The following is a 55,829-nucleotide window of genomic DNA, read 5'->3' as shown; positions in this document are numbered from 1 at the left end:
GAACGGGTTCCAGATCAGGCTGGGCCCGGCGGCGAGGTCGAAGGTGTCAGGCAAATGGCTGGCCGTGACGAAGCTCCAGCCAATGCTGCCCAGCAGGCTCAGCTGGGGATACAGGTCGGCCTCGGCCACCCCGACCAATGCCGATTGCGCGGCCACTGCCTGCTCGGCGGCGCGGATGTCCGGGCGGCGCTGCAGCAGGTTGGCGGGTACGTCCTGCAGTACGGCACGGTCCGGCAACGGCAGCTGACCATGGCCTGCGTCCAGCTGCGGCAACGGCCCGGGTGGCCGACCGAGCAGCGAACACAATACGTTGCGCAGGGCATTGAGCTGGTTCTGGAACTCGGGGATGGTGGCTTGGGTGGCCAGGTATTGGGTACGCGCCTGTTGCCAGTCGAGTTCGTCGTTTTCACCATGACGGAACAGCCGTTCGGTAATTTCCAGGCTGCGCGCCTGGCGCCGGGCGTTTTCTTCGGCGATATCCAGCCGCGCCTCGGCAGTGCGCAGGGCAAAGTAGGTGTCAGCCACCTGCGCTCGCAACAGCAGCATGGCATCGGCGTAATTGGCCTGGGAGGCGAAGTAGGCAGCATCGGCACTTTCGATGGCGCGGCTGAAGCGCCCCCAGAAGTCGATTTCCCAGCCGATGTCGAAGCCTGCGCTGGACTGCCAGAACACCGAATCGCGGGCGTTGGCGCTGCCGGACTGGTCCTGCTTCAGGTACAGGCTCTGGGCACGCAGTTGCTGCAGCTGTGGGTAACGCCCGGTCTGCACGATGGCCAGCTGGGCGCGCGCTTCGGCGATGCGCAAGCCGGCCACGCGCAGGTTGGTGTTGTTGGTGTCGGCCTCGTCAATCAGGGCGTCCAGTGCCGGGTCGGCGAACACCGCCCACCACTGGCGCAGGTCGGGCGCGGTGGCCTGCTGGCCGGCCTGCTTCAGCGAAGGACTCTCCCAGGTGTGCAGCCAGGGGTCCTGCAGCGGCTGGAAGTCCGGGCCGACCTGGGTGCAGCCGGCCAGCATGGCCACCAGGCTCAGTGCACAACCGTAGGCGCGTCCGGGCATGGCAATCCCTGGTTCAGGCGGTCGGCTCGGTGGGGTTTTCCGGCACCTGCAGCGCCACCCACTGCCAGAACAGCACATAGGTGACGCCAAGGATCACCGGGCCGATGAACAGGCCAATGATGCCTTTGACCACCATGCCACCGAGCGCACCGATCAGTACCACCGGCATCGGCACATCCACCCCGCGTCCCAGCAGCAACGGCTTGAGCACGTTGTCGGCCAGCCCGGCGACGAAGGTGTAGATGGCGAACACGATGGTGGCCACGGTGAAGCCTTCGGCATTGAAGACATAGATGATCACCGGCACGGTGACCAGCGTGGCGGGTGCCTGGGCAATCCCCAGCATGAGGATGACGATGGCCAGCATCCCGGCACCTGGCACGCCCTTGATGACAAAGCCGACCCCGATCAGCAACATCTGGATGAAGGCAATGCCGATAACCCCCTGGGCCACGGCACGAATGGTGGCGGTGCACAGCTTGGCCAACGGCTTGCCGCGCTCCTCGCCCGATACCCGCATGGCGATGCGTTGCGCCGCGATTTCGCCACGCTCACCGAAGGCCATGATGATGCCGGAGACGATGATCGCCGCGATGAACAGCACGAACGCGCCCCCGGCGCTGGCAGCAGCCCCCAGCACCGTGCGCCCGGCGCCCTTGAGTTGCGGCATCCACTGGTTCAGCACACCGGCCATGTTTTCCGAAGCCGCCAGCCACAGGGCATGGACTTTCGGCCCGATCAGCGGCCAGCTCGCCACCGACTCAGGGGGTGGCGGCACGCTCCAGGCGCCGCTCTTGAGCAAGGTCACCAGGCTGTCCACCGATTCCCCAATCGACATCACCACCAGGTAGATCGGCACCAGCAGCACGACCAGTACCAGCACCACGACCAGGGTCGCCGTGAGGCCGTCCTTGAGGCCGGTGCGGCGCTGGACACGGCAATACAGGGGATACAGGGTCACTGCCAGGATCACCGACCACAACATCAGTTCCAGGAACGGCTGGAACGTCTGGAAGGCAAACATCACCAGGGCGGCTACCAGGCCAGCCTTGATGAGCACATCGAGCAAGCCCCGCGACAGGCTGCTGTCCAGCTTGATACCCGGTTGCATGCTTCACCTCCCAACTTCAGCTACGCCGTGCGGCGCGATTCAGTGGCCCGTTTCAGGGCTTGCCTGGGCGGGGCTGTCATCACGCAGTTGCCGCGCCAGGGCCATCATTATCAGCGGTACCACTGCCATCGACAGGGTGATGGCCAGTACCAACAGGTCGTGCACCTGCTGCGCCAGTACCTGATGCTCCAGCGCCAGCTTGAACACCACGAAGGCAAACTCGCCGCCAGAGGCCAGCACCACGCCGAGGCACAGCGCCTGCGCCTGGTCGAGACCACCGGCCGTACGCCCCAGGCCATACAGCAGCGGCAGCTTGATGGCCACCAGCAACAGCGTCAGCCCCAGCACCAGCAGCGGCAGGTCGAACAGCAGGCGCAGGTCGGCACTCATGCCAACGCCGACGAAGAACAGCCCCAGCAGCAGGCCCTTGAGCGGTTCGATCTGGGTCTCCAGTTCATGCCGGAAAGGCGACTCGGCCATCAGCACACCGGCGAGAAAGGCCCCCAGGGCCATCGACACGCCCACATGCTCCATCACCCAGGCCGTGCCCAGCACCACCAGCAAGGCAGTAGCGGTCGACAGCTCCGGCAAGCCGGAACCGACCGTCCACTTGAACACCGGGCTCAACAGATAGCGGCCAAAGACGATCAACGTGCCAAGGCCGAGCACTACCGCCAGCAGCGGCCAGGCGCCTTCGTCGGCAGTGCTGACGTTGCCACCAAGCAGGGGCACCACGGCGATCAGTGGAATGGCAGCGATGTCCTGGAACAGCAGGATGGCCACGGCCAGGCGCCCGTGTGGCTTGGCAAGGTCCTTGCGCTCGGCCAGCACCTGCAGGCCGAAGGCGGTCGACGACAACGCCAACCCGAGGCCGAGCACGATGGCGGCCGCCTTCGACTGGCCGAATGCAAAATACGCCAGCAGGCCCAGCACGACGGCGGTCAGCCCAACCTGCAGCGAACCGACGCCAAACAATGCCCGGCGCATGGTCCACAGGCGCTGCGGTGACAGCTCCAGGCCAATGACGAACAGCAGCATGACCACGCCCATTTCCGACAGCCGGGCCACGTTCTCGGGGTTGTCGAGCAACCCAAGCACGGAAGGGCCGATGAGGATGCCGGCCAGCAGATAGCCCGGCACCGCACCCATTTTCAGACGCTGCGCCAGCGGTACCAGAAGCACCACGGCCAGCAGGAACACCACCGTCGCCTGTAGCAGGCTGCCGTCATGTGGCATAGGTTTGCACCCTCGCTGCTCCCCGCTGGGAGGGATCAGAAACGCTCTTCGACCACTTTGAACGGGTAGGCAACGGCCTTGTACTTGCCGATCTTGCCGCGCTTGGGCAGCTTCACCGTCTGTTCCTGGGTAATGTCCTTGTAGGGGATGCGGCCGAGCATGTGGCTGATGATGTTCAGCCGGGCACGCCGCTTGTCGTTGGAGTGAGCCATGAACCAGGGCGCCCAGGCGGTATCCGATGCGGCAAACATCTCATCACGGGCCTGGGTGTAGTCATCCCAGCGGGTGTACGACTTGAGGTCCATGGGCGACAGCTTCCACAGCTTGCGGCCGTCATTGATGCGGTCCTGCAGGCGCCGGGTCTGCTCCTCGGCGCTGACCTCGAGCCAGTACTTGATGAGGATGATGCCCGACTCGACCATGACCTTTTCGAACAGCGGCACGCCAGCGAGGAACCGGTCGGCCTGTTCGTTCGAGCAGAAGCCCATCACCCGTTCGACCCCGGCACGGTTGTACCAGCTGCGATCGAAGATCACTACCTCGCCTGCGGCCGGCAGATGGCCGACATAGCGCTGCAGGTACATCTGGGTCTTTTCCCGCTCGGTCGGTGCCGGCAGCGCCACCACACGGAATACCCGCGGGCTGACGCGCTCGGTGATGGCCTTGATGGTGCCGCCCTTGCCAGCGCCGTCGCGGCCTTCGAAGACAATGCACACCTTCAGGCCCTTGGCCACCACCCACTCCTGCAGTTTCACAAGTTCCACATGCAGGCGCTTGAGTTCCTTCTCGTATGCCTTGCTGCCCAGTTTTTCCGGTTGTTCGAGGGTGGTCTTGTTCCTGGACGGCTTCGACATGGCGCTCTCCTGAGGCGATTGAGGAGTCAGTATGGTCGATCCATGGCGATTTGCCGCTTCGCTTGTTGTTATCTCAGGTTTTGCCTCCAGCCGATTGATTGGCTGGGTGTTGGGCTGACTGTGGGAGCGGGTTTAGCCGCTCCCACAGAGTAGGGTTTGGCCTCGAGGCCGGTTTACCTGGCCAGCTTGTTGTAGCTGGTCATCAGGTTGCGGTAGTCCGGAATATGGTTGGAGAACAAGGTGCCCAGGCCTTCGATGTCGTTGCGCCAGTCGCGGTGCAGCTCGCAGGCCACGCCGAACCAGGTCATCAACTGCGCCCCGGCTGCCTCCATGCGCCGCCAGGCCGAGTCACGGGTCAGTTCGTTGAAGGTCCCGGAGGCGTCGGTGACGACGAACACTTCGAAGCCCTCCTCCAGCGCCGACAGTGCCGGGAAGGCCACGCACACTTCGGTGACCACGCCGGCGATCAGCAACTGCTTCTTGCCGGTGGCCTTGACCGCCTTGACGAAGTCCTCGTTGTCCCAGGCATTGATGTTGCCGGGCCGGGCAATGTACGGGGCGTCGGGGAACTGCTCTTTCAGCTCCGGCACCAGCGGGCCGTTGGGGCCGGTTTCGAAACTGGTGGTGAGAATGGTCGGCAGCTTGAAGTACTTGGCCAGGTCCGACAGGGCCAGCACATTGTTCTTGAAGCGGTCCGGGTCGATGTCCCTCACCAGCGAGAGCAGGCCGGTCTGGTGATCGACCAGCAGCACGGCGGCGTTGTTCTTGTCCAGACGCTTGTATTGGAAGGCCATGACGGATCTCCTTGCTTCGGCAGGTTGGGACTATCAGCGTAGGCAAGGTTCAGCCGCAGGGAATACCGCCAGTCGGTTTGCCCGGGGCCGGTAGCACGGGGCGCTGCGCGCACTGCTTGCGAAACGACCAGCGCCGCCACGCCAGGCGGGCAAGCACCCTTAAACGCGCCGCCTGCTTCGCGGATAAATCCGCTTCTACAACTGCCAACTGCGCCGCTTCGTATTGACACCGCACCTGTATAAGCGGCTTCAGCCCGCGATCACCGGCAACGCCGGTGCCATCCACCGCGTTGCCTGCTTCGCGGGCATGCCCTTTCCCACAGGGTCAACTGCGCGCATGCAACATCACTTCACGAATTCCTGAACTGATTATTTGCCGATAGCGATTTTTCCGTCCGCCGAGCGCCACCAGAATCGCTTCACCATAATCACAAGAACCGTGAGGCCACTTCCGTGGACCAGACACTCCAGGTACGCCAAGCCGCCGCCGAGCTCGTTGCCGCGTTTGCCAGCAACGATACCGCCCGTTATTTCGCCTGTTTCAGCGAAGACGCCACCTTCCTGTTCCACACCTTGCCGCAGCCCCTGCTGTCACGCCGTGCCTATGAAGACCTGTGGGCGCAGTGGCAGGCCGACGGCTTTGCCGTGCTCGCCTGCGAATCAGGCAATGCCCAGGTCAGCCTGCAAGGCGATGTAGCGATCTTCATGCATGACGTGGCCACGCACATCCGCAGTGCCGGCGAGGAGCACCAACTGAGCGAACGCGAGACCATCGTCTTCCGTCGCCACGGTGACCAATGGCTGGCCTGCCATGAGCACCTGTCGGTCGTGTCCCCGGGCTGATCTGCGTTTTTTTTCCTGCGGCCTTGCCGCCCTGCCATCGCACCCACAAGAAGGCCCGCGCACCGCGCCGGCCCACAACAACCGCGCTGGAGCAACACCATGAGCCACTCGACCGCTATCGAGACCAACGGCGTCGAACAGATCCCAGACGATCAACGCGACGCCTCCCCGCTGGACCTGTTCCGCCTGATCTTCGGCGGTGCCAATACCTTTGCCACGGCAGTGCTGGGCAGCTTCCCGGTACTGTTCGGGCTGTCGTTCCAGGCCGGGGTATGGGCGATCCTGCTTGGCGTCGGCGCAGGCGCCCTGATCCTTGCACCGATGGGCCTGTTCGGCGCACTCAACGGCACCAACAATGCGGTGTCGTCGGGCGCGCATTTTGGCGTGCACGGGCGCATCGTGGGCTCTTTCCTGTCGCTGCTCACGGCGGTGGCGTTCTTCTCGCTGTCGGTATGGAGCTCCGGTGACGCCCTGGTGGGCGGTGCCAAGCGCCTGGCCGGCCTGCCGGAAACCGACCTGACCCTGGGCCTGGCCTATGGCCTGTTCGCGGTACTGGTGCTGGTGGTGTGCATCTTCGGCTTCCGCTTCATGCTGTGGGTCAACAAGGTGGCCGTGTGGGCTTCGAGCCTTCTGTTCCTGCTCGGCATCGTCGCCTTTGCCGGGCCGTTCGACGCCGGTTACACCGGTAGCGTCAACCTCGGCCAGGCGGGCTTCTGGGCGGCATTCGTCGGAGCGGCGATCCTGGCCATGAGCAACCCGGTGTCGTTCGGTGCGTTCCTCGGCGACTGGTCGCGCTATATCCCGCGGGAAACGCCCAAGGCGCGCATCATGCTGGCGGTGATCGCGGCCCAGGGCGCGACGCTGATCCCGTTCCTGTTCGGCCTGTGTACCGCCACGCTGGTGGCGACCCAGGCCCCCGACTACATCGCCGCCAACAACTACGTCGGTGGCCTGCTGGCGGTGGCGCCAAGCTGGTTCTTCCTGCCGGTGTGCCTGATTGCCGTGATCGGCGGCATGTCCACCGGCACCACCGCGCTGTATGGCACCGGCCTGGACATGTCCAGCGTGTTCCCGCGCCTGCTCAGCCGTGCCGGCGCCACCCTGCTGATCGGGGTGCTGGCGATCGGCTTCATCTTCATCGGCCGCTTCACCTTCAACCTGGTGCAGAGCGTGTCGACCTTCGCCGTGCTGATCATCACCTGCACCAGCCCATGGATGGTGATCATGATCCTCGGCCTGGTCACTCGCCGCGGCTTCTACCATGCCGACGACCTGCAGGTGTTCACCCGCGGCCAGCGTGGCGGCCACTACTGGTTCCTGCATGGCTGGAACTGGCGCGGCATGGGGGCGTGGATCCCCAGCGCGGCAGTCGGCCTGTGCTTCGTCAACCTGCCGGGGCAATTCGTCGGCCCGCTGGGTGACCTGGCGGGCGGCATCGACCTGAGCCTGCCGGTCACCCTGGGCCTGGCCGGCGTGCTGTACCTGGTACTGCTCAACCTGTTCCCCGAACCTGCTGGCGTTTATGGCCCCCAGGGCCCGCGTTGGGTGCGTTGCAAAAGCGCCGCGCATACGCCGGTAACCACTGCCGAAATGGCCTGACTGGAAACCGACCATGACCACTTCCCACTATATCGCCGGCCGCTGGGTCGAAGGCCAGGGCAGCGACTGCATCAGCGTCAACGACCCTGCGCTGGGGCAACCGTTCGCCGAACTGATGGCAGCCAGCGCAGCCCAGGTCGACCAGGCCGTGGCTGCCGCCCGTGGTGCCCTGCCCGCCTGGAAAGCCACCAGCGCCAGCGAGCGCGCTGGCTACCTGCGCGGCTTTGCCGAACAACTGGGCCAGCGCCGCGAAGCGCTGATCAGCGTGCAGATGCGCAACAACGGCAAGCCGCGTCACGAGGCGGAAATCGACCTGGATGATGCCATTGCCACGTTCAACTACTACGCCGAACTGGCCGAGCAACTGCCGTCGAAAAACCGTGAGGTGCCCTTGGCCGCCCCTGGCTTCACCGCGCGCACCCGCCTGGAGCCGGTGGGTGTGGTCGGCCTGATCGTGCCGTGGAACTTCCCGCTGGTGACCAGCGCCTGGAAGCTCGCTCCGGCTCTGGCAGCGGGCTGCACCGTGGTGCTCAAGCCATCGGAGGTCACCCCGCTGGTCGAACAGGCCTACGGCCAGATCGCCGACAGCCTGGGCCTGCCGGCCGGGGTGCTGAACATCGTCAACGGCAAGGCCGAGACCGGTGCCGCCCTGAGCAACCACACTGGCCTGGACAAGCTGTCCTTTACCGGCAGCAACAGCGTCGGTAGCCAGGTGATGCGCAGCGCGTCGGCGCAATGCCGACCGGTAACACTGGAATTGGGCGGCAAGTCGGCGATCGTGGTGTTCGATGATTGCGATGTCGACCAGGCGGTGGAATGGATTGTCGCCGGCATCACCTGGAATGCCGGGCAGATGTGTTCGGCCACGTCGCGGCTGCTGGTGCAGGACGGTATTGCCGAGGCGCTGTTGCCACGCTTGCAGGCGGCACTGGAAAGGCTGCGGGTAGGCAACCCGCTGACCGAAGAGGTCGACATGGGGCCGCTGACCAGCCAGGCGCAATGGCTGAAGGTGGCCAGCTACTTTGCCACGGCGCGGGAAGAAGGTTTGCAGTGCCTGGCCGGTGGCAAGGCGCTGGACCGCGATGGCTGGTTCGTCAGCCCGACGTTGTATGCCGATGTGCCGAACGACAGCCGCTTGTGGACCGAGGAGATTTTTGGCCCGGTGCTGTGCGCGCGTCGCTTCGCTACCGAGGAACAGGCGATTGCCGAAGCCAACGACAGCCGTTTCGGGCTGGTGGCGACGGTGTGCTCTGCCGACCTGGCGCGCGCCGAGCGGGTGGCCGATGCGCTGGAGGTGGGCCACGTGTGGATCAACTCGGTGCAGGCGGTGTTCGTCGAGACTTCCTGGGGCGGCACCAAGGGCAGCGGGATCGGCCGCGAGCTGGGACCGTGGGGGTTGTCGGCGTATCAGTCGGTGAAGCATGTGACGCGGTGTCTGGGCTAGATTCCCGGGGCCGTCCCTACAGGGAATGCGCAGACCATCGGCTGGCGCGAAACCTGTGGGAGCGGCCTTGCGTCGCGATGGGGCTGCACAGCAGCCCCCGCATTCACACCGTCTCGTCAGCCGGCCGTGCGCTATCCTGCACCAGCACCAGGCTCTGTGGCGAAGACAGGGCAATGCCCTCCTCACGCAGACGCCCAAGGATGGTGAACAGCAGATCGCTGCGGGTACCCGACACCTGCCGCGGTCCCGCCACGTAACCACTCACGCCGATCACCATGCCACTGCTGGTCAGGTCCTTGAACGACACGGAGGTAGCCGGTGCGTCGAGAATCGCCTCATGCTCCTGGTACGCCGCCAACAACAGCTCACGCACGCGGTTGGCATCGGTCTCCAACGGCAAGGTCAGAGTAATACCGACCACCCCCAGCGCATTGCCCATGGTCACGTTGCGCACGTTCTGGGAAATGAACTGCGAGTTGGGCACGATCACCGTCGAACGGTCGGACATCTGGATCTCGGTGGCACGCACGTTGATGCGACGAATGTCGCCTTCGACACCGGCCAGGCTGACCCAGTCGCCTACCTTCACCGGGCGCTCGGTCAGCAGGATCAGGCCGGAGATGAAGTTCTGCACGATCTGCTGCAGGCCGAAACCGATACCCACCGACAGGGCACTGACCACCCAGGTCAGGCTGGTGAGGTTGATGCGCAAGGTCGACATCACCAGCATGGCCAGGAAGATGAAGCCCAGGTAACCCACCAGGGTGACCAACGAGGCACGCATGCCGGCGTCCATGTCGGTTTCCGGCAGCAGGCGCTCACTCAGCCAACGCTTGACCACGCGGATGGCGAACAGGCCACCAAAGAAAATCGCCAGCGCCAGCAGGATGTCCTGGGGCACGATGTTCAGGTTGCCGAGCAGCTTGCCGCCGGTGCCGTCCCAGTCAGCCAGGCTCAGCAGCAACTCGCTGGGGCTGGTGCCCGACGGCATCAGCGCCAGTAGCAGCGCCAGGAACAGCACCACGGTGCGGCCGATACCGGCAAGGATGGTGCTGGCCTGGGCCTGATGACGGGGCGCCAGGCCCAAGGTCGAGGCCAGCGCCAGGCCACCAGGCTGGCGCGGCGACAGCAGGGTTTCGCACAGGTCGCCAAGGAAGGTGGTGAGCAGGTAGGCACAGGTGATGACCAGGCTGACCCACAGCAACTTGCCGGTAAGGAAGTAGGCGAGCGTCAGGTAGCCGGCAAGCAGCGCCAGCAGGATCAGCGTCAGCCAGATCACCATCACGAACGGAATCAGCCCGGCCAGGCCTTTGGGGCGCTCCAGGTCATGCTTGCGCAAGGTACGGCGGTAACGCAGCAGCGCTCCGGCGAAAGTGAACGCCACCACCAGCGCGGTCAGGCCGTTGACGGCCACGGTCAATGCCAGGCTGACGCCGATTACGCTATTGATGCGCTCCATGGTCATCATGACCATCAGCGCCAGCGCCAGGACCTTGGGGAACCAGCCCAGCGCGCTGGCCACTTCGTCATGGATCGGCGGCAGGCGCCAGGACGGGCGCTGCAGCATCAGCATGGCGCGGCCCAGGCCGGTGATGAAGGCACTGAACACCACCAGGGCGAGCACATGGTTGGCCAGGCTGGCGATATCGGAGCCCAGTTCGGCGCTGCTCTCCAACCCCCAGCGCAGCAGCGAGACCGACCCGGCGATGGTACCCAGGGTCGCCAGGCTGACGCCAAGCGCCAACGAACTGCGGCGCAGGCGGCCTTCGGGCAGCCAGTTGACCATGGCGCTGGCCAACAGGCGCTCGAGCACGCGGCGCACCAAGGTCCAGACCAGGATGGCGGCAACCAGGCTGGTGATGAACAGCCAGCGGTGCTCGGCGCTGAAGGCACTGCCAATGGCATCGGCCGCCTCGGCACGCAGGTCACGCAGGCGCGCCACGTCGTCCTGGGTAGGACGAATGATGCTTTGCCAGAAGGCCGGGCTGAGCGGCGACGCCGCGCGGCTGGTGATCTGCGAGTTGAACTGGCTGCGGCGCAGGTTGACGATCTGCGTGGACAGGTCGCGGGCCGACTGGGTCAGCTTGATGGCCTGCTCCTGCTGCGCCACCAGTTCTTTTTTCTCAGCTTCCAGCTCTTTGCGCTGCTGGGTCAGGGCTGCCGCCTCGTCCGGCTGGCGCGGGCCGATGACTCTGAGCTGGTCATCGAGTTTCTCCACCTCCGCAGTGCGCAAGGCACTCAACGCATCGGCCTGGCGTTGCACCTGTACGGCGCCCAGGCGCAGTTGCGACAGCAGGTCATCGTTGGCTTCGCTGGTAACGCCCTGGCGGATCTGGTCCAGGCGCTCGCTCAGTTGCTCGATGCTGGCGTTTTCGTCCAGCACCGGCGCTTCGGCGACTGCCAGGTTGGATAACGGCGTGGCCGGGGCCGACCAGGCGGGGCTGGCAACCGCCAGCAGAAAGGCCATCAGGACCATCAGGCCTGGGCAGTAACGGGCAAGGCTGACACGCCTCATCGAATATTCCTCTTGCAATTCGATTTGGCGGGGGATTCTACGCGGCTTCAGGCGATCAGGAGAGTGCCGTTTCTCGCTTGAGCAGTTGCGCTTTGCGCGCTACGCCCCAGCGGTAGCCGCTGAGGTCGCCGTCGCGGCGCACCACCCGATGACAAGGGATCGCCACGGCAATGTGGTTGGCCGCACAGGCCATGGCCACCGCACGTACCGCCTTGGGCGCACCGATGCGCTCGGCGATCTCGGTGTAGCTGACCCGGCTGCCGGCCGGTACCTCGCGCAGGGCCTGCCATACGCGCTCCTGGAAGGCGGTGCCCTGCACATCCAGCGGCAGGGCCAGGCCCAATGACGGCGCTTCGACGAAGCCCACCACTTCGGCAACCAGCTGTTCGTAGGCGCTATCGCCGCCGATCAGCCGGGCCTTGGGGAACTGGTCCTGCAGCTCGCGCAACAAGGCCTCGGGGTCGTCGCCCAGCAGGATCGCGCAAATGCCCTTGTCGCTCTGGGCCACCAGGATCGCGCCCAGTGAACACTGGCCAAGGGCGAAATGAATGGTCGCCCCGGCACCACCGGCGCGGTATTGCCGCGGGCGCATGCCCAGGCGCTGCTCAGCGCTTTCGTAGAACCGGCTGTTGGAGTTGTACCCAGCGTCGTAGATGGCCTCGGTGACCGAACGCTGGCCGTCCGCCAGGTGCGCACGCAGGCGCCGGGCGCGGAAAGCCGTGGCGTAGGCCTTGGGCGTAAGGCCGGTCTCGGCCTTGAACAGCCGGTGCAAGTGGAACGGGCTGATGGCCAGCTCGGCGCTGAGCTGGTCCAGGCTGGGCGCGGGGTCGCAGGCTTCGATCAGGCGGCAGGCGCGGGTGACCAGCTGGCTGTGACGCGTGGGGCTGGTGGTCGCGGTGCAACGTTTGCAGGCACGGTAACCGGCCGCTTCGGCGGCGGCCGGGGTATCGTAGAACGCGACATTGCTGCGCTTGGCCAGGCGTGACTTGCAGCCGGGCTGGCAATAGATGCCGGTGGTGCGTACGGCGTAGACGAAGTGGCCACTGGCGGCGCTGTCACGCGATTCTACGGCTTGCCAGCGTTGCTCGGGGGTGGTATAGCGGTTCATTGTTCAGTGTCCAGATAGGTTGTTGCCTGTGCAGGCGCTGCTTCAGGCCCGCCACAGGTACCAGGCCGCCACGGTACGGTACGGCCGCCAGCCGCCCCCCAACGAGCGCATCTGCGCCGGTGTCGGCGCCTTGTCCAGCCCCTTCAGCCGCCGGTATCCCTCGCGCACGCCGAAATCGTCCACCGGCAGCACATCCGCACGCGCCAGGCTGTAGATCAGCAACATTTCCACGGTCCACCGCCCCACCCCGCGCAGCGCCACCAGCCGCTCGATCAACGCCTCGTCGTCCATGGCCATGGCTTCTTCCCGGGTCGGTACCAGGCCCTCCAGCCGGCCCCGGGCGATGCCCTGAACCGTGGCCATCTTGCTCGCCGAAAAGCCACAGGCGCGCATCGTTTCCGGGGCAACCGCCAACAACTGCTCCGGCCCTGGGAACGCGTTGTCCGGGAACAGTGCCAGCAACCGCCCGAGAATGGCTTCCGCGGCACGCGCATGCAGCTGCTGGTAGGCAATCGCCCGCACCAGCACTTCATAGGGTTCACGCCCCGGCGTGGCCTGATGCAGGCAAGGCCCGGTCGCGGCGATGTGCCGTGCCCAGTCCGGGTCGAGCGCCGCCAGGTAGTCGGTGGCCTCACGGTAGGCATCAGGCGAATGGTCGGCGAGGATCATGACAGCTCCATCAGGTCGAGTGCAGGTCCAGCTTAGCGCAGCCGTGCCACGGGCAAACGCCGATTCTTGCGCGGTAATTGCGCGCAGAACGTTGCTCAGCAGCACCGTCCCCGCATAGAATTGAGAACCATTCACAATCGCATGCACACGGGATCGGGCCTTCACCACGATGCAGACCAACGACATGCTCCAGCCCGCCGAGGTCGCTCTGCTCTATCAGGCCCACCACTCCTGGCTTCGCAGCTGGCTGCGCAGCCGGGTCGGTTGCAGCGAACAGGCCGCCGACCTGGCCCAGGATACCTTCGTGCGGTTGTTGCGGGCGCGCCAGGTATCGCCACTGAAGGAGCCGCGCGCCTATCTCAGCAGCATCGCCCGCGGCCTGATGATCGACCAGTTCCGCCGCCGCGCGCTGGAGCGGGCCTTCCAGGAAAGCCTGGCCCAGCTGCCGGAAGCCGATGTGCCCAGCGAAGAAGATCGACTGCTGATACTCGATACCCTGGCACGCCTCGACCAGGCCTTGCATCAGCTCAAGCCGCGTGCTCGGCAGGCATTCCTGCTGGCCCAGCTCGACGGGTTGAGCATCGTGCGCATTGCCCAACGGCTGAACGTGTCGCGGGCCACGATCGAGCGCGACCTGGCCAAGGCCCTGGGCGCCTGCTACCGGTTGCGCTATGCCGACGCCTGACCGCACGCCCGCGCAGGCGCATGTCGACCAGGCGATCGATTGGCTGGTGAAGCTGCGCTTCGACCGCCCCAGCCCGCGTCTGCAGCGGCAGTTCCAGCAATGGCTGGCCAGCCATCCGCATAACCCCCTGGCCTGGCAGCGGGTCAGCTGCCTCGGCGACGAGCTCGCCGGGCTGCCCAACGACCTGAGCCGGCGCACCCTGGATACCTGCCAGCGGCAGCGCAGCAGCCGGCGCGACAACCTCAAGCTGTTGGCCGTGCTGGCCGTGGGCGGCAGCCTGGGCTGGGCCGCGCGCGAACCGTTGGGCCTGCCTCAGCTGCTGGCCGACAGCCGTACCGCCACCGGCGAGCGCCGCCAACTGCAAGGCAGCGATGGCAGCCGCATCCAGCTCAACACCGCCAGCGCCATCGACCTGCATTACGACGCCGGGCAACGCCGGCTGCATCTGCTGCGCGGCGAGGCAAGCCTGGACAGCAACCCCAACGACAACCGCCCATTCCGCATCGATACTCGCGTCGGCCCGATGACCACCGTCGATGGCCAGCTGCTGCTGCGCGAGAACGACCACGGCTTGTTGCTGGCGGTGCGTCGGGGCGATGTCACGCTGTTCCCCGCCTCGGCTTCGCCACGTCGGGTGCTGCCTGGCGAGACCTTGCAGGTCTGGCCCAGCGGCAGCTTCCAGGCGGTGACGCTGCGCAGCGACCCGTGGGGCTGGACCGACGGCGTACTCAGCGTGCAACAAATGCCGTTGGGCGAGTTCATCGCCGAACTGGCCCGCTACCGCCCGGGCCTGCTGCGCTGCGCCCCAGAGGTAGCCGGGCTGGCTGTGACCGGCACCTACCAGCTGAACGACACCGGGCAGATCCTGCAGTTGCTCACCCGCAGCCTGCCGGTGCGGGTCGATTACCACACACGCTATTGGGTGAGCATCGGCGCGGCCTGAACAGCCTCAGTCCGCCAACGCGCGCAAACGCCCCGCGCGCCGATACGACTGCCGGGCAAAGCACACGAACAAGCCGGCCATCAGTGCCAGCGCCATTGGCAGGCCATGCGGCGCCACGTCCATCGCCGCGCCGCTCAGCAGCGGCCCGACCAGGCTGCCGACACCCCACAGCAAGCCCACGCTGGCGTTGGCGGTAACCAGGTCCTGGCCCTTGAAGCGCTGCCCGATCAGCACCAGCGCCAAGGTATAGATGCCCCCGGCCACGGCCCCCAGCAGCACCAGCAGCGGCCAGAGCAGCCAGGTCATGTTCAGCAGCCAGGGCAAAGCGATACCGATCGCCATCGCCACCAGCCCGCAGGCCAGGTGCAGCCCGGTACGCTCGACCCGGTCGGCCAACCAGCCCAGCGGTAGCTGGAACAGCATGTCGCCGGCAAACACCACCGTCACCATCAACGCCGCCACGCCCACGGCGAAGCCATGGCTGCTGGCATAGACCGGCAGCAGCGACAGCACTACTGCATCGAAGAACGAGAAGAACAGCACCGCTACGCACAACGCCGGCGCCACGCGGAAGAAACCGGCCAGGCCGAAGCTTTTTTCGCCCTCTTCGTGTTCGACATAGTCGTTCGGCACAGTCAGCACGATGCACAGCAATGCCAGGCCATAGCAGGCCGTGACCACGGCGGTGATCCATGGGCTGTCGGCACCCAGCACGGCCAGCATGGCCGGGCCGAGCACCTGGAAGCCGGTGAAACTGGTGGCGTACAGGGCCATGATCTTGCCGCGGTTATGTTCCGGGCACAGTTCGTTGACCCATGATTCGCCGAGGATGATGGCGATACCCATGCCCAGCCCCAGGCCCAGGCGTAGCAGCGCCAGCAGCCACAGGGAGCCGAACGCCGATTCGAGCAGGGCGATGCTGACCGTGCACAGGCTGAAGCACAGCAGATAGAGGGTGCGCCGGGTGAAATGGCGACAGCAGAAATCGACCAGAAACGCCGAGAGCATCATGCCCGCAGCCGGGATGGCCGAGAGGATGCCGATCTCCAGCGTGCTCGCCCCCGCCTCATGCAGGCGCAACGACACCAACGGCAGGCTGGCCCCCAGGCTGAAACCCACCACCGAGACGGCGAACAACAGGCCCGCCAGCAAACGCATGTTCATGTACCACTCCTTGCAAACCGAAAAGACGTGCAGACACAGGCGCGCACGCCAGGGCGGCGCGCGACGCGAAAGCGCAGATCAGGTCAGGCGAGGTGTGGCGAGAAGGTGAAGGCAAACAGCACGCTGCGGCGACGCTTGAGCACGGTGTCACTCGGCCACGCACGGCGCAGGGCCTGGAGGGCAGGCTGGCGGGCGTGTGGCAGGGACTGGGTACGGCGCATTGCGGTGGCTACTACGCAGGTGATTGGGGAAAAGAGGCGGCACTCTAGGCCAAGGGGGCCAGGTCGTCAATCGTCGGGGCGGCTGCGCGCCCCGCCAATATCAGCGCTTGCCGGTACTCGGCAAGAACACCGCCAACAATCCGAACAGTGGCAGGAACGAGCACAGCCCATACACATATTCGATGCCGCGCAGGTCCGCCACATACCCCAGCAGTGCTGCGCCAATGCCGCCGAAACCGAACATCAACCCGAAGAAGATCCCGGCGATCATGCCGACGCTGCCCGGTACCAGCTCCTGTGCATAGACCACGATGGCGGAAAACGCCGAAGCCAGGATGAAACCGATCACCACGCTCAGTACCGTGGTCCAGAACAGGTCGGCATAAGGCAGTGCCAGGGTGAATGGCGCCGCGCCCAGGATCGAGAACCAGATCACCGCCTTGCGCCCGATACGGTCACCGATCGGCCCGCCAAAGAACGTGCCCGCCGCCACTGCACCGAGGAACAGGAACAGGTGCAGCTGCGAGCTGGCCACCGACACCTGGAACTTCTCGATCAGGTAGAAGGTGAAGTAGCTGGTGAAGCTGGCCATGTAGAAGTACTTGGAGAACACCAGCAAGCCCAGCACGATCAACGCTGCGATCACCCGCGTGCGGGAGATGCCGTGGCTTGCCTGCACGGCCTTGCGCGCCTTGGCCTGGTTGAGGTGGTCCTTGTACCAGCTGCGCAGCATCAGGGTAACGCAGAGGAAGAACAGCGCGGCCAGGCCGAACCAGGCGACGTGGCTCTGGCCGAACGGAATGACGATGGCTGCCGCCAGCAGCGGGCCCAGCGCCGAACCGGTGTTGCCCCCCACCTGGAAAGTCGACTGGGCCAGGCCGAAACGGCCGCCCGAAGCCAGGCGGGCGATGCGTGAAGTCTCGGGGTGGAAGGTCGAGGAGCCGATGCCGACCAGCGCCGAAGCCAGCAGGATCATGGGGAAGCTGCCGACGAAGGCCAGCATCACGATGCCGACCAAGGTGCACAGCGTGCCGAGCGGCAACAGGTTGGGTGCGGGCCGGCGGTCGGTGAAGAAGCCGACCCAGGGCTGCAGCAACGAGGCGGTGATCTGGAAGGTCAGGGTAATCATGCCGATCTGGGCGAAACTCAGGTCATAGTTGGCCTTGAGCATCGGGTAGATCGCCGGCAGCACCGACTGGATCAGGTCATTGATCAGGTGCGCCAGCGCGCAGAAACCGATGATGCGCATCACCAGCGGCGTGGCTTGGCTCGCCGCCGCCGTGGTGGATGCTGTGGGGGCGCTACTGGTGGCCATGTCCCTGAGTCTCCGTCCGCAGTTTGGGATCCGATTATCAGGAAATAGATAGCTACCTAGCTACCTTTTTTACCACCCAGTCGCGCTTTTCCCGCAAACATCCCCGCCAGCGTTGGGCGAAATGCCCGCTGTCGCGGCAGCGTGATCCCGTCAGGCCAGGCAGAAACCCAGCCTGACTGCTAAGTTTTTGAAAGCGTGCAAATTTTTTTTGAAATGAGTGTTGACAGGGGGGGCGTTCAAGAGAATAATGCGCGCCATCGGCTACATAGCTCAGTTGGTTAGAGCATAGCATTCATAATGCTGGGGTCCGGGGTTCAAGTCCCTGTGTAGCCACCAAACAAAGACGAAGGGCTTACCGCAAGGTAAGCCCTTTTTCTTTGCCTGCAGAAAACCCGCCCGCCCTCACTTCACCCCGGCGAACGCCACGGCCAGGCCCAGGCCGATCAGCGCGACGCCGATCATCCGGTCGACCAGTTGCTGCCTTGCCAGCATCGCCTTGCGCAGTACCGCATTGGAAAAGAACACCGCCACCAGGCTGAACCAGGCCCAGTGGGCGACTGACATGAACCCACCATAGGCGAAGTCCAGTGCCAGCGAGCTGCCCGGCTGAACCACCTGGGTATAGGCGCTGACCACGAACAGCATGGTCTTGGGGTTGAGGGCATTGGTCAGGAAACCGGTCCGCAGTGCAACCAGCAGGCCCGCCTGGCCCACCTCCCCGCCCACACTTGCCTGGCTGTTGCGGGTCAGCAGCCGGTAACCCAGGTAGACCAGGTAACCCGCACCGAGCACTTTCATGGCCAGGAACAATGTCGGGCTATGGCTGATGATGAGGGCAATCCCCAGCACCGTGTACAGCACATGCACCTGCACGCCCAGTGCAATGCCCACGGCGGCAGCCAGCCCGGCCTTGCGGCCTTGTGCATAACTGCTGCGGGTGACCATGGCGAAATCCGCGCCGGGGCTGATGACAGCCAGCAGGGTGAACAGGGCGATGGCGATGAGTTCGGTCATGAGGGGCTCTCGATAGACGATGGAAATGCACACATACGCTGATTATCGAGCGCTTCTGTACTCGGCAAAATCGATTTATCGTGAGGTAAATCTGCTAGTTTTTCTCACTGATGACATGAACCTGTGCCGGCGTCTTCGCCGCTGCAGGCAAACAGGGACGCCATGAAACTGCCGCTGCTGAACGCCTTCCGCTACTTCGACATCGCCGCCCGCAGCGAAAGCTTCGTGCGCGCCGCCGAGCACCTGCATGTCACCCATGGTGCGGTCAGCCGCCAGGTGCGCCTGCTTGAGGAAAGCCTTGGCGTGGAACTGTTCGAGCGCCGTAACCGGGCCATTTTCCTGACCCCGGCCGGCCGCACCTTGCACAACACCACCCAGGCGATTTTCGAGCAGCTCGAAGGCGCTGTGCTGCGCCTGCAACAACAGGGCCGTGACAACGTACTGGTGCTGTCCTGCGAGCCCACCATCGCCATGCGCTGGCTGATCCCGCGCCTGCCGCGCTTCCATGCCGCCCACCCCGACCTGCAGCTGCACCTGGTGGCTGCCGGCGGGCCGCTGGACTTCACCCGCAGCGGTGTCGACCTGGCAATCCGCCGCGACGACTTCCACTGGGGCAACCAGCTGCACAGCGTGAAGATCTGTGACGAATGGATCGGCCCGGTGGGCCACCCCGCCACCAGCGCCAGTCTCGACGGCCAGCGCCTGCTGCACAGCAGCACCCGCCCCGCTGCCTGGCCCACCTGGCTGCGCCTGAGCGGGCAGCAGGCCCGGCATGCCGAACGCAGCGACTACGAGCACTTCTACCTGTCGATCCAGGCCGCCAGCGCTGGCCTGGGCCTGGCCATGGCTTCGGCCCTGATGGTGCGCGACGAACTCGCCAACAGGCAGCTGCAAGCCCCGTTCGGCTTTGTGCGCGACGGTTCGGCCTACCACCTGCTCAGCCCACTACCTTGGCACGACGGCGACAAGCGCCAGCGCTTCGCCGCCTGGGTGACGAACGAATGCCGCAGCTGCCTGAATCAGTTGGGCCTGGTGCAGAACGACGAACCCGAACGGCCGTCACCGCCCCAGGTGCGATAACCAGCGGTATCAATGTGAATGCGCCCGCTCGGGTAGCGCCCGAGCCCCATGTTCCAGGCCTGGCCGGATTGCTGCCAGAAACGGCATAGCGGGTTGGGATCGGCCCACGCCGGCAGCAGGATATCCACCGCAAAGGCGCGCGTATGGGCGCTACCCACGGCACCACCCGCGCAACGGTTCAGGCCAGGGTCACGGTAGGCCGATACCACCTCGAACTGGCGCAGGATGCCTTGTTGGTCGAGCACCTTGAGCAGCGCCAGCGTCGCACGCACCGCCGGCCAGTGGCTCGCAGGCGGCAGCGCAAAAGGCGAGGCCCGGCACAGCCGCCAGTCCGAGGCCGAACGCAGCAACTGGTGGATGGGCACCACGCCATACAGCCGGGCGTCCACCAGCATCTGGCGAAATGGCCGGGTCTGATGGTCCCCGGCCCATTGCGCGAACATCCACAGGTCACGCTCATCAGCGTGCGCCGCAGCACCCAGCATGCCCAGCGCCAGCAGAAGCCATCTTGCCCCTTTCATCCCTGCTCCCCCTGCCCCAGTATGTGCACGCTGCCAAACACGGCGGCGCACGACAAGGAGTTAAGCATGCACAAGATTGCCTTACCGGGCCTCGTCGCCCTCGCCTTCAGCGGCCTGGCCGCGGCCGATGCGCGCATCGACCTGGGCGACGCCCAGCGCGTTACCCGCCTGTTCGCCTTCCCCAACAACTGCCACGTCATCTGTTATCGCGACTGGACCCTGGAACAGACCGTCGAACACTACCTGACCCAGAGCGTACGGCGCGATGGCCATGCCGATGCCCAGGTAAAGGTAAGCCGCGACAACGACCGCCTGCAGGCGACCATCAGCGGTGTACCCGCCAGCTATGCCAAGCCCCTGGGCAAGCTGCTCGACACCGGCGAACTGGCCTACCAGGGCGCCACCCAGTTGAACAAGGACGGCAAATGGTCCTACGACTGGTACCTGTTCCTGCCACTGGGCATGGCCCTGCAGAACCGCCGCAGCATCGAGCTGCTGCACTTCCCGCCGGACTACTCGCTGACCCAGGCCCAGGACTACCTGCGCTCCAACACCACCGACCGCTGGGCCGAACTGCTGACCTTCAACGGTGTCGACGCCAGCCAGACCCCGGCGTACCAGACCATCATCGACATCGCCCCCATCGCCGCGCCGGCCAGCGCCGGTGAAACGCTGAAGGACACCTACAGCTACTTCAAGGACTACCAGGTGCGCATGGTCAGCGAGATGACCCTGCAGAACCCCGCCAAACCGCTGCCGATGGTTGCCTTCGGCGCGCCGGTGCGCAGCTGGATCCAGCAGCAATATGGCCCGCAGTTGAATGTGCTGGGCCTGGTCAGCATTAGCCCGCAGGCCGGGGCCAAGGTGCCGGTGCTGGGCGCCAACCACCCCAGTGCCATCTGGTATGCAGCGGACAAGGACAGCCACGGCGGCGACCAGGACGCCGCCGATGCCGCCGGGCTGAAAATGATGGGCCAGGACCTGACAGCGGCCTGCTGGCAGGCGGGAATGGGGCGCAACCAACGCGCCGATGCCAAGCTGACGCTGGATGCCTGCGCGACCAAGTGGCAGGTAACGCAGAAAAAGCAGACCTGTGAACTGTTCTTCCGTACGGTGCGCAAGTACACCCCGGAGCAGGCGGCAGCAAAATGCAACACCGCCAGCGTGACCCGCAGCCTGCGCGAGCTGGACAAGCCGGTCGAGGCTCAGCCGCAGGGCTTGTGACCGGCATACCGTCTATTCCCGGGCACGCTCGCTCCCACAGCCGGCCCCCAGGCCACAGGCCTTGCATGCCATCTGTGGGAGCGGGCATGCCCGCGAAGGGGCCCGTGCAGGCCTGCTCAGTCTTCGAGCAGGGTACAGGCCATCACCAGCGCATCCTCACGGCCGCCGGCGATCGGGTAATAGTCGCGACGGCGGCCGATCTCGTTGAAGCCATAGCGCTCGTACAGGCGATAGGCCGACTGGTTGCTGGCACGCACCTCCAGGAAGCACTCGCGGCCATTGAGCTGGTAAGCCCGGGCCATCAGGTGCTCAAGCAGCCGCAGGCCCAGGCCGCGGCCCTGGTTTTCCGGCTTGACCGTGATGTTGAGCAGGTGCGCCTCATCGATGATCACGTTGATCACGCCATGCCCTACCTGCTGCTGGCCGTCGAACATCAGCCAGACTTCATAGGATTTGAGCGCATCCTGAAAGATCCCACGGGTCCAGGGATGACTGAACGCGGCGTATTCGATTTTAAGTACGGCATCCAGATCCGCCTCGGTCATCCGGCGGAAGCTGATCGAGTCACTCATTCAACGCTCTTCCAGCGCGCCATCAGCTGGCGCATGGCTTTCCAGACGTCCGCCTTGCGCTGCGGCTCGTCCATCAACAGTTCAAGGCCCGGCAAGGCCCAGGCGTCGCCCAGGCCGTCGAGCGTCAGGGTTTGGTAATAGGCGTCGCTGTCGGCATTGGCGGCAAAGCGCAGCGCCGGCAGGCCGACCAGCCACAGGCAGGCGCACGGGGCGTCTTCCAGGCGTGCCTGGACAAAGCCGCGGACAAAGTCGCCCGCGGCTTCCGGGCCCTGGTCCAGGTTGCCGCGCACCAGCAGCGGCCAGCGCACCGGTTCGCCGATGATCTGCGGGGCATCCGGCAGGCCGGCGGCGCGCAGCATGTCCTTGAGCAGCAGGTAGGACGGATCGCGGCTCTGGAACGGCTGGCCGGTGGCCAATTCCACCAGCAGCAAACAGCTGCCGGCGCGCAGCAGCTGCAGCGAGAAGCGCGGGGGCGGTACGGGTGCCGGGCGCGCAGCTGCGACCGGCTCCTCGGCCTCGGCGGCTTTGGCGGCCGGCTTGGGCACACTGGTCGGGCGCGGTATCTCGATCTTCGGGCGCTCGCCGGCGCGCGCCTGCGGGGCGGCGGGCACTTCGTTGGCGGCGGGGGCGGGCCTGGCTTCGACATCGAGGTCTTCGACCGGTGCCACCGGCAGCAGCAGCTCGGGCCGTGACGGTGCGGCGAACGGCAGTTCGGCGCGCGGCAGCCAGTGCACCACTTGCATGGCGGAAAGGTAGGCGCGGCGACGGGGTTCGGTGAGCAAGGTGCGGGGTCCCGAGGGGTGAAGACAATTGCGCATTCTAACGCTGTTGGCATTCGAGTGCCGCAACTGGTCGGCGGATTTTTGATGCCTGTGCCGGCGCATTCGCGGGCGCGCCCGCTCCCACAGGTATCACCCACAGTTTGAGGTGCATGGAGGACCTGTGGGAGCGGGCGAGCCCGCGAAGAGGCCAGTGAATCCCTTATGGAAGCAAAGGTTATCTCTCATTACAGACCAAGGGGTGAAAACCTCCCCTCGGGATGCAGTACAATCGCCCCCTTTTTCTTGGCAACGAGTCGAAGCCAATGATCGAACCCAAGCGCGTCCTGCGCGCCCTAGCCGAACACTGGGCCCTGATCGAGCCGCTGTGCGAGCGTTTCGACCAGGGCACCCTGAGCCTGGTCGAACTGCGCCAGCATATCGCCCGCCAGCAGGTCGAGAGCACCCCGCAGGACATCACCCAGCTGCTCGACGTATGGATCCGCCTGGACATCCTGGTCCCGGTGGCCAAGAGCCCGAACCGTTTCGAGCTCAATGCGCAGATCCACGACTTCCTCGCCTACCTGCGCCGCGAACACCGGCTGGGCCTGTGCCTGGAGATCGAAGCCTACCTGCGCCACCTGGAGCGCCTGGCCGGGCATATCCAGGATGCCTTCGACAACCGCGACAGCGACGACCTGGCGCGCCAGCTGCGCCTGCTCGACATGCGCGTGCGCGATGTGCTGAAAAAACTCGACAATGACGAGCAGGCACTGGTGGCCGTGGCTGAACGGGCCAAGACCAGCAACCGCCAGATCCCGCTGCGCCAGCGTTATGCCGAAGTCCTCGCCACCTGGGACGAATACGTCGAGCCGATGATCCAGCTGGTCAACGCCGACGGCGCCTTCGAGCAGGGCGTGCGCAAGGTCGAGACGGTGCTGTTGAAGCTGCTTGGCGAACAGGCGCGCCTGGGTCATCTGGTCGACGACGACATGCTGCTGCGCACCCACGCGCGCATCCTGGAAATGCAGACCAGTGCCCAGCTGACCCTGCGCCACGCCCGCGAACTGCTGCTGCCGCTGCGTGAAGAAGCCCGCCGCCACAACGCCGTGACCCGCGGCGCCGCGCTGGCCCTGTCGGTGATCCGGCGCAAGGGCATCGACGCCGTGCCGCAAGCCGCGATGCCGCTGTTCACCCGCCCGCAAAGCACCTTCCTCGGCAGTGCCAGCCAGGTTGAAGCCTACGTCTACGCCCTGGCGCGCTTCGAGCCCAAGCCGGCGCGCTTCCCCAAGGCCCACAAGACCCAGTCCGGCGCCCTGCCGCGTGCGCCGCGCACGGTCAAGGAAATGGCCGAACGCTGCGAACAGGCCCTGCCGCTGCCCGACCTGATGGTCTGGCTGCTGGAGCAGGAACCGGAAAGCGCCACCGACGAACTGCTGTACTGGTTCTCGCGCCTGTCGCGGGAAAAGCGCTTCAAGCGCGAGCGCCTCGACCGCCGCGAATACACCACCCAGGAACACCTGGTCAGCCTGCGCTCGTTCGCCCTGACCTCCAGCCGCGAAGACGCCACTGCGTCTACCGAAACCAACGCGAGCCCAGCCCATGCATCTTGATCTTTCCGAACTGTCCCAGCTCGCGCCGATCTTCCGCGAGCTGTTCAAAGGCTTCCATGTCAGCCGCCGCGACCCCGAGCTGTACGCCCAGCTGTCCAATTTCCAGGACCAGTACCGCACCCTGTTCAAGGCTCTGGGCTTCGAACTGGTGTGCGACACCCGTGGCTTCTACTACTTCGTGCCGGACATGAGCGCCGCGCAGGTCAACAAGACCGCGCAGCGCCTGTCGCTGTTCACCTTCATCCTGGTCGAGCACCTGGCCGACCAGGGCCGCGACCCGATGGCCGTGCTCGACGGCGGCAGCATCGGCCGCGACGAACTGCCATCGCTGCTGGACAAGTACCGCGACCTGTTCCTGCAGGCTGAAGTGCAGACCGTGGACGAGCTGGAAGAAAAAATCCTGCGGCGCATGACCCAGCTCGGTTTCGCCTTCGAGGAAGGCGGTATCTACCGCTTCCTGCCGCCGATGCACCGCTTCCTCGACGTGTGCCTGGCCGTGCAGCAGGACCGCGACCTGGCGGCCACCCTGCACAGCGACCTGCCACTGCCGACCCCGGTGCTGGTCGAGGAAGAAAGCCCCGAAGAACTCAACCGCACCGACGACCCGCTCGACCTCAGCCCCTTCGAGGGCGAGGAAAGCGAAGAGGAAGCCCTGGCCCGGGCGATCCGCGAAGAGCAACAGGAGATTGACGCATGAGCCAGGAACGCTACGGCATTCGCCGCTTCGCACTGCTCAACACCGCAGGCTACAGCCTTGGCCTGTTCCCGCTGGAACAGCCGCTGTCGGTCTACGGTGCCAACAACCTGGGTAAATCGGCGTCGATCAACGCCCTGCAGTTCCCGATCCTGGCACGCATGTCGGACATGAGCTTCGGCAAGTACAGCCTGGAGCAGTCGCGCCGCTTCTACTTCGCCAGCGACACCTCGTACATTCTCTGCGAGCTGAGCCTGCCCCACGGCCCGCACGTGATCGGCGTGGTCGGGCGTGGCCCGGGCGGCGGTTTCGGCCACCAGTTCTTCGCCTACAAGGGCGAGCTGGACCTGGCCCACTACCAGAAGAACGACACCTGCCTGCGCCAGAAAGAGCTGTTCACCAACCTCGAACGGCTGGGCATCAAGGCCTATGAAGTGAAGCCGGACGAGCTGCGCCGGCTGCTGGTCGGCGGCCATACCTCGGTGCCGCTGGACCTGACCATGATCCCGCTGCGCTCGACCAGCGAGCAAAGCCTGAAAACCTTCCGCGCGCTGTTCATCAACCTGCTGCACATGCGCGAGATCACTGCCGCCAAGCTCAAGCAGCTGTTCCTCGACGCCTTCGAGCACAGCCTGCGCTCCGGCAGTGTCGACTACATTGCCGCGTGCGAAGAGGCCTTCCGCGACGTACGCCGCATGGAGCAGGACTACAACGCCCTGGTCGCCGCCGGCCCGCTGGTCGAGGCCCTGGCCGGTGGTGTGGCGCAGCGCGACATCCTGCGCGGCAAGCTGCACCGCATTTCACCCGTGCTCGATACCCTGCTGGCGACCTGGCAGGAATACGCCATGGCGCGCAAGGAAGAGCTGGTGATCCAGGCCGAGCACTACCGTGGCGAGCAGGACCGCCTGCAGAACGACCAGCGTGGCGGCACCCAGGAACTGATGCGCCTGGAGCGGGAAATCACCGGTATCCAGCGCTGGCTGGGCGAGCTGTCGGTGCTCAAGCACCGCTTTGCCCTGGTCGATGACGTCAAGGTCCTCGAACAGCAGTTGCTGGCGGCCAAGGACGCCCACGACGAACTGGCCGGCGCCCTGGCCCAGTCGCGGCAGTTCAGCGCCGAGGACCTGGACGAACGCGTACGCGACCTGGAAAAACGCCTGAAGCAGGTGCGCCAGCAGCTCGACCACGCCGACAACAACAGCTACGCGCGCCTGCGCGAAGAGTTCTCGCAACAGGACGTCGACCGCCTGATGCGCCTGTTCAACGGGGCCCTGTTCAGCCTGCCGCTGGGCGACCGAGGCATCGAGCTGGATGACAGCGAGCTGTGGGTAAAATCGCTGGAAGCGGTGCTCGACGGCTTCAAGGGCGAGCGTTTCGAGGCGCCCGGCCTGTCCATCGACCTGTCGCACATCGACCCGCCGGCGCTGCAGGCCCTGGCCGACCGCGCCGCCCTGCGCGACCAGAAGGAGCGCCTGGAAAAAGAGCTCAAGCAGCTCAAGACCCAGCAGGCCGTCGCCGCCGACCGCTCCGCGTCCAAGGCGCAGACCGAAGCCCTGTACCAGCAGGTGCTGGACGCGCAGAAAGCACTGGAAGACTTCCGCCGCAGCGAAACCCTGGCCGCCGAGGAGCCCGAGAAGCTGGAACAGCTGGCCCAGCTGGAAGCCGCCCAGGACGAACTCAAGCGCTCCAGCGATGCCTTCACCGAACGCGTCCAGCAGCTGTCGGCCAAGCTGCAGCTGGTCGGCCGCCAGATCGGCGACCTCGAGGCCAAGCAGCGCACCCTGGAGGACGCCCTGCGCCGTCGCCAGCTGCTACCGGCCGACCTGCCCTTCGGCACGCCGTACATGGAGGCCATCGACGACTCGATGGACAACCTGCTGCCGCTGCTCAACGACTACCAGGACAGCTGGCAGAGCCTGCAGCGGGTGGACAACCAGATCGAGGCGCTGTACGCCCAGGTGCGCCTGAAGGGCGTGGCCAAGTTCGACAGCGAAGACGACATGGAGCGCCGCCTGCAGCTGCTGGTAAACGCCTACGCGCACCGCACCGACGAGGCCCTGACCCTGGCCAAGGCCCGCCGCGCCGCGGTCACCGACATCGCCCGGACCTTGCGCAACATCCGTAGCGACTACGACAGCCTCGAGCATCAGCTGGCCCTGTTCAACCGCGAGATCAACCGACGCCAGGTCTCCAACCTGGAGAGCTTCCGCGTGGTACTGGCGCCGAACAAGGAGGCGCTCAAGCACATCGACCAGATCATCCACAGCGCCGGCCAGTACGAAGAGGGCGAGACCCTGTCGGTGTTCGACCTGACCCAGAGCGCCGAGCAGGACAACAAGAACGAAGAAGCCAAGGAGTACCTGGCACGGCTGGTGGCGGCCAACCACAACCAGCTGGGCCTGAAGGACCTGTTCGAACTGGCGTTCGAGATCACCAAGGTCAACGGCCAGCCGGTGATCCATGCCGACATCGACGGCGCGGCATCCAACGGCACCACCATGACCATCAAGGCGCTGACCAACATGTACCTGTTGCTGCACCTGATGGACCGTGACCTGGCCGGGCGCATCCGCCTGCCGTACTACCTGGACGAAGCGGCGGACATCGACGAACGCAACCAGGCCGCGCTGCTGGAGACCAGCCTGCAGCTGGGCTTCGTGCCGATTCTGGCGAGCGTGAAGCCGCAGGTGTCGGCGCGCGTGGCAATCGACCTGGAAGGTGGCAGCGGGCCGAACGGCATCTACATCGACGAGGCGGACTGGAAGTACATCAGCCGTCGGGATGAAGTGAAGGCGGTTGTGCGCGAAGATCAGGCCGAGGAGTTGGCCTGACAGAGAGTGTGGGGCCGCTTTGCGGCCCTTTCGCGACACAAGGCCGCTCCTACAGGGATTCGCGTATCACCGGAATAAGCGAATCCCTGTAGGAGCGGCCTTGTGTCGCGATGGAGGCCAAAGGCCTCCCAGGTTCTACCAGGCGATCAATGCGCCCAAGGCAGGATCGGTATCGCCGTCACCGCATTCTGCGGACTGCCTTCGATCATGCGGTCGCTGTACACCAGGTACACCAGGGTATTGCGCTTCTTGTCGAGGAAGCGCACCACCTGCATGGTCTTGAACACCAGCGAGGTGCGTTCCTTGAACACTTCCTCGCCATCCTTGAGCTCACCCTTGAAGTTGATCGGCCCCACCTGACGGCAGGCAATCGATGCCTCGGCCCGGTCTTCCGCCAGCCCCAGCCCGCCCTTCACGCCGCCGGTCTTGGCCCGCGACAGGTAGCAGGTCACGCCCTCGACCTTGGGGTCGTCGAACGCCTCGACGACAATCCGGTCGTTCGGCCCGAGGAACTTGAACACGGTGGACACCTGGCCGATTTCCTCGGCCCCGGCCAGCATCGGCAAGGCCAGTGCCGCCACGGCAATCATCCTTTTCAGCACGTACCCACCCTCAGACCAGAACCAGGTTGTCGCGGTGCACCAGCTCGGGCTCCGCGATGTAGCCGAGGATACCTTCGATGGCATCCGATGGCTGGCCGATGATCTTCTGCGCCTCCAGGGCACTGTAGTTGGCCAGGCCGCGCGCCACTTCATGGCCGTCAGGACCAACACAGACCACCATCTCGCCGCGGCGGAAGCTGCCTTGCACGGTCTTCACGCCGACCGGCAGCAGGCTCTTGTTGGCCTGGCGCAGGGCCTGCACCGCACCAGCGTCCAGCACCAGGGTGCCACGGGTCTGCAGGTGGCCCGCCAGCCACTGCTTGCGCGCCGCGAGCATGCCACGCTCTGGCGACAGCAGGGTACCCAGGCGCTCACCGGCCTTGAGCCGGTCCAGCACGCGCTCGATGCGGCCACCGATGATGATGGTATGGGCACCGGAACGGGCCGCCAGGCGTGCGGCGCGCAGCTTGGTCTGCATGCCGCCACGGCCCAGGGCACCACCGGTGCCGCCGGCCACCGCATCCAGCGCCGGGTCATCGGCGCGGGCTTCGTAGATCAGCTGGGCTTCGGGGTTGTTGCGCGGGTCGGCGTCGAACATGCCATCGCGGTCGGTGAGGATCACCAGCAGGTCGGCCTCGACCAGGTTGGCCACCAGCGCTGCCAGGGTGTCGTTGTCGCCGAAGCGGATCTCGTCGGTGACCACGGTGTCGTTTTCGTTGATTACCGGCACCACGCCCAGGTCGACCAGCGTACGCAAGGTGCTGCGCGCGTTCAGGTAGCGCTTGCGGTCGGACAGGTCGTCATGGGTGAGAAGAATCTGCGCAGTGTGCTTGCCGTGCTCGCCGAAGCTCGATTCCCAGGCCTGTACCAGGCGCATCTGGCCAATCGAGGCGGCCGCCTGCAGCTCGTTCATCGCACTCGGTCGCGAAGTCCAGCCCAGCTGGCTCATGCCGGCAGCCACGGCCCCGGAGGAGACCAGAACCAACTCCACGCCTGCCTCGCGCAGCGCAACCATCTGCTTGACCCAAACGGCCATGGCACCGCGGTCGAGGCCTTTGCCATCGGCGGTCAGCAGCGCACTGCCAATCTTCACGACCCAGCGCCTGGCGCCCGTCACCTTGCTTCGCATCTTCTTCCAACCTATGTCGAATCTGTAGATACCGTGGATACAAAAACGCCGCTCCCGAGAGCGGCGTTTAGTGTACTGCAACCGGTCAGTCGCGCACGTAAATGATTTCCGGGCCGTCTTCGTCGTCCTCGAAATCATCGTCCCAACCGTCATCGTCGCCGATGTCGTGCACGCTCTTGACGCCAGTCCGACGCAAGGTGCGGGCGTCGTCCAGGGCCTGCAGCTGGGCACGCGCCTCGTCTTCGATGCGCTGGTCGAGGTCGGCCAGCTCTTCGGCGTAGGCCGGGTCATTGGCCAGGCGGTCGGCGCGGTCTTCGAGGTAGCGCATCAGGTCGTGGCTGAGCTTCTCGGTGCCCTGCTTGGCGATAGCCGAAATCACGTAGACCGGGCCTTCCCACTGCAGGCGCTCGACCACTTCCTTGACGCGCTCGTCGCGCTCGTCATCCATGACCATGTCGGCCTTGTTCAGCACCAGCCAACGCTCACGCTCGGCCAGCGACGGGCTGAACTGGGTCAGCTCGTTGATGATGACTTCGGCAGCATCGGCCGGGCTGCTGCCGTCCAGCGGCGCCATGTCCACCAGGTGCAGCAGCACGCGGGTACGCGCCAGGTGCTTGAGGAAGCGGATACCCAGGCCGGCACCTTCGGAAGCGCCTTCGATCAGGCCGGGAATGTCGGCGATGACGAAGCTCTTCCAGCGGTCGACGCTGACCACGCCGAGGTTCGGTACCAGGGTGGTGAACGGGTAGTCGGCCACTTTCGGCTTGGCCGCCGAAACCGAGCGGATGAAGGTGCTCTTGCCGGCGTTCGGCAAGCCCAGCAGACCAACGTCGGCCAGCACTTTCATTTCCATCTTCAGGTCGCGCTGCTCACCCGGCTTGCCTGGGGTGGTCTGGCGCGGGGCACGGTTGGTGCTGGACTTGAAACGGGTGTTGCCCAGGCCGTGCCAGCCGCCCTGGGCGACCATCAGCTTCTGCCCCGGGGTAACCAGGTCACCGATCACTTCCTGGGTGGAAGCGTCGATCACGGTGGTGCCGACCGGTACGCGCAGGAACAGGTCGTCACCCTTCTTGCCGGTGCAGTCGGTGCTGCCACCGTTGGCGCCACGCTGGGCCTCGTGGTGACGGGTGTAGCGATAGTCGACCAGGGTGTTGAGGTTTTCGTCGGCGACCATGTACACCGAGCCGCCGTCGCCACCGTCACCGCCGTTGGGACCACCGTTCTCGATGAACTTCTCGCGACGGAAGCTCATGCAACCGTTGCCACCGTCACCGGCCTTGACCCGAATGGATACTTCGTCAACAAACTTCATTCAAAACCGCCTCTCGCCTTCCGACGAGCTGAATACTGATAAACCTGAGGCTCTTGCAAAAATGAGCGCGGCGGCCCCGTACGACCGTAGAAACCCACGCCGGCAGCCCATACAAACAGCTTTGCAAGAGGCTCACCACAAACGAAAAAGCCCCGTCGCATGACGGGGCTTCTGGAGCGACGTCGCGATTAAGCTGCGACGATGCTCACGTAACGGCGGTTGAACTCGCCTTTCTTCTCGAACTTGATCACGCCTTCGATCTTGGCGAACAGGGTGTGATCCTTGCCCATACCAACACCGTAGCCGGCGTGGAATTCGGTGCCGCGCTGACGGACGATGATGTTGCCTGGCTTGATAACCTGGCCGCCATACATCTTCACGCCAAGGCGTTTCGATTCTGAGTCGCGACCGTTACGAGTACTACCACCAGCCTTCTTGTGAGCCATGGTTCAATTCTCCAAATAAATTCAGGGGATCTAGGGGATTAAGCCTGGATACCGGTGATTTTGATCTCGGTGAACCACTGGCGGTGGCCCATGCGCTTCATGTGGTGCTTACGACGACGGAACTTGATGATGCGAACCTTGTCGTGGCGGCCTTGCGAAACGACTTCGGCCACTACTTTAGCGCCAGCAACAACTGGAGCACCGATGGTGACTTCTTCACCGTTGGCGACCAGCAGAACGCGATCGAAGGTCACGGATTCGCCGGTGGCGACTTCCAGTTTTTCGATCTTGAGGAATTCACCTTCAGCGACTTTGTACTGCTTGCCGCCGGTAACGATTACTGCGTAAGACATGGTATTTCTCCGATAATCCTGCTCACCCAGCGCTTTATATGATGAGTATTGGCTGGCATGGCTGCACAGGGCTGGAACGGCCCGGCGCAATTGCGTAAGGCAGGTGCTGCCCAGGAAGTTAGGGTGCGCGATTGTACGCAACCGCGGTTTTGCTTGCAAGTCCCGCCCCCGGGCAGGCGGCACCGTGCCTTGACACACCGGGACCCGCGACCTAGCATGCCGCGCAACCTCACTGGAGCAGCCGATGCAACCCCAAGCCTTCTACCGAGCGGTGGCTGATGATTTCAGCGCCGTCGACGAGATCATCAAGAAGCAGCTGACCTCGCGCGTGCCGCTGGTATCGAAGATCGGCGACTATATCACGTCCGCCGGTGGCAAGCGCCTGCGCCCCTTGCTGGTCCTGCTGTGCGGCAAGGCCCTGGGCCGCGAAGGCGACGACCTGCGCCTGCTGGCCGCGACCATCGAGTTCCTGCACACCGCCACCCTGCTGCACGACGACGTGGTCGACATGTCCGGCATGCGCCGTGGCCGCTCCACCGCCAATGCCCTGTGGGGCAACGCGCCGAGCGTGCTGGTGGGCGACTTCCTCTATTCGCGCTCGTTCGAGATGATGGTCGAGCTCGGCTCGATGCCGGTCATGCAGATCCTGTCCAAGGCCACTCGGGTAATTGCCGAGGGTGAAGTGCTGCAGCTGTCGCGGGTACGCGACGCCAGCACCACCGAGGAAGTCTACATGGAGGTCATCCGCGGCAAGACCGCGATGCTGTTCGAGGCCTCGACCCACAGCGCCGCCGCGCTGGCCAATGCCAGCGACGAACAGCGCGAAGCCCTGCGCACCTTCGGCGACCACCTGGGCGTGGCCTTCCAGCTGGTCGACGACCTGCTGGACTACAAGGGCGACTCGCAGACCCTGGGCAAGAACGTCGGCGACGACCTGGCCGAAGGCAAGCCTACCCTGCCGCTGATCTACACCATGCGCGAAGGCACCGCCGAACAGGCTGCGCTGGTGCGCCAGGCGATCCAGAAGGGTGGCCTGGAAGACCTCGAGCAGATTCGCGTGGCGGTCGAGGCATCCGGTGCGCTGAACTACACCGCCGAGCTGGCGCGTGACTATGTGAAGCGCGCCATCGCATGCCTCGAGGTGCTGCCGGCCAGCGAGTACCGGGATGCGCTGGTTGAGCTAAGCGAGTTTGCGGTCGCGCGTACTCACTGATAGATCGCGTCAACTCCATTCGCGGGCTCGCCCGCTTCCACAGGATAAGTACAACCCTCGAGGTGGTGCTATCCCGGTGGGAGCGGGCAAGCCCGCGAATGCTTTTGTCCGGACATAATCCCTTCTGCAACGATACCTCTTACAATGTCGGGCTTTTACCGCCTGTCTGTTGAGGAACCGAAGTGAGCACTCTGCCACCCTGCCCGAAATGCAACTCCGAATACACCTATGAGGATGGCACCCAGCTGATCTGCCCTGAATGCGCCCATGAATGGTCGGCCAGCGGCGATGCCGAGGCAGCCAGCGACGAGGTGGTGAAGAAGGACTCGGTCGGCAACATCCTGCAGGACGGCGATACCGTTACCGTGATCAAGGACCTCAAGGTCAAGGGCTCTTCCCTGGTGGTCAAGGTCGGTACCAAGGTCAAGAACATCCGCCTCTGCGATGGCGACCACGACATCGACTGCAAGATCGACGGCATCGGCGCCATGAAGCTGAAGTCCGAGTTCGTGCGTAAAGTCTGATACCGCAAAAACCGCCAATTGGCGCTTGCTATTTAGATAATAAGAATTATTCTCATTGGAGCCGCTATCCAAGGAGAATAGCCATGACTTATCTGATCGACGCCTGGCTGGACCGCCCACACCCCTACCTGCGCATCCTTCATCGGGAAACCGGCGAAGTGTGCGCGGTGCTTGAAGAAGAAGCGCTCGACGAGCTGCGTGACCAGGGCGACCTGGACATGAGCGGGCTGAACTCGAGTGAACCGGGGGTGCTCAAGGAGCTGGTGCGCAACCTGTTTCTGTTCTGCTATGCACGGGCGTTGCGCCCTGGGGGAACAGACTGGAACTGAAGAACCTGGCGAGGGCTTCGCCCTCGATCGCGACCCAAGGCCGCTCCTGCAGGAGAATACAGCTCCCTGTAGGGCGGCCTTGTGTCGTGAAACGCGGCGTTACAGAACGTCGAGCAGCTCGACGTCGAACACCAGCACGCTGTGCGGCGGGATGCTGCCAACGCCCTGAGCGCCGTAAGCCAGCTCGCTCGGTACGTACAGGCGCCATTTGCTGCCGGCGTTCATCAGCTGCAGGGCCTCGGTCCAGCCAGCGATCACGCCACCCACCGGGAATTCAGCCGGCTGGCCGCGATCGTAGGAGCTGTCGAACACAGTGCCGTCGATCAGGGTGCCGTGGTAGTGGGTGCGAACGTTGCTTTCGCGGGTCGGCTTGGCGCCTTCACCTGCGGTCAGCACTTCGAACTGCAGGCCCGAGGCCAGGGTGGTGATGCCGTCACGCTTGGCGTTCTCCGCCAGGAATGCCTTGCCCGCGGCAGCAGCGGCTTCGGCCTTGGCGGCCGCTTCGGCTTGCATCACTTCGCGGATGACCTTGAAGCTGGCCGACAGGTCGGCTTCGCTGACGCGGCTGTCGGCACCGGTGAAGGCGTCGGTCAGGCCGGCCAGGATGGCTTCCAGGCTCACGCCTGGTGGCGGGTTGTCACGCAGCTGGCCGCCCAGCTGACGGCCGATGCCGTAGCTGACGCGGGTTTCGTCGGTGGACAGGTTGAGTTCGGACATTGTCATGCTCCACTGCAGGGCGCAGTGAAGCCGCGCCCTTGATGAAAAGGGCGAGCAGCCTAGCACACTGGGGCGCTGCGAGCAGCTACCAGGCCGAGCGCTGGGAAATCGGCACCTTCAGGTCTTCTTCCGGGTGCGTGCCCATGCCACACATTTCGTCCTGCACCGACCAGTGCACCAGGTTCATCGAGACCATGGGAATGGTTTGCAGCAGCTTGCGCGCATCCTCAACCGAGTGCACGCGCAAGCGCTGGCCGTGGGCGTCCGAGAGTGGATGGGCGTGGCCTTTGACCCGGGCCTCGAGCAGGTAGTCACCGCCTTCGATGGCGATCAGGTTCAGTTCGTCGACATGGCCAGACCTGGCCTCGGTGTTGAGCTGATGCAGGTTCATGAGAGCACCTCGGGACGGGAACCACGCATGAAAGCTCATTTTTTGTACAGAAACGGCGAATACACAAGTCATGACTGACGCCGCTGGTCAGTTGCCAGCAGCAAGCAGCGCAATTCCTGCAGGAGCGGCCTTGTGTCGCTCCCGCACGAACCGCGCCAACCGTGGGCTCAGTGCTTGGTGAGCTTGTCCAGGTAGCCCATGCAGAACGCCGAAACCACGAAGGTCATGTGGATGATCACGTACCACATAAGGTAATCGGTGGAGATGTTCTGTGCATCCATGAACACCCGCAGCAGGTGGATGGACGAAATGGCCACGATCGACGCCGCGACTTTCATCTTCAGCGACGAGGAATCCATCTTGCCCAGCCAGTTGAGCTTTTCCTTGCTCTCGTCGATATCCAGCTGCGAGACGAAGTTCTCGTAGCCGGAAATCATCACCATCACCAGCAGGCCACCGACCAGCGACATGTCGATCAACGACAGGATCACCAGGATCAGGTCGGCTTCGCTCAGGGCAAAGACGTTGGGCAGGACGTGGACCACTTCCTGGAAGAATTTCAGCGCCAGGGCCAGCAGGCCGAGGGACAGGCCGAAGTAGATCGGTGCGAGCAGCCAGCGCGAGGCATACATCGCGTTTTCGAGGATACGTTCCATGGAGGATTGGGACTCATCAGGTGACTAAAAAGCGACGGCGAGTATAGCCAGCCACCTGTGACAGCAAAAGCCCGCTGAACGGGGCTGCGCTGCAGCCCCGGCAATTCGTTCAGGTTTCAGGATGGAACTGGAAATCCCCGAGGTTACGGCAGCGGTCGCCATTGATCCGCCGCAGTTGCGCCTGCAGGTGCAAACACCAGATCTGCGGGTCCTCGGCCACCTGGTAGCCATGCAAGGTCAGGCTGTCGACGATGGCATTCAATACCGACTCGGCCACCAGCGGCCCATGAAACGGCCCCTGGGCCTTGATCGCGGAAGGCTGTTCACCGGCCATTCCGGCAGCGAACAGCAGCGTCCACATACCGTTGTCCCCGGCCAACGGTCGGATGCAACATTCGATACGGGTCACCAGGCCCAGGCACTGGCGTGTGAGGCTGAGGTTGCGCATGGCCGCGTCCCCTCCAGAGAGCCTTGTTCAGCCTGGACTCAGGCTGTTTCCATCCTGAACGCTGATACCGTCCTTAAGTTCCAGCATAGAAGAACGGCATGCAAAGTTGGAAAACTGGCGCTGAACGGTAGCACTTCGCCGCCAGCGCCAGTTTATTGACTCAGGCCGGCTTGGCCTGGGCAATCACCTCTTCCAGGCGCTCTTTCTCCGCCTTCTCGATTTCTTCCTCACCGATCATCTCGGCAATCTCGCGCAGGCGCTCCACCACCCGGGCGTTCACGCTGCCTTCGGTGAACTGGCCCTTGTCATCCAGCACCCCGGCCTCCTCGCCCACCAGCAGGCTCAGCGCCTCGTCGGCCTGGCTTACCGCGTAGACGTGGAACATGCCGTTCTCCACGGCCTGCAGCACGCGCTCGTCGAGCATCAGCGTGGCGACGTTGGCGCGCGGGATGATCACCCCCTGCTCACCGGTCAGGCCACGCGCCTCGCACAGGCGGAAGAAGCCTTCGATCTTCTCGTTGACCCCACCCACCGCCTGCACTTCACCAAACTGGTTGATCGAACCGGTGATGGCGAAGCATTGCTTGAGCGGCGTGCGCGACAAGGCCGAGATCAGCGTGCAGGCTTCGCCCAGCGAGGCGCTGTCGCCGTCGACGTAGCCGTAGGACTGCTCCAGGGCGATGCTCGCCGAGATCGCCAGCGGGAATTCCTGGGCATAACGGCTGCCCAGGTAGCCGGTGAGGATCATCACGCCCTTGGAGTGGATCGGCTGGCCGAGGTTGACCTCACGTTCGATGTCGACGATGCCGCTGCCGCCCGGGTACACGGTGGCGGAGATACGCGCCGGCATGCCGAACGCCGAGTCGCCCACCTCCAGCACGGTCAGGCCGTTGCACTTGCCGATGGCCGCGCCTTCGGTGTCGATCAGGATGATGCCGGCCAGCATGTCGTCCAGCACCCGCTGCGAAACTCGCCCGGTGCGGGTGGCCTTGGCCTTGAGTGCACGTTCGATATGGCCGGCGTCGGTCATTTCGTCACTGGCCAGCTGGCGAATGAAATCGGCTTCGCTGACCAGCTGGAACAGGTCACCGATACGCGCCGAAAGGCGCGACTGGTTCTCTGCCAGGCGGGCGCTGTAGGTGGCCAGGCGCGCCACGGCATCACTGGTCAGCGGCGCCATGCCCTCTTCATTGGTACGGGTGCGCAGCAACTGGGCAAACTGCTCGAGGTTCTCGTCGACCATGGGCATGTCTTCGTCGAAGTCCACCAGCACCCGGAACATCTCCTGGAAGTCCGAGTCGTGGTCCTGCAACGCGTAGTACAGCTGGCGCGAACCGATGATGATCAGCTTGACGTTCAGCGGGATCATCTGCGGCGTCAGGCTGACAGTGGCCACGCGGCCCAGCTCGCCCAGCGGCGACTCCATCTTCAGCTTGCGCGACTGCAGGGCACGCTTGAGCGCGTCCCATACGAAGGGCTCGCCGAGCATCTTCTCGGCCTCGAGAATCAGGAAACCACCGTTGGCGCGGTGCAACGCACCCGGGCGCAGTTGGCGGTACGAGGTATACAGCGCGCCCTGGTCGGTGCTGTATTCGATACGGCCGAACAAGTTGTCGTAAGTCGGGTGTGGCTCGAACACCACGGGTGCGCCGCCGTCAGCGTGATGGCCAACCACCAGGCTGGGGGCATATTGCTCTTCGAGCAGCTTGCGTGCGACGGCGTCGGTCTTGCTGTCGTCCACCAGCTGCTCGACCACGGTCCGCAGCAGGTTCAACTGCACCGACTGCAGGTAGGCACAGACCGCCGCGTTTTCCGCGTATTTTTCCGACAACGGTGCCAGCAACGGCTGCAGGGCCAGGGTGATGGTTTCTTCGTTAAGCTGGCGCAGCTGGTTGTTCGACTCGCGCTTCCATTGCGGCAGGCTGGCCAGCTCTTCGTTCAGGCGTTCCTCGAGCAGGGCGATGTCTTCGTGGAACTGCTCGCGCACTTCTTCCGGCAGCTGGGCGAATTCGGCTTCATCCAGGGCCTTGCCGTCGGCCATCGGGGTGAAGGCGACGTTGCTGGCGTCGCGGTACAGGGCCACGTCCTTTTCCAGCGAGGCACGCTCGATCACATCCAGGGCACGGTCGTAACGCTGGTTGAAGGCGCGGTCGATGGCGCCTTTCTTCTGCTGGTAGGACGGGTGCTCGAACACCGCCGGGAAGGTCGCCAACAGGTTGTCGATCAGCCCGTTCATGTCGGCAATGAACGCCCCGGCGCTGCCGGACGGCAACTCCAGCGCGCGCGGTTCGCGGGTGTCGTCGAAGTGGTTGACATAGACCCAGTCGGACGGGGTCTGCTGGCGCTTGCCCTCGGCCTTGAGGTAGCGCTTGACGAACGAGAAACGGCCGGTGCCGGGCTCGCCCATCACATACACGTTGTAGCCGGGGCGCGGCATGGCCACGCCGAACTGCAGGGCCTCGACAGCACGCTCCTGGCCCAGGACTCCGCGAAACGGCTCCAGATCGTCGGTGTTGGTAAAGGCAAACTGCTCGGGGGAGAAACGCCGGGTCAGGGCTTCAGGCGCGAGACGCAGGCGCGCAGCGACAGGATCGGGCATTGGGTTTCCTTACTTCGGCGGGGCAGATACGCAGCATTCTGGCGCTGCCCGCGCGCGCCTTGCAAGGCTCCACGGGACTTTATCTCGCAGCCGCAGCGGGTCATCCGGCAGCAAATTTTTCGCAATCAGCAACGCAACCTTTAGATCGTGCCTAAACTCCAAGCTGCGCGGGTGGGTGAAAAGCTTTCCCGACCTGGCAACCGAGTTGCCAGAAACCCTGACCCTTGGTTAAGTCAAATAGAGAACAAATGCTATGAAACGGATTCTTCTGGGTACTCTGTTCACCGTGGTTTCGCTTAACGCCATGGCCGAAGCGCCAGGCGGCCCGAACTGCGGCTGGGGCAACATGCTGTTCGAAGGCCAGCGCGGCACTCCGGCACACTTCCTGGCTTCCACCACCAACGGCACCTCCGGTAACGCCACGTTCGGCATGACGTCCGGCACCAACGGTTGCTCGACCAAGGCTTCGCTGACCTACGGCGGCAAGTCCTGGTTCGCCATGAACGGCATGATGAACGAGCTGTCCGAAGACATGGCCATGGGCCAGGGCGAAGCACTGACCACCTATGCCGTGGTACTCGGCGTGGCCCCGGAAGACCGCGGCTACTTCGCAGCCGTCACCCACCAGCACTTCAACCAGATCTTCAGCAGTGCCGACGTCACTGCCGAAACGGTCCACAGCAACACCCTGGCCGTTCTGAAGAACGATCCACGCCTGGCCAAATACGCTACCGAGGCCTAAGCGCAGCTGCTCCCGCCCCGGCTCCGGGGCGGGTTTCGCCTTTTTCCGGCATCGTTAAGAAGTAGTTGCCCGACATGCTCAAACGCCTCGTTTCCCTGGCGCTGTGTGCCTGCGCCCCTGTACATGCCGCACCGCTGCTGGACCACGGCCGTCTCCAGCAACTGGCCAACACCCCCTACTGGATTGCCCTGGGCCATTACGAAACCGCCAAGCTCGGTGGCTGGCGCAGCTATGTCGATGATGACGCATTCTTCCTCGCCGAGGACGGCGCGCAGCATCCCGACCACGAGCTGCAAGCCACGGTCGAAGCGCTGTACGCCCCGGCCAGCCTCGGCGACCAGCACGCCCAGTGCCGGTTCCCCGCGCGCACCCGCTGGCTGCGTGAACAGCTCGACCTGCAAGACTTGCCACAGCCGGCCTGCCAGGAATTCAACACCTGGTACCAGTCGATCGACCCGCACAGCGCGGCGCTGATCTTCCCGGCGGCCTACCTGAACAGCCCGTCCTCGATGTTCGGCCATACCTTGCTGCGTATCGACCAGTCGAAAACCCGAAGCGACGACACCACGCTGCTGAGCTACGCGATCAACTTCGGCGCCTACATCGAAGGCAGCGACAACAGCATCCTGTATGCCTGGAAAGGCCTCATGGGCGGCTATCCGGGCCTGTTCGCGCTGATGCCCTACCAGGAAAAACTCTCCGAGTACCGCAGCCTGGAAAACCGCGACCTGTGGGAATACCAGCTGGACCTGACGCCAGCAGAGACCGGGCGCATGGTCGAACATGTGTGGGAGCTGAAGCAGATCCAGTTCGACTACTTCTTCTTCGACGAAAACTGCTCGTATCGCCTGCTGGAGCTGCTGCAAGTGGCCCGGCCGAGCCTGGACCTGACCTCACAGTTCCCGCTGACCGCCATCCCCACCGACACGGTGAAGGCCGTGAAGCAATCCGGCCTGGTCGCCAGCGAGACGTACCGTCCCTCCCGCGAACGTGAACTGCTGGCCCGGGCCGAGCCGCTCGATCACGACGAAAAGCGCCAGGTGCTGGCTGTAAGCGCCGACACCGCGCAACTGCAGAGCCGCGAATTCAAGGCCCTGCCCCGCCAGCGCCAAGCGCTGGTGCAGGATGCCGCGTACCGCCTGGAGCGTTACCGCGCCAATGGCCAGGAGCGCGACCCTGGGCAGGCCAAGCGCAGTTTCGAACTGCTGCGGGCGATCAACAGCAACCCGCCACCGCCCCTACAGATCGAGCGCCCGGGCCTGCCCGAGGACGGCCACGACTCGCGCACCTGGCAGCTGGGCGTGGGCACCCGCGAGGACCGCGCCTACGCCGAATACGGCCTGCGCATGGCCTACCACGACCTGAACGACAACGCCTACGGCTTCCCGTTGGGGGCGCAGATCGAGATCCTGCAATTGAAGGTGCGCCAGTACGAAGGTAACGACTGGCAGGTACAGCGCCTGGACCTGGCAACCATCCGCTCGCTGACCCCGCGCAACGCGTTGCTCCAGCCGTGGTCGTGGCAGGTAGCCAGCGGGCTGGAACGGGTGCCGGGCAAGCATGACGACGAAGTGCTGGTGAGCCATGTGAACGGCGGAGCGGGTGGCACCTGGCAGCTGGCGGACGGGCTGCTGGGCTTTGCCCTGGGCACGCTGCGGGTCGAGCACCACAACGACTTTGCCCAGTTCATCGCGCCGGCGGCGGGGTTCAACGGCGGGCTGCTATGGCGCAATGGCCTGGGCAACATGACGCTCGAAGCCAAGGGGGATTACTTCAGCAATGGCGAGGTACGACGCAGCGTGAGCCTGAACCAGCAGTGGGAAATCAGCCAGAACCTGGGGCTGCGCCTGAGCGCCTCGCGCGAGTTCAGTCACCTGGCGACGGCACAGAACGAGGTCATGCTGGAACTGAAGTGGTACCACTACTGATTGTGAACCAACCGACTCTTTGACACTGTTTTGACAGCTCCCCGACAAATCGCCACCTAGACTTTCCGGTATCTCTCCGAAGGTCCAGGTGGTCATGTCGCGGTATTGGTCGGGCTTGTGCATTGCCTTGTTGCTGGCGGGTTGCGAAACGACCCATGAACAGATGGTCAACCGCGGTTATCCCCCGGCGTTCGCCGACGGCTATGCGGATGGCTGCAGCAGCGGCCGCCAGGCAGCCGGGCTGATGGTCGGTGACTTTCGCAAGGATGTACAACGCTACCTGCATGAGCGCCAGTACGAAGCGGGTTGGGACGACGGCTTCCGCCAGTGCCAGGCGATGCAGAACAGTGAGGAACAGCGCCAGTACCACGAGCGTTTCTGGGACCAGCGCGACCGCGACTGGGAACAGGAGAAGGATCGCGGCGCTGCCAAGGCTTATCGCCACGACTGAGTCGCAATCGGACATCCCTGGAAACCCGTAGCCTGCCATGATGGTCTCCTGCACAAGGAGGTAGCCATGAGCCGAGCATTCGTCAACGAAGACCAGGCCGCCGCCCAGGCCGACCAGCCTGTCGAGCGACGGGTCAGCGAACAACCCAACTACGTGACCGCCAGTGGCCTGCGCCAGTTGCAGGACCGCGTGGCCGAGCTGAATGCCCTGCGCAGCGAGCTGCAGGCCCAGGGCGAGCATGGCGACAAGCAGCGCCTGGCCGATACCGAGCGGGATTTGCGCTATTTCAACGCGCGGCTGCAGAGCGCGCAGGTGGTCCCGCCGGCGACATCGCGGAGCAAGGTGCAGATCGGTAGCCGGGTGCGGTTTGTCGATGCCCAGGACCGGGAGCATGTGGTGCGGCTGGTGGGTGAGGACGAGGCGGATGCGGGGCGCGGGTTGATCAACTGGGGCTCGCCGCTGGGGCGGGCATTGCTCGGGGCCGGGCCTGGCGATGAAGTGCTGTGGCGGCGGCCGGCGGGAGAGCAGGTGATCGAGGTAGTCGACATCGAGGGTGAGGGTTGAAGGCCACGGGGCTGCTTCGCAGCCCATCGCGACGCGAGGCCGCTTCTACCAAGGCCGCGACACCTGAATGCCCGCGGCCCCGGCACGCTCGACTCAGACCACGCCTTGCGCCAGCATCGCATCCGCCACTTTCACGAAACCGGCAATGTTCGCGCCCTTCACATAGTTGATCCGGCCATCGGCCTCTTCACCGTAGTGAACGCAGGCATGGTGAATCGACTGCATGATGTTGTGCAGCTTGCTGTCTACCTCACCGGCGGTCCACAGCAAGCGCATGGCATTCTGCGACATCTCCAGCCCCGACACGGCCACACCACCGGCGTTGGAGGCCTTGCCCGGCGCATACAGGATGCCGGCCTCCAGGAAGATATCCACAGCCGCGAGGGTGGTCGGCATGTTGGCGCCTTCCGCCACGCAGATACAGCCATTGCCCAGCAGGGTGCGCGCGTCCTCGGCGTCCAGCTCGTTCTGCGTGGCGCACGGCAAGGCGATGTCACACGGCAGGTTCCAGGGGGTCTGGCCCTTGCGGAACTCCAGGCCGAACTGGGCGGCCAGCTCGCTGATGCGGCCACGCTTGACGTTCTTGAGCGCCATGAGCGCATCCCACTGGGCGTCGGTCAGGCCGGCCTCGGCGTAAAGGGTACCTTCGGAATCGGACAGCGAAATGACCTTGCCCCCCAGGTCCATGACCTTGCGTGCCGCATACTGGGCCACGTTGCCCGAGCCAGAAATCGCCACGCGGCAGCCATCGATGCGCTTGTCCTGGCGCTTGAGCATTTCTTCGGCGAAGTACACGCAGCCGTAGCCGGTGGCTTCCGGGCGGATCAGGCTGCCGCCGTAGGTCATGCCCTTGCCGGTCAGTACCGAGGTGAACTGGTTGGCCAGGCGCTTGTACTGGCCGAACAGGAAGCCGATCTCGCGAGCACCCACGCCAATGTCACCGGCCGGTACGTCCAGGTCAGCGCCGATGTGGCGGTACAGCTCGCTCATGAACGCCTGGCAGAAGCGCATCACTTCAGCGTCGCTCTTGCCTTTCGGGTCGAAGTCCGAGCCGCCTTTGCCGCCGCCCATGGGTAGCGAGGTGAGGGAGTTCTTGAACACCTGCTCGAACGCCAGGAACTTGAGCACGCCGAGGTTGACCGACGGGTGGAAGCGCAGGCCGCCCTTGTATGGGCCGATGGCGCTGCTCATCTGGATGCGGTAGCCGCGGTTGACCTGCACCTTGCCCTGGTCATCGACCCAGGACACACGGAACAGCACGGCGCGCTCCGGCTCGACCATGCGCTCGAGAATGCCGGCTTGCAGGTAATGAGGGTTGGCTTCGAGGAACGGCCACAGGCTGCGCAGCACTTCTTCCACCGCCTGGTGGAATTCGGGCTGGGCCGGGTCGCGTTGCTTCAGGCGTGCGAGGAAATTATCGACAGATTCGATCATGGTAGACGTCTCACCCAGGATTGGACTTATTGGTTTTTTCCCGAATGTACCAAGAAGCAATCGCACCGGAACAGGGCGAAATGTCGTTTTTATGAAATTATTTGGTGCGTTTTCTATAAGTGTATACAAAACCAAAGTCGGCGGCGGCTTCTTCGCGGGCTCGCCCGCTCCCACAGGCTCATTACAGGCCTGAGGTTCCAAGGGCTGCTGTGGGAGCGGGCATGCCCGCGAATGAAGCCAACTCCAATTTCCAGCCAGGCACAAAAATGGGGCCTGACAAGGCCCCATTCTTGTGCACCAGAATCCGGCTTACTGGGCCAGCTTCTTGTGTCGGACACGGTGCGGCTGGGCAGCAGCATCGCCCAGGCGCTTCTTGCGGTCGGCTTCGTACTCGGTGTAGTTGCCTTCGAAGAACACCACGTTCGAGTCGTCTTCGTACGCCAGGATGTGGGTAGCCACACGGTCCAGGAACCAACGGTCGTGGGAAATCACGATCGCGGCGCCAGGGAAGTCCAGCAGGGCTTCTTCCAGCGAACGCAGGGTTTCGACGTCGAGGTCGTTGGACGGTTCGTCGAGCAGCAGGACGTTACCGCCCTCCTTCAGGGTCAGGGCCAGGTGCAGGCGGCCACGCTCACCACCGGACAGGTCCTTGACGAACTTCTGCTGGTCGCCACCCTTGAAGTTGAAGCGGCCCACATAGGTACGCGACGGGATCTCGTAGTTGCCGATGCGGATCACGTCGGAACCGTCGGAAATCTGCTGGAACACGGTCTTGCTGCCGTCCAGGTCTTCACGGCTCTGGTCGACGCAGGCCAGCTGCACGGTTTCACCGATCTCGATGCTGCCCGAGTCCGGCTGCTCCTTGCCCATCAGCATGCGGAACAGGGTCGACTTACCGGCACCGTTACCACCGATCACACCGACGATGGCGCCTTTCGGCATGGAGAACGACAGGTTGTCGATCAGCACGCGGTCGCCGTAGCCCTTGGTGACGTTCTTGAACTCGATGACCTTGTCGCCCAGGCGTGGGCCGGCCGGGATGTAGATCTCGTTGGTTTCGCTGCGCTTCTGGAATTCCTGCGATTGCATTTCCTCGAAGCGCTGCAGACGGGCCTTGGACTTGGACTGGCGGGCCTTGGCGCCTTTGCGCACCCACTCCAGTTCCTCTTTCATGGCCTTTTCATGGGCGCTCTGCTGCTTCGATTCCTGCGCCAGGCGCTCGGACTTGGCTTCCAGCCAGCCCGAGTAGTTGCCTTCGTACGGGATACCGGCGCCGCGGTCCAGTTCCAGGATCCAGCCGGCGACGTTGTCGAGGAAGTAACGGTCGTGGGTAATCGCTACCACGGTGCCCGGGAAGTCGTGCAGGAAACGCTCCAGCCAGGCCACCGAGTCGGCGTCCAGGTGGTTGGTCGGTTCGTCCAGCAGCAGCATGTCGGGCGCCGACAGCAGCAGGCGGCACAGTGCCACACGGCGCTTTTCACCACCGGACAGGTGCTCGATGCGTGCATCCCAGGCCGGCAGGCGCAGGGCGTCGGCGGCAACATCCAGCTGGCGCTCGAGGTTGTGGCCATCGGCCGCCTGCAGGATGGCTTCGAGCTTGGCCTGCTCGGCGGCCAGCTTGTCGAAATCGGCATCGGGTTCGGCATAGGCCGCGTAGACCTCGTCCAGGCGTGCCTGGGCGTCCTTGATCACGCTGACCGCTTCCTCGACCACTTCACGCACCGACTTGTTCGGGTCCAGTTGCGGTTCCTGCGGCAGGTAGCCAACGTTGATGTCGGGCATCGGACGGGCTTCGCCGTCGAATTCCTTGTCGACGCCCGCCATGATCCGCAGCAGGGTCGATTTACCGGCGCCGTTCAGGCCGAGCACGCCGATCTTGGCACCCGGGAAGAACGACAGGGAAATATTCTTGAGAATTTCCCGCTTCGGCGGCACGACCTTGCTCAGCCGATGCATGGTGTAGACGTATTGAGCCAAAACCAAGCCCTCTAATCAGATAGGTAAAGACATCGACGATCGCCCCGGCGCGCTGGCCAGGGGGATGTGTTTACGGGGTGTCATTGAACAAAGTCGACCATTCTACGCCAACGCGCAGCGTTGCACAGGTGGGGTCGATGGGGGGTGACCCCCGGGGGAAAATGGTTGCCAGTACCAGCCCCTTCGCGGGCTCGCCCGCGAAGGGGCCGGCACAGCAGTCGAAGATGGCTCAGACGTGACGCTGCTTGGCCTTGCCGCGTGGCAGGCGGCAACGCTCGCCCTGCTCTGCCAGGCGCGCGGCCCAGGCTGCCTTGACACTGAAGCCACCGGCACGGGCCGGCTGTTGCGCCACCTTGGCCAGCTGGGCAGCAGGCACGTTGACCACCTTGGCGGCCGGCTTGCTGGCCGCGGCTACGGTAACTGCCGGTTCTGCTGCCGCCTTGGCGGTCTTGCGCAGTTCAGCCAGCGACGGGCTCTTGCTCTTGGCGGCGGTGGCCACCTCGGGTTTGCTCAGCGAACGCTGGCAGGACTTGCACGATACGTCCTCGGTCACGGCAGTGCTGACAAGGGTCTGACTGCTGCGCCCGCAGGCGGAATCGAGGCCATTGGTGGAAAAGTGAGTAACCAAAACCGAACATCTCCGATGCGTTGTCATGTGAAGCGGGCGCTATTCTCGCACAGGTCGCTGGGGCTTGCCGAACCAGCGGGCCGGCACCATCGGTCATATCGGCTGGCACTTTGCCATAATCCTAGGCATGCTAGCCCGTTTCGGGTGTCCGGTCTTATAGTGCGCCACTGCGGTCTGGCAACCAGACACCGGCACATACCGTGCATCATTAACCCCTGCCATCGCCAGCCCAATCGCAGGATCAACGCTTGACCAATCTTACTCATCCGCCGTCATTGCGTTCCGCGCCACAAGCGCCTGCGGGCTCCCTGCGCGGGTCGATCAAGGGTGCGCTGGCGCTACTGGCCCTGATCCTGCTGGGGCTGCTGGTGTGGCAACTGTTCGCCCAGTTCAGCCATACCCAGGCCGACCTGCGCAAGAAAACCCTGGAAGGCACCGCCGAGCTGGCCGACCACCTGGGCCTGAACCTGGCGTTCAAGGCGCAACAGGCCGTCAATGTGCTGCAGCCCTACGCCAATGTACCGGCGCCGAAAGCCTTGCCCGGCGTGCTGGCCAACCTGCGTGGGCACCTGCCGGACCTGCAGAGCGTGGCTTGGCTGGATGCTGCCGGGCAGGTGCAGGCCGACAGCCTGGCCGGCAGCCCTGACCGCCAGTTGATTGACGAATTGCTCAAGCTGAGCCAGGGCCACCCGTATTTCTTCAGCAACTCGCCCGACAACAGCTCCGTCTACCTGCTACTGCGCCAGGCCGACGACAACGGTGGCTCCTGGTTGTTGCGCCTGGCGCCAGCGTACTACCGCCCCCTCGTCACCTACCTGGATGGCTCTGGCCGGCCGTTATGGCTGCTGGAAAACAGCCGCAGCGGCGAGATACTGCAACGCCATGCGCCAACCCCGACCAGCAACGCGCCACTGCAGAGCGTGATGCTGGCCTTCGTCGACAACAGCACCTGGCAACTGCGCGGCCTGTTCGACGCCAAGCTGGCGCGCCAGATGCTGCTGCCCGCGCTGCTGGGCAAATGCCTGTTGGTGCTGCTCTGCGCAATGCTGCCGGTTCTGGCGCTGGTCAACATGCGCCGTCGCCAACGGGCGCTGCAGGAAGACCGCCGGCGCTACCAGGAAATCTTCGAAGGCACTGGCGTGGCCTTGTGCGTGCTCGACCTGTCCAGCCTGCCCGGCCAACTCGACCGCTACCACCTGCGCAACCGCGCCGCGCTCAAGCACAGCCTGGCCCTCGACCCAAGCCTGCGCCGCTCCCTGCTGCTGGAGTTGAAGATCACCGAGATCAACCAGGTGGCACGCCAGTTGTTGAACATCGAGTGCCATGAAGGGGCCTGGCAGCGCCTGATCGAAGGCACCGGCGACGGGCGCGACAGCGTGGGCATGCAGCTGATCGATGCGCTGATCGAGCAACGCCCGTCGCTGGAGCTGGAAGTGCGCCTGCCGGCCCCGCTGGGCGGCGAGCTGCACCTGTGGCTGATGGCCCGCCTGCCGCAACAGCGCCGTGATTACCAGGCAGTGATCCTCAGCATCAGCGATATCACCAGCCGCAAGCAGGTGGAGCTGTCGCTGCTCGAGCGTGAAAGTTTCTGGTCGGACGTGGTGCGCACCGTGCCCGACCAGCTGTACGTGCAGGACGTGCTCAGCCAGCGAATGATCTTCAGCAACCGCCATCTCGGCCAGACCCTGGGCTACGACCGTACCGAGCTGGCGCAGATGGGCGACCGCTTCTGGGAGTTGCTGCTGCACCCCGAAGACGCCGCGCACTACCAGGCGCTGCGCCAGCAACAGCGCGACAGCGGCCATGACCAGCCACTGCACTGCCAGCTGCGCTTCCGCCACCGCGATGGCGGCTGGCGCTGCTACGACATTCGCGAACAGGTACTCACCCGTGACGCCGATGGCCAGGTCACACGCATCATCGGCGTGGGCAAGGACGTGACGGTACAGATCGAGGCCAGCCAGTCGCTGCGCGACAGCGAGCAGCGCTACCGCATGCTCGCCGAAAGCATCAGCGACGTGATCTTCTCCACCGACAACCTGCTCCAGCTCAACTACGTCAGCCCCTCGGTGCAGAGCGTGCTGGGCTACCAGGCCGACTGGATCTTCAGCAACGGCTGGCAGTCGATCATCGCCAACCCGGCCCAGCTCACCGGCATCTACAGCCTGATGGAGCGTGTCAGCAAGGCCATGGGCGACCCCGCGCAGCTGGCCCTGCTGCGCAGCCAGTTGCCGACCCAGCTGTTCCTGTTCGACTGCCTGCGCGCCGATGGCCGCAAGATCCCCATCGAACTGCGCCTGGTGCTGGTGTGGGACGATGACCAGCACTTCGAAGGCGTGCTCGGGGTGGGCCGCGACATCAGCCAGCAACGCCGCGCCGAAAAAGACCTGCGCATGGCTGCGACGGTATTCGAGCACTCGACCTCGGCGATTCTCATCACTGACCCGGCCGGCTATATCGTCCAGGCCAACGAAGCGTTCAGCCGCGTCAGTGGCTACGCCGTCAGCGAGGTGCTCGACCAGTTGCCGGGCATGCTCACCGTCGACGAGCAGCAGGAAGGCCACCTGCGCTATGTGGTCAAGCAGCTGCACCAGCGCGGCAGCTGGGAAGGTGAAGTGTGGCTCAAGCGCCGCGACGGCGACCATTACCCGGCCTGGGTCGGCATCACTGCGGTGCTGGATGACGAGGGCGACCTCGCCAGCTACGTGTGCTTCTTCACCGACATCAGCGAGCGCAAGGCCAGCGAACAGCGCATTCACCGCCTGGCCTACTACGATGCCCTCACCCACCTGCCCAACCGCACGCTGTTCCAGGACCGCCTGTACAACGCCCTGCAGCAGGCCGAGCGGCAGAAGGCCTGGGTGGTGCTGATGTTCCTCGACCTGGACCGCTTCAAGCCGATCAACGACTCGCTCGGCCACGCCGCCGGCGACCGCATGCTCAAGGACATGGCCCAGCGCCTGCTGGCCTGCGTGGACGACGACGATACCGTGGCGCGCATGGGCGGCGACGAGTTCACCCTGCTGCTGCAACCACGCGCCACCCGCGAGATGGCGCTCAACCGTGCGATTCATGTGGCCGAGAACATCCTCGCCAGCCTGGTGCGGCCGTTCGTGCTGGAGAACCGCGAGTTCTTCGTCACCGCCAGTATCGGCATCGCCCTCAGCCCGCAGGACGGCAGCGAACTGAGCCAGCTGATGAAGAACGCCGACACCGCCATGTACCACGCCAAGGAACGCGGCAAGAACAACTTCCAGTTCTACCAGGCCGAGATGAACGCCAGCGCCCTGGAGCGCCTGGAGCTGGAAAGCGACCTGCGCCACGCCATGGAGCAGAACGAGTTCATCCTCTACTACCAGCCGCAGTTCAGCGGCGACGGCAAACGCCTGACCGGTGCCGAAGCCCTGCTGCGCTGGCGCCACCCGACCCGCGGCCTGGTGCCACCAGGCGACTTCATCCCGGTGATCGAGGAGCTGGGCCTGGTGGTCGACGTGGGCGACTGGGTGCTGCGCGAAGCCAGCCGCCAGCTCAAGGCCTGGCACAAGGCCAAGGTGCGGGTGCCGAAGGTATCGGTGAACATTTCTGCGCGGCAGTTCTCCGATGGCCAGCTGGGCACGCGCATCGCCAGGGTCCTGGAAGAAACCGGCCTGCCACCGGCGTGCCTGGAGCTGGAACTGACCGAAAGCATCCTGATGCGCGAGGTGAACGAAGCATTGCAGATTCTGGCCGGCCTGAAAAACCTTGGCCTGAGCATCGCGGTGGACGACTTCGGCACCGGCTATTCGTCGCTGAACTACCTCAAGCAGTTCCCCATCGACGTGCTGAAGATCGACCGCACCTTCGTCGACGGCCTGCCGGAAGGCGAGCAGGATGCGCAGATTGCCCGGGCGATCATCGCCATGGCCCACAGCCTCAACCTGGCGGTGATCGCCGAAGGCGTGGAAACCCACGAGCAACTGGAATTCCTCCGCGAGCATGGCTGTGACGAAGTGCAGGGCTACCTGTTCGGGCGGCCGATGCCGGCACACCAGTTCGAGGCGCAGTTCGCCAACGAGACGCTGTTCATGTTCAATTGAGCCGGCCCTCTCCTGGCATACGCGGGCGCTTGCAGGAGCGGATTTATCCGCGATGCAGGCGACGCGGTGGCTGGCACCGGCCTGGCCGGTGATCGCGGCTGAAGCCGCTCCTGCAGAAGCCCGCATCGGGCCTGGTCCCCAGGCCTGAAAAACGGACCTGGGAGTCAACTCCGGTCCCCGCCCAGCCCAGACACGGCGCGGGATGCAACATGAAGCCCATTGGTCCGCGACTTGATGCCACTTCATATGCCAGCGGCGAATCAATCGGTTAGAATGCCCCCCCAATTCACCCCGATCCTTGAGGACCGCCATGTTCAGCCGTGATTTGACCATTGCCAAGTACGACGCCGAGCTCTTCGAAGCCATGCAGCAAGAAGCTCTGCGCCAGGAAGAGCATATCGAGCTGATCGCTTCGGAAAACTACACCAGCCCGGCAGTCATGGAAGCCCAGGGCTCGGTCCTGACCAACAAGTACGCCGAAGGCTACCCGGGCAAGCGCTACTACGGTGGTTGCGAGTACGTCGACGTCGTCGAGCAACTGGCCATCGACCGTGCCAAGCAGCTGTTCGGCGCCGACTACGCCAACGTTCAGCCGCACGCCGGCTCCCAGGCCAACGCCGCTGTCTACCTGGCCCTGCTGTCGGCCGGTGACACCATCCTGGGCATGAGCCTGGCCCACGGTGGTCACCTGACCCACGGTGCTTCGGTCAGCTCTTCGGGCAAACTGTACAACGCCATCCAGTACGGCATCGATGCCAACGGCCTGATCGACTACGACGAAGTCGAGCGCCTGGCTGTCGAGCACAAGCCGAAGATGATCGTTGCCGGCTTCTCGGCCTACTCGCAGGTTCTGGACTTCGCCCGCTTCCGCGCCATCGCCGACAAGGTCGGTGCCTACCTGTTCGTCGACATGGCCCACGTTGCCGGCCTGGTTGCCGCTGGCGTGTACCCGAACCCGGTGCCGTTCGCCGACGTGGTCACCACCACCACCCACAAGACCCTGCGCGGCCCGCGCGGCGGCCTGATCCTCGCTCGCAAGAACGAAGAGATCGAGAAGAAGCTGAACTCCGCCGTCTTCCCGGGCGCCCAGGGCGGCCCGCTGGAGCACGTCATCGCGGCCAAGGCCATCTGCTTCAAGGAAGCCCTGCAGCCTGAGTTCAAGGCTTACCAGCAGCAGGTGGTGAAGAACGCCCAGGCCATGGCCAGCGTGTTCATCGAGCGTGGTTTCGACGTGGTTTCCGGTGGCACCCAGAACCACCTGTTCCTGCTGTCGCTGATCAAGCAGGAAATCTCCGGCAAGGATGCTGACGCCGCACTGGGCAAGGCCTTCATCACCGTCAACAAGAACTCGGTACCGAACGACCCACGTTCCCCGTTCGTCACCTCGGGCCTGCGCTTCGGCACCCCGGCCGTGACCACCCGTGGTTTCAAGGAAGCCGAGTGCCGCGAGCTGGCTGGCTGGATCTGCGACATCCTGGCTGACCTGAACAACGAAGCGGTCATCGACGCCGTACGTGAGAAGGTCAAAGCTATCTGCAAGAAGCTGCCGGTCTACGGCAACTGATTGGCGATTGCCTGACAGGGAAAAGCCCGGCCTAGTGCCGGGTTTTTTCGTTTTCGGGTTTGTCGCCCCCTGTAGGAGCGGCCTTGTGTCGCGAAAGGGGCGCGCAGCGGCCCCACCACCGCAGCTTCGCCGCCGGGATAGCCGGGACCGCGTTGCGGTCCCTTCGCGACACAAGGCCGCTCCTACAAAAAAGCGCGACACCTTGCTGATAGTGCGTATTACCCTGTGTGCCTTTCAGCCAGCAAACACAGGCCGCACCTTGACCAGAGAGCAACTCGAAACCCGGCAGATCCCAATCTATTTCGCCGTCGTACTCGCCGCCGTCGCCTTCGGCCTGCTGGCCAGCGATACCGCACGCCTGTTGCAAGCCCTGATCACGCCCGCCATCGCCGTGCTGATGTACGCGATGTTCCTGCAGATTCCCTTCCTCGACCTGCGCCAAGGCCTGGGTAACCGCCGCTTCATCGCCGCCCTGCTGCTGGCCAACTTCCTTCTTGTGCCGCTGCTGGTCTGGGCCGTCACCCGTGGGCTGGGCGACCACCCGGCCATCCTCGTCGGCGCACTGCTGGTGCTGCTGACCCCGTGCATCGACTATGTGGTGGTGTTCACCCATATCGGCAAAGGCGATGCGCGCCTGACCCTGGCCGCCACACCTGTGCTGTTGCTGGCGCAACTGGCGTTGCTGCCGCTATACCTGGCGCTGATGCTGGGTGACAACGTGCCGCTCGCCATCACCCCGTTCGTGGAAGCCTTCGTGCTGCTGATCGTGCTGCCGCTGGCCCTGGCTGTGCTCACCAGCGCCGGCGCCCGTCGCTCACGCAGGGTTTCAGCATGGAACAACGCCTGGGCATGGCTGCCGGTACCCGCGATGGCTCTGGTGCTGATGGTGGTAATCGCTTCGCAGATCACCGTGGTGTTCGATGACTTCGAGCGTTTGCTGCCGGTGATCCCGGTATACCTGGGCTTCATGTTTGCGGCACCGCTGCTCGGCATGCTCGCGGCGCGCCTGTTGCGCCTGCCCGCCAGCGAAGCACGCGCGGTGACCTTCAGCGCCGCCACGCGCAACTCGCTGGTGGTGCTGCCGCTGGCGCTGGCGTTACCGGACGAGGTGCGCGGGCTGGCGGCGGCCGCCGTGATCACCCAGACATTGGTCGAGCTGCTGAGCGAACTCGTCTACGTACGGGTGGTACCACGGCTGGTGCGCTGACCCGCAGGCATATGCCATCGCCGGTCAGGGGCGCTCGCCACACACGGCAAACACCTGCACCTCGACCAGGTAGCCCTGCCCCAGATCGGCGCCGACACAGGCCCGTGCCGGCTTGGCACAACCCTGCAACCAGGCGTCATACACCTCGTTCACCAGGTCGAAGTGGCGGTAGTCGGCAATCCATAGCTGGACCCGGGTCAACTGCTCCTTGCTCACCCTGGCCTCGGCCATCAGCCTGTCGATCGTGTTCAGCGCCTGGCGCAACTGCCCCTGTACATCCTGCTGCAGGTCGTCGGCAACCACACCAGCGCTTTCGAACAGGCCCCTGTAGCTGACCGCCAACGACATCCGCTGGCCCACCCCGTATCGCTCGATCATAAGCGTCCCCTCTCAGCCCATCTGGTTGATGCACACGACCTTGGGCTGGGTCATGTCCTCGTAGGCGAAGCGCACCCCCTCGCGGCCCAGGCTGCCATACTTGGAACCGCCGAATGGCATGGCGTCGAAGCGGTAGTCGGACGAGTCGTTGACCATCACGCCGCCCGCCTCGATGCGCTTCGCCAGGCTCAGCGCCAAGGACAAGTCACGGGTGAACACCCCGGCATGCAAGCTGTACTCCGGAGCATTGGCCAGGGCGACGGCCTGTTCGATGTCGTCGAAGGGCGCCAGCATCACCACCGGGGCGAACACTTCTTCGCGCCACAGCCGGCTGGCGTGGTCGACGTTTTCCAGCACCGTCGGCGCATAGCTGGCGCCCTGGCGCTGGTGGCCACAGAGCAGCCGGGCACCGCCCTGCAGGGCCTGGTTGACGCGCTCTTCGATGTGCCGTGCAGCGGCTTCGCTGATCATCGGCCCCATGTCGGTTTCGCGCAGGCTTGGGTCACCCAGCACCATGGCCTGGGTCAGGGCGACGAAGCGCTGGCGAAACGCTTGGTAGATCGAGGCGTCGACCAGGATGCGCTGGGTGCCGATGCAGTTCTGCCCGGCGGCCCAGAACGCGCCCGACACGCACGATTCGACAGTGGCTTCGAGGTCGCAGTCCTTGAGTACCAGCACCGGGGCGTTGCCGCCCAGGTCCATGGCGAGCTTTTTCAGGCCCGCGCCCTGGGCAATCTGCTCGCCCGTGGCGAAGCCGCCGGTAAAGGAAACCATGCGCACATCACGCACGGCCACCAGCGCCTTGCCCAGTTCGGCGCCGCCGGTGGCAACGCTGACAACGGTTTCCGGCAGCCCGGCATCGGTGAGGTACTGCACCAGCTTGAGCGCCGATAACGGGGCCAGCTCGGAAGGCTTGAGGATAACGGCATTGCCGCCGGCAATGGCCGGCCCCAGCTTGTGAGCCACCAGGTTGAGCGGGTCGTTGTACGGGGTGATGGCCAGGATCAGCCCCAGCGGCTCGCGAGTGAACCAGCCCTGGCGTGATTCGGAACCTTCATAGGCATCGAACGGCACCACTTCGCCGGCGTTGCGCCGCGCTTCCTCGGCGGACAGCTTGAGCGTGTTGATGCAGCGCTTTACCTCCTTTTCGGCCTGGCGCAGGGTCTTGCCCGCTTCATCGACAATCAGCCCGGCAAAATCGGCAGCGTCGCGTTCGATGAGGCGGGCGGCCTGTTCAAGAATGCTGGCGCGCCGGTGCCGGGGCAGCGCGGCACTCTCGCGAACCCCCTGGCGAGCACGCGCCAGCAGGCCCGGCACCGCGTCGGCCGTGAGGTTGGCGACGCTGCCGACCAGGCTGCCGTCGTAGGGGCTGTACACATCGATCAGGGCGGGTTGCTGGAAGGCTACCCGGGACACGGAAGTCAGGCTCATGAACGTAGCTCCTCAGGCCGAACGGCCAGCGGTGTGAATGGCGACGATATCCGACAGCAGGGCAAAGGCCGTTTCGACACGCCCCGCACCCGGGCCGGACACGGTCACGGCGCCCAGCAACTCGGTGTCGAACGCCACCGCGTTGGTTGCGCCGGTGATGCCGGCCAGCGGGTGGTTGCCAGGCAACAGGCGCGCTTCGACACTAGCCCGTACCGAGCCATCGGCGTCGCGGCTGGCGCTGCCGATCAGCTTCCAGCGCTCGCCCGCCGCCTGCGCCTGCTGGATGGCCGCACTGTCGATGCCAGTGATGCCGCTGCAGGTGACATCGCTCACCTGCAGGCAGGCACCGAGCAGCTCGTTGGCAAGGATGACCACTTTCAGGCGCACGTCGTGCCCTTCCACATCGGCGGTCGGGTCTGCCTCGGCGTAGCCAAGCGCTTGGGCCTGCGCCACCGCATCGGCAAAGCCAAGCCCTTGTTCCATGCGCGTCAGTACGTAGTTCGAAGTACCGTTGAGGATGCCCTCGAAGCCGACCAGGCCTGCGCCGGCCAAGGTCTGCCGGGCCATGCGCAGCACGGGTGTACCGCTCATCACTGCACCTTCGTATTCGAACGACACGCCGTTGGCCTTGGCCAGGGTTTTCAGCGCCTGGGCATGCAAGGCGATCGGCCCCTTGTTGGTGGTGACCACGTGCTTGCCCGCTTCCAGCGCCCAGCGGCAGAAGGTAGCCGCAGGCTCGCCATCCTTGGGGTTGGTGAAGGTGGCTTCGGCGATGATGTCGGCACCGGACTGCTTGATCACCGCCTCGTTGAATGCCTCGGCCGAACCCTGCGGGAACTGCGCCAGGGCGCCCTTCTCAGCGGGCA

General features: G+C 64.7%; 51 protein-coding genes and 1 tRNA gene (2 of these 52 only partly in view). 21 read left to right on the top strand and 31 right to left on the bottom strand.

Annotated elements, in window-relative coordinates:
- The 5 genes from ACLEJP_RS19755 to ycaC form a co-directional block, all read right to left on the bottom strand.
- Window positions 1-1,056: the 5' portion of an efflux transporter outer membrane subunit gene (locus tag ACLEJP_RS19755; protein ID WP_440809054.1), read on the bottom strand. 465 nt of this gene lie to the left of the window's left edge; only the first 1,056 of its 1,521 coding nucleotides appear in the window; it begins with the start codon at window positions 1,054-1,056; the stop codon falls past the left edge of the window.
- A 13-nt stretch (window positions 1,057-1,069) separates the two neighbouring features.
- On the bottom strand, window positions 1,070-2,167 hold the full coding sequence (locus ACLEJP_RS19750; protein WP_440809051.1) for an AI-2E family transporter: 1,098 nt from the start codon (window positions 2,165-2,167) through the stop codon (window positions 1,070-1,072).
- A 39-nt stretch (window positions 2,168-2,206) separates the two neighbouring features.
- Window positions 2,207-3,403 carry a monovalent cation:proton antiporter-2 (CPA2) family protein gene (locus ACLEJP_RS19745; RefSeq protein ID WP_440809048.1) on the bottom strand — a complete coding sequence of 399 codons (1,197 nt, stop codon included), beginning with the start codon at window positions 3,401-3,403 and terminating at the stop codon, window positions 2,207-2,209.
- Window positions 3,404-3,438: 35 nt separating this feature from the next.
- Complete coding sequence (gene ppk2, locus ACLEJP_RS19740; RefSeq protein ID WP_440809045.1) at window positions 3,439-4,257, bottom strand: polyphosphate kinase 2; 819 nt, start codon at window positions 4,255-4,257, stop codon at window positions 3,439-3,441.
- A gap of 173 nt (window positions 4,258-4,430) precedes the next feature.
- The gene (gene ycaC, locus ACLEJP_RS19735) at window positions 4,431-5,051 is read right to left on the bottom strand and encodes an isochorismate family cysteine hydrolase YcaC (RefSeq protein ID WP_186673804.1); all 621 of its coding nucleotides are present in this window, start codon (window positions 5,049-5,051) and stop codon (window positions 4,431-4,433) included.
- Window positions 5,052-5,504: 453 nt separating this feature from the next.
- Between ycaC and ACLEJP_RS19730 the strand changes: the two genes are divergently transcribed.
- From ACLEJP_RS19730 to ACLEJP_RS19720, 3 genes are all read left to right on the top strand, one after another.
- The gene (locus tag ACLEJP_RS19730; protein ID WP_440809042.1) at window positions 5,505-5,894 is read left to right on the top strand and encodes a YybH family protein; all 390 of its coding nucleotides are present in this window, start codon (window positions 5,505-5,507) and stop codon (window positions 5,892-5,894) included.
- A gap of 99 nt (window positions 5,895-5,993) precedes the next feature.
- The gene (locus tag ACLEJP_RS19725) at window positions 5,994-7,493 is read left to right on the top strand and encodes a purine-cytosine permease family protein (protein WP_440809039.1); all 1,500 of its coding nucleotides are present in this window, start codon (window positions 5,994-5,996) and stop codon (window positions 7,491-7,493) included.
- Between the two features lie 13 nt (window positions 7,494-7,506).
- A complete protein-coding gene (locus ACLEJP_RS19720; protein ID WP_440809036.1) occupies window positions 7,507-8,937 on the top strand; it encodes an aldehyde dehydrogenase family protein in 1,431 nt (476 codons plus the stop codon).
- Window positions 8,938-9,040: 103 nt separating this feature from the next.
- Here the strand turns inward: ACLEJP_RS19720 and ACLEJP_RS19715 are convergent, their stop codons facing one another.
- From ACLEJP_RS19715 to ACLEJP_RS19705, 3 genes are read right to left on the bottom strand one after another with little or no spacing between them, the layout of a single operon-like run.
- Entirely contained in the window at window positions 9,041-11,452 is a 2,412-nt protein-coding gene (locus ACLEJP_RS19715; protein ID WP_440809033.1) for a DUF3772 domain-containing protein, read from the bottom strand.
- A gap of 55 nt (window positions 11,453-11,507) precedes the next feature.
- A complete protein-coding gene (gene ada / locus ACLEJP_RS19710; RefSeq protein WP_440809030.1) occupies window positions 11,508-12,560 on the bottom strand; it encodes a bifunctional DNA-binding transcriptional regulator/O6-methylguanine-DNA methyltransferase Ada in 1,053 nt (350 codons plus the stop codon).
- Between the two features lie 42 nt (window positions 12,561-12,602).
- Window positions 12,603-13,229: a DNA-3-methyladenine glycosylase family protein gene (locus ACLEJP_RS19705; RefSeq protein ID WP_440809027.1), complete on the bottom strand. Its 627-nt coding sequence runs from the start codon at window positions 13,227-13,229 to the stop codon at window positions 12,603-12,605.
- 169 nt (window positions 13,230-13,398) lie between these two features.
- Here ACLEJP_RS19705 and ACLEJP_RS19700 point away from each other — a divergent pair, with 169 nt between their 5' ends.
- Both ACLEJP_RS19700 and ACLEJP_RS19695 read left to right on the top strand, forming a co-directional pair.
- Complete coding sequence (locus ACLEJP_RS19700; RefSeq protein WP_440809025.1) at window positions 13,399-13,914, top strand: sigma-70 family RNA polymerase sigma factor; 516 nt, start codon at window positions 13,399-13,401, stop codon at window positions 13,912-13,914.
- Window positions 13,901-14,857 carry a FecR domain-containing protein gene (locus ACLEJP_RS19695; protein ID WP_440809022.1) on the top strand — a complete coding sequence of 319 codons (957 nt, stop codon included), beginning with the start codon at window positions 13,901-13,903 and terminating at the stop codon, window positions 14,855-14,857. Before ACLEJP_RS19700 ends, ACLEJP_RS19695 begins: the two co-directional genes overlap by 14 nt.
- 6 nt (window positions 14,858-14,863) lie before the next feature.
- Here the strand turns inward: ACLEJP_RS19695 and ACLEJP_RS19690 are convergent, their stop codons facing one another.
- The 3 genes from ACLEJP_RS19690 to ACLEJP_RS19680 all read right to left on the bottom strand — a co-directional run bounded on the left by ACLEJP_RS19690 (window position 14,864) and on the right by ACLEJP_RS19680 (window position 17,557).
- The gene (locus tag ACLEJP_RS19690; protein ID WP_440809019.1) at window positions 14,864-16,021 is read right to left on the bottom strand and encodes an MFS transporter; all 1,158 of its coding nucleotides are present in this window, start codon (window positions 16,019-16,021) and stop codon (window positions 14,864-14,866) included.
- An 83-nt stretch (window positions 16,022-16,104) separates the two neighbouring features.
- On the bottom strand, window positions 16,105-16,242 hold the full coding sequence (locus tag ACLEJP_RS19685) for a hypothetical protein (protein ID WP_019437911.1): 138 nt from the start codon (window positions 16,240-16,242) through the stop codon (window positions 16,105-16,107).
- 100 nt (window positions 16,243-16,342) lie between these two features.
- The gene (locus ACLEJP_RS19680; RefSeq protein WP_440809016.1) at window positions 16,343-17,557 is read right to left on the bottom strand and encodes an MFS transporter; all 1,215 of its coding nucleotides are present in this window, start codon (window positions 17,555-17,557) and stop codon (window positions 16,343-16,345) included.
- 259 nt (window positions 17,558-17,816) lie between these two features.
- Between ACLEJP_RS19680 and ACLEJP_RS19675 the strand changes: the two genes are divergently transcribed.
- Window positions 17,817-17,893, top strand: a tRNA-Met gene (locus ACLEJP_RS19675).
- Window positions 17,894-17,959: 66 nt separating this feature from the next.
- On the opposite strand, the gene ACLEJP_RS19670 is transcribed toward ACLEJP_RS19675, so the two are convergent.
- Window positions 17,960-18,571: a LysE family translocator gene (locus ACLEJP_RS19670; protein WP_440809014.1), complete on the bottom strand. Its 612-nt coding sequence runs from the start codon at window positions 18,569-18,571 to the stop codon at window positions 17,960-17,962.
- Between the two features lie 162 nt (window positions 18,572-18,733).
- On the opposite strand from ACLEJP_RS19670, the gene ACLEJP_RS19665 reads away from it, so the two are divergent.
- Window positions 18,734-19,651, top strand: a complete 918-nt coding sequence (locus ACLEJP_RS19665; protein WP_440809013.1) for a LysR substrate-binding domain-containing protein — start codon at window positions 18,734-18,736, stop codon at window positions 19,649-19,651.
- On the opposite strand, the gene ACLEJP_RS19660 is transcribed toward ACLEJP_RS19665, so the two are convergent.
- Complete coding sequence (locus ACLEJP_RS19660) at window positions 19,591-20,172, bottom strand: D-Ala-D-Ala carboxypeptidase family metallohydrolase (RefSeq protein WP_440809010.1); 582 nt, start codon at window positions 20,170-20,172, stop codon at window positions 19,591-19,593. The genes ACLEJP_RS19665 and ACLEJP_RS19660 overlap by 61 nt on opposite strands.
- A 66-nt stretch (window positions 20,173-20,238) precedes the next feature.
- Between ACLEJP_RS19660 and ACLEJP_RS19655 the strand changes: the two genes are divergently transcribed.
- Window positions 20,239-21,396, top strand: coding sequence for a hypothetical protein (locus ACLEJP_RS19655; protein WP_440809007.1), 1,158 nt, complete (start codon window positions 20,239-20,241; stop codon window positions 21,394-21,396).
- Window positions 21,397-21,512: 116 nt separating this feature from the next.
- Here the strand turns inward: ACLEJP_RS19655 and rimI are convergent, their stop codons facing one another.
- Complete coding sequence (gene rimI / locus ACLEJP_RS19650; protein ID WP_200626723.1) at window positions 21,513-21,968, bottom strand: ribosomal protein S18-alanine N-acetyltransferase; 456 nt, start codon at window positions 21,966-21,968, stop codon at window positions 21,513-21,515.
- Window positions 21,965-22,750, bottom strand: coding sequence for an energy transducer TonB (locus ACLEJP_RS19645; protein ID WP_440809004.1), 786 nt, complete (start codon window positions 22,748-22,750; stop codon window positions 21,965-21,967). Before ACLEJP_RS19645 ends, rimI begins: the two co-directional genes overlap by 4 nt.
- A 302-nt stretch (window positions 22,751-23,052) precedes the next feature.
- Here ACLEJP_RS19645 and mksB point away from each other — a divergent pair, with 302 nt between their 5' ends.
- Genes mksB through mksF form a run of 3 tightly spaced genes read left to right on the top strand, consistent with a single transcriptional unit; the run spans window position 23,053 to window position 27,864 of the window.
- Window positions 23,053-24,339, top strand: a complete 1,287-nt coding sequence (gene mksB, locus ACLEJP_RS19640) for an Mks condensin complex protein MksB (protein ID WP_440809002.1) — start codon at window positions 23,053-23,055, stop codon at window positions 24,337-24,339.
- Window positions 24,329-25,036 (top strand): Mks condensin complex protein MksE, encoded by a 708-nt coding sequence (gene mksE, locus ACLEJP_RS19635; protein ID WP_225780358.1) that lies wholly within the window; start codon window positions 24,329-24,331, stop codon window positions 25,034-25,036. Before mksB ends, mksE begins: the two co-directional genes overlap by 11 nt.
- Window positions 25,033-27,864 carry an Mks condensin complex protein MksF gene (gene mksF / locus ACLEJP_RS19630; protein WP_186689225.1) on the top strand — a complete coding sequence of 944 codons (2,832 nt, stop codon included), beginning with the start codon at window positions 25,033-25,035 and terminating at the stop codon, window positions 27,862-27,864. Before mksE ends, mksF begins: the two co-directional genes overlap by 4 nt.
- 146 nt (window positions 27,865-28,010) lie before the next feature.
- On the opposite strand, the gene ACLEJP_RS19625 is transcribed toward mksF, so the two are convergent.
- The 5 genes from ACLEJP_RS19625 to rplU form a co-directional block, all read right to left on the bottom strand.
- Window positions 28,011-28,454 (bottom strand): CreA family protein, encoded by a 444-nt coding sequence (locus ACLEJP_RS19625; RefSeq protein ID WP_085617292.1) that lies wholly within the window; start codon window positions 28,452-28,454, stop codon window positions 28,011-28,013.
- A gap of 22 nt (window positions 28,455-28,476) precedes the next feature.
- Complete coding sequence (gene proB, locus ACLEJP_RS19620) at window positions 28,477-29,595, bottom strand: glutamate 5-kinase (RefSeq protein ID WP_225780356.1); 1,119 nt, start codon at window positions 29,593-29,595, stop codon at window positions 28,477-28,479.
- An 85-nt stretch (window positions 29,596-29,680) separates the two neighbouring features.
- Complete coding sequence (cgtA, locus tag ACLEJP_RS19615) at window positions 29,681-30,907, bottom strand: Obg family GTPase CgtA (RefSeq protein ID WP_289133777.1); 1,227 nt, start codon at window positions 30,905-30,907, stop codon at window positions 29,681-29,683.
- 188 nt (window positions 30,908-31,095) lie between these two features.
- Window positions 31,096-31,353, bottom strand: coding sequence for a 50S ribosomal protein L27 (gene rpmA, locus ACLEJP_RS19610; protein WP_070092741.1), 258 nt, complete (start codon window positions 31,351-31,353; stop codon window positions 31,096-31,098).
- A 38-nt stretch (window positions 31,354-31,391) separates the two neighbouring features.
- Window positions 31,392-31,706: a 50S ribosomal protein L21 gene (gene rplU / locus ACLEJP_RS19605; protein ID WP_003247466.1), complete on the bottom strand. Its 315-nt coding sequence runs from the start codon at window positions 31,704-31,706 to the stop codon at window positions 31,392-31,394.
- 244 nt (window positions 31,707-31,950) lie between these two features.
- Between rplU and ACLEJP_RS19600 the strand changes: the two genes are divergently transcribed.
- The 3 genes from ACLEJP_RS19600 to ACLEJP_RS19590 all read left to right on the top strand — a co-directional run bounded on the left by ACLEJP_RS19600 (window position 31,951) and on the right by ACLEJP_RS19590 (window position 33,772).
- Window positions 31,951-32,919 (top strand): polyprenyl synthetase family protein, encoded by a 969-nt coding sequence (locus ACLEJP_RS19600; RefSeq protein WP_440808996.1) that lies wholly within the window; start codon window positions 31,951-31,953, stop codon window positions 32,917-32,919.
- A gap of 182 nt (window positions 32,920-33,101) precedes the next feature.
- The gene (locus tag ACLEJP_RS19595; RefSeq protein WP_009686103.1) at window positions 33,102-33,443 is read left to right on the top strand and encodes a zinc ribbon domain-containing protein YjdM; all 342 of its coding nucleotides are present in this window, start codon (window positions 33,102-33,104) and stop codon (window positions 33,441-33,443) included.
- Between the two features lie 83 nt (window positions 33,444-33,526).
- Window positions 33,527-33,772 (top strand): PA4570 family protein, encoded by a 246-nt coding sequence (locus ACLEJP_RS19590; protein WP_003256316.1) that lies wholly within the window; start codon window positions 33,527-33,529, stop codon window positions 33,770-33,772.
- Window positions 33,773-33,871: 99 nt separating this feature from the next.
- Here ACLEJP_RS19590 and ACLEJP_RS19585 read toward each other — a convergent pair whose 3' ends face one another.
- From ACLEJP_RS19585 to ACLEJP_RS19565, 5 genes are all read right to left on the bottom strand, one after another.
- Window positions 33,872-34,489 carry an FKBP-type peptidyl-prolyl cis-trans isomerase gene (locus ACLEJP_RS19585; RefSeq protein WP_440808993.1) on the bottom strand — a complete coding sequence of 206 codons (618 nt, stop codon included), beginning with the start codon at window positions 34,487-34,489 and terminating at the stop codon, window positions 33,872-33,874.
- Between the two features lie 85 nt (window positions 34,490-34,574).
- The gene (locus ACLEJP_RS19580; protein WP_289133773.1) at window positions 34,575-34,880 is read right to left on the bottom strand and encodes a DUF6482 family protein; all 306 of its coding nucleotides are present in this window, start codon (window positions 34,878-34,880) and stop codon (window positions 34,575-34,577) included.
- A 167-nt stretch (window positions 34,881-35,047) separates the two neighbouring features.
- A complete protein-coding gene (locus ACLEJP_RS19575; protein WP_003247486.1) occupies window positions 35,048-35,536 on the bottom strand; it encodes a TIGR00645 family protein in 489 nt (162 codons plus the stop codon).
- A 109-nt stretch (window positions 35,537-35,645) separates the two neighbouring features.
- The gene (locus tag ACLEJP_RS19570) at window positions 35,646-35,984 is read right to left on the bottom strand and encodes a PA4575 family protein (RefSeq protein WP_170028201.1); all 339 of its coding nucleotides are present in this window, start codon (window positions 35,982-35,984) and stop codon (window positions 35,646-35,648) included.
- 160 nt (window positions 35,985-36,144) lie between these two features.
- On the bottom strand, window positions 36,145-38,583 hold the full coding sequence (locus tag ACLEJP_RS19565) for a Lon protease family protein (RefSeq protein ID WP_440808990.1): 2,439 nt from the start codon (window positions 38,581-38,583) through the stop codon (window positions 36,145-36,147).
- A 253-nt stretch (window positions 38,584-38,836) separates the two neighbouring features.
- Here ACLEJP_RS19565 and ACLEJP_RS19560 point away from each other — a divergent pair, with 253 nt between their 5' ends.
- The 4 genes from ACLEJP_RS19560 to ACLEJP_RS19545 all read left to right on the top strand — a co-directional run bounded on the left by ACLEJP_RS19560 (window position 38,837) and on the right by ACLEJP_RS19545 (window position 42,268).
- Entirely contained in the window at window positions 38,837-39,325 is a 489-nt protein-coding gene (locus tag ACLEJP_RS19560; protein WP_170028199.1) for a DUF3015 domain-containing protein, read from the top strand.
- Between the two features lie 74 nt (window positions 39,326-39,399).
- Window positions 39,400-41,253 carry an Lnb N-terminal periplasmic domain-containing protein gene (locus tag ACLEJP_RS19555; RefSeq protein WP_440808987.1) on the top strand — a complete coding sequence of 618 codons (1,854 nt, stop codon included), beginning with the start codon at window positions 39,400-39,402 and terminating at the stop codon, window positions 41,251-41,253.
- Window positions 41,254-41,347: 94 nt separating this feature from the next.
- A complete protein-coding gene (locus ACLEJP_RS19550) occupies window positions 41,348-41,704 on the top strand; it encodes a hypothetical protein (protein WP_440808986.1) in 357 nt (118 codons plus the stop codon).
- A gap of 66 nt (window positions 41,705-41,770) precedes the next feature.
- On the top strand, window positions 41,771-42,268 hold the full coding sequence (locus ACLEJP_RS19545; protein ID WP_440808984.1) for a GreA/GreB family elongation factor: 498 nt from the start codon (window positions 41,771-41,773) through the stop codon (window positions 42,266-42,268).
- A gap of 93 nt (window positions 42,269-42,361) precedes the next feature.
- Here ACLEJP_RS19545 and gdhA read toward each other — a convergent pair whose 3' ends face one another.
- The 3 genes from gdhA to ACLEJP_RS19530 form a co-directional block, all read right to left on the bottom strand.
- Entirely contained in the window at window positions 42,362-43,702 is a 1,341-nt protein-coding gene (gene gdhA / locus ACLEJP_RS19540) for an NADP-specific glutamate dehydrogenase (RefSeq protein ID WP_440808983.1), read from the bottom strand.
- 309 nt (window positions 43,703-44,011) lie between these two features.
- Window positions 44,012-45,679, bottom strand: a complete 1,668-nt coding sequence (ettA, locus tag ACLEJP_RS19535) for an energy-dependent translational throttle protein EttA (RefSeq protein ID WP_186673876.1) — start codon at window positions 45,677-45,679, stop codon at window positions 44,012-44,014.
- A 229-nt stretch (window positions 45,680-45,908) separates the two neighbouring features.
- Entirely contained in the window at window positions 45,909-46,307 is a 399-nt protein-coding gene (locus ACLEJP_RS19530) for a hypothetical protein (protein ID WP_440808980.1), read from the bottom strand.
- 248 nt (window positions 46,308-46,555) lie between these two features.
- On the opposite strand from ACLEJP_RS19530, the gene ACLEJP_RS19525 reads away from it, so the two are divergent.
- The 3 genes from ACLEJP_RS19525 (at window position 46,556) to ACLEJP_RS19515 (ending at window position 53,154) form a co-directional block, all read left to right on the top strand.
- Window positions 46,556-50,383, top strand: coding sequence for a sensor domain-containing protein (locus ACLEJP_RS19525; protein ID WP_440808978.1), 3,828 nt, complete (start codon window positions 46,556-46,558; stop codon window positions 50,381-50,383).
- A 310-nt stretch (window positions 50,384-50,693) separates the two neighbouring features.
- Window positions 50,694-51,947, top strand: coding sequence for a serine hydroxymethyltransferase (glyA, locus tag ACLEJP_RS19520; protein WP_023382412.1), 1,254 nt, complete (start codon window positions 50,694-50,696; stop codon window positions 51,945-51,947).
- 259 nt (window positions 51,948-52,206) lie between these two features.
- The gene (locus ACLEJP_RS19515; protein ID WP_440808974.1) at window positions 52,207-53,154 is read left to right on the top strand and encodes an arsenic resistance protein; all 948 of its coding nucleotides are present in this window, start codon (window positions 52,207-52,209) and stop codon (window positions 53,152-53,154) included.
- Between the two features lie 24 nt (window positions 53,155-53,178).
- On the opposite strand, the gene ACLEJP_RS19510 is transcribed toward ACLEJP_RS19515, so the two are convergent.
- The 3 genes in view from ACLEJP_RS19510 to ACLEJP_RS19500 are tightly spaced (at most 42 nt apart) and all read right to left on the bottom strand, a layout consistent with a single transcriptional unit that may run on beyond the window.
- Complete coding sequence (locus ACLEJP_RS19510; protein WP_440809084.1) at window positions 53,179-53,502, bottom strand: RidA family protein; 324 nt, start codon at window positions 53,500-53,502, stop codon at window positions 53,179-53,181.
- Between the two features lie 42 nt (window positions 53,503-53,544).
- Window positions 53,545-54,963, bottom strand: coding sequence for an aldehyde dehydrogenase family protein (locus ACLEJP_RS19505; protein WP_440808972.1), 1,419 nt, complete (start codon window positions 54,961-54,963; stop codon window positions 53,545-53,547).
- A 12-nt stretch (window positions 54,964-54,975) separates the two neighbouring features.
- Window positions 54,976-55,829: the 3' portion of a homoserine dehydrogenase gene (locus tag ACLEJP_RS19500; protein WP_440808970.1), read on the bottom strand. It continues 190 nt past the right edge of the window; 854 of the gene's 1,044 nt are visible here — the last part of the coding sequence; the start codon falls outside the window, past its right edge — the gene reads right to left on this strand; the stop codon is at window positions 54,976-54,978.

Origin of the sequence: Pseudomonas sp. SMV7 (genome assembly GCF_052041995.1) — a bacterium.
In the GTDB taxonomy this organism is placed as follows: Bacteria; Pseudomonadota; Gammaproteobacteria; order Pseudomonadales; family Pseudomonadaceae; genus Aquipseudomonas.
Note: the sequence above shows the minus strand (reverse complement) of the source record. Positions and strands in the feature narration are given on the sequence as shown.

What these genes read in the sequence shown, in the direction of transcription:
- ACLEJP_RS19750 (WP_440809051.1), bottom strand. Translation starts at nt 2,167, where the DNA reads ATGCAACCGGGTATCAAGCTGGACAGCAGCCTGTCGCGGGGCTTGCTC.
- ACLEJP_RS19745 (WP_440809048.1), bottom strand. Translation starts at nt 3,403, where the DNA reads ATGCCACATGACGGCAGCCTGCTACAGGCGACGGTGGTGTTCCTGCTG.
- ppk2 (WP_440809045.1), bottom strand. Translation starts at nt 4,257, where the DNA reads ATGTCGAAGCCGTCCAGGAACAAGACCACCCTCGAACAACCGGAAAAA.
- ycaC (WP_186673804.1), bottom strand. Translation starts at nt 5,051, where the DNA reads ATGGCCTTCCAATACAAGCGTCTGGACAAGAACAACGCCGCCGTGCTG.
- ACLEJP_RS19725 (WP_440809039.1), top strand. Translation starts at nt 5,994, where the DNA reads ATGAGCCACTCGACCGCTATCGAGACCAACGGCGTCGAACAGATCCCA.
- ACLEJP_RS19720 (WP_440809036.1), top strand. Translation starts at nt 7,507, where the DNA reads ATGACCACTTCCCACTATATCGCCGGCCGCTGGGTCGAAGGCCAGGGC.
- ACLEJP_RS19715 (WP_440809033.1), bottom strand. Translation starts at nt 11,452, where the DNA reads ATGAGGCGTGTCAGCCTTGCCCGTTACTGCCCAGGCCTGATGGTCCTG.
- ada (WP_440809030.1), bottom strand. Translation starts at nt 12,560, where the DNA reads ATGAACCGCTATACCACCCCCGAGCAACGCTGGCAAGCCGTAGAATCG.
- ACLEJP_RS19705 (WP_440809027.1), bottom strand. Translation starts at nt 13,229, where the DNA reads ATGATCCTCGCCGACCATTCGCCTGATGCCTACCGTGAGGCCACCGAC.
- ACLEJP_RS19700 (WP_440809025.1), top strand. Translation starts at nt 13,399, where the DNA reads ATGCAGACCAACGACATGCTCCAGCCCGCCGAGGTCGCTCTGCTCTAT.
- ACLEJP_RS19695 (WP_440809022.1), top strand. Translation starts at nt 13,901, where the DNA reads ATGCCGACGCCTGACCGCACGCCCGCGCAGGCGCATGTCGACCAGGCG.
- ACLEJP_RS19690 (WP_440809019.1), bottom strand. Translation starts at nt 16,021, where the DNA reads ATGAACATGCGTTTGCTGGCGGGCCTGTTGTTCGCCGTCTCGGTGGTG.
- ACLEJP_RS19685 (WP_019437911.1), bottom strand. Translation starts at nt 16,242, where the DNA reads ATGCGCCGTACCCAGTCCCTGCCACACGCCCGCCAGCCTGCCCTCCAG.
- ACLEJP_RS19680 (WP_440809016.1), bottom strand. Translation starts at nt 17,557, where the DNA reads ATGGCCACCAGTAGCGCCCCCACAGCATCCACCACGGCGGCGGCGAGC.
- ACLEJP_RS19670 (WP_440809014.1), bottom strand. Translation starts at nt 18,571, where the DNA reads ATGACCGAACTCATCGCCATCGCCCTGTTCACCCTGCTGGCTGTCATC.
- ACLEJP_RS19665 (WP_440809013.1), top strand. Translation starts at nt 18,734, where the DNA reads ATGAAACTGCCGCTGCTGAACGCCTTCCGCTACTTCGACATCGCCGCC.
- ACLEJP_RS19660 (WP_440809010.1), bottom strand. Translation starts at nt 20,172, where the DNA reads ATGAAAGGGGCAAGATGGCTTCTGCTGGCGCTGGGCATGCTGGGTGCT.
- ACLEJP_RS19655 (WP_440809007.1), top strand. Translation starts at nt 20,239, where the DNA reads ATGCACAAGATTGCCTTACCGGGCCTCGTCGCCCTCGCCTTCAGCGGC.
- rimI (WP_200626723.1), bottom strand. Translation starts at nt 21,968, where the DNA reads ATGAGTGACTCGATCAGCTTCCGCCGGATGACCGAGGCGGATCTGGAT.
- mksB (WP_440809002.1), top strand. Translation starts at nt 23,053, where the DNA reads ATGATCGAACCCAAGCGCGTCCTGCGCGCCCTAGCCGAACACTGGGCC.
- mksE (WP_225780358.1), top strand. Translation starts at nt 24,329, where the DNA reads ATGCATCTTGATCTTTCCGAACTGTCCCAGCTCGCGCCGATCTTCCGC.
- mksF (WP_186689225.1), top strand. Translation starts at nt 25,033, where the DNA reads ATGAGCCAGGAACGCTACGGCATTCGCCGCTTCGCACTGCTCAACACC.
- ACLEJP_RS19625 (WP_085617292.1), bottom strand. Translation starts at nt 28,454, where the DNA reads ATGATTGCCGTGGCGGCACTGGCCTTGCCGATGCTGGCCGGGGCCGAG.
- proB (WP_225780356.1), bottom strand. Translation starts at nt 29,595, where the DNA reads ATGCGAAGCAAGGTGACGGGCGCCAGGCGCTGGGTCGTGAAGATTGGC.
- cgtA (WP_289133777.1), bottom strand. Translation starts at nt 30,907, where the DNA reads ATGAAGTTTGTTGACGAAGTATCCATTCGGGTCAAGGCCGGTGACGGT.
- rpmA (WP_070092741.1), bottom strand. Translation starts at nt 31,353, where the DNA reads ATGGCTCACAAGAAGGCTGGTGGTAGTACTCGTAACGGTCGCGACTCA.
- rplU (WP_003247466.1), bottom strand. Translation starts at nt 31,706, where the DNA reads ATGTCTTACGCAGTAATCGTTACCGGCGGCAAGCAGTACAAAGTCGCT.
- ACLEJP_RS19600 (WP_440808996.1), top strand. Translation starts at nt 31,951, where the DNA reads ATGCAACCCCAAGCCTTCTACCGAGCGGTGGCTGATGATTTCAGCGCC.
- ACLEJP_RS19590 (WP_003256316.1), top strand. Translation starts at nt 33,527, where the DNA reads ATGACTTATCTGATCGACGCCTGGCTGGACCGCCCACACCCCTACCTG.
- ACLEJP_RS19585 (WP_440808993.1), bottom strand. Translation starts at nt 34,489, where the DNA reads ATGTCCGAACTCAACCTGTCCACCGACGAAACCCGCGTCAGCTACGGC.
- ACLEJP_RS19580 (WP_289133773.1), bottom strand. Translation starts at nt 34,880, where the DNA reads ATGAACCTGCATCAGCTCAACACCGAGGCCAGGTCTGGCCATGTCGAC.
- ACLEJP_RS19575 (WP_003247486.1), bottom strand. Translation starts at nt 35,536, where the DNA reads ATGGAACGTATCCTCGAAAACGCGATGTATGCCTCGCGCTGGCTGCTC.
- ACLEJP_RS19570 (WP_170028201.1), bottom strand. Translation starts at nt 35,984, where the DNA reads ATGCGCAACCTCAGCCTCACACGCCAGTGCCTGGGCCTGGTGACCCGT.
- ACLEJP_RS19565 (WP_440808990.1), bottom strand. Translation starts at nt 38,583, where the DNA reads ATGCCCGATCCTGTCGCTGCGCGCCTGCGTCTCGCGCCTGAAGCCCTG.
- ACLEJP_RS19560 (WP_170028199.1), top strand. Translation starts at nt 38,837, where the DNA reads ATGAAACGGATTCTTCTGGGTACTCTGTTCACCGTGGTTTCGCTTAAC.
- ACLEJP_RS19555 (WP_440808987.1), top strand. Translation starts at nt 39,400, where the DNA reads ATGCTCAAACGCCTCGTTTCCCTGGCGCTGTGTGCCTGCGCCCCTGTA.
- ACLEJP_RS19550 (WP_440808986.1), top strand. Translation starts at nt 41,348, where the DNA reads ATGTCGCGGTATTGGTCGGGCTTGTGCATTGCCTTGTTGCTGGCGGGT.
- ACLEJP_RS19545 (WP_440808984.1), top strand. Translation starts at nt 41,771, where the DNA reads ATGAGCCGAGCATTCGTCAACGAAGACCAGGCCGCCGCCCAGGCCGAC.
- gdhA (WP_440808983.1), bottom strand. Translation starts at nt 43,702, where the DNA reads ATGATCGAATCTGTCGATAATTTCCTCGCACGCCTGAAGCAACGCGAC.
- glyA (WP_023382412.1), top strand. Translation starts at nt 50,694, where the DNA reads ATGTTCAGCCGTGATTTGACCATTGCCAAGTACGACGCCGAGCTCTTC.
- ACLEJP_RS19510 (WP_440809084.1), bottom strand. Translation starts at nt 53,502, where the DNA reads ATGTCGTTGGCGGTCAGCTACAGGGGCCTGTTCGAAAGCGCTGGTGTG.
- ACLEJP_RS19505 (WP_440808972.1), bottom strand. Translation starts at nt 54,963, where the DNA reads ATGAGCCTGACTTCCGTGTCCCGGGTAGCCTTCCAGCAACCCGCCCTG.